This is a genomic window from Variovorax sp. P4_B10, assembly GCF_056402375.1.
Map to the genome: position 1 here is coordinate 1 of NZ_JBFUHN010000040.1, position 53,339 is coordinate 53,339.

Consider the following 53,339-nt stretch of genomic DNA (forward strand, 5'->3'; position numbering starts at 1 on the left):
CTATCTCACGCAGCGCCTCGGCCTGCCCGAGGCCGCGGCAGCGGCGAGCTCCCGCGGTCCCGACGCGCCCATGGCGGCGCCCGCGTCCGATCCCATCAACTGGGCCGCCAACCGGCGCGTCGAAGTGCGCGTGTACTGGGCCGATGCGGTGCCCGTCGCCGCCACTGCGCCGGCCGCGGCACCGGCCGATACCGGCGTGTGCCGCACCTTCACTGCCATGGGCACCGACGATGCGCCGCTGCGCCTGAGCGTCGATGGCCAATTGCTGACGCCCGACGGCAAGGGGCCATCGAACGTGGCCGGCGAGGGCGCCACCAGCGCCGACCGCCAGCGCTGTGTCGACGTGCAGCTCGAGCGCAACCAGCTGCGCCTGCAGTACGACAACCTCTCGCAGCCGCGCCGCCTGAGCGCCGCCGCATGGCCCACCACCGTGGTGGCCGGCGACACCGTGCGCTTCGCGGGCTACAGCAACTACCTGCTGTTCACCGCCAAGGCCGAGCTGCGCATCTTCTCGGCCAACGACGTCATGCAGCGCCGCCTGCTCGCCACGCTGCCGCTCGACACGGCGATGCGCGGCGAATGGCAGGTGCCCACCGGCCTGCTCGACCGCCTGGCCGATGGTGCCGGCGGCAAGTTCTACTACCGCCTGCGCGTGTACGACCGCCAGGGCCGCTTCGACGAAACCGACGACCTTTCGCTCACCGTGGCCGAGCGCCATGCACCGGAAAAGGCCGTGCCCGATCCGGCGCGCGAGCTGTTGCGCGCCTACGGCCAGAACAACATCGCCATCGCGAACATTCCGTTGGCGGCGGGCACCGTGACCGCCAGCGGCGCGGCCATCCGCCCCGGTGAGACCGTGCGCGCGCTCGGTTTCGCGGTGCCGGTGGACGAGAGCGGCCGCTTCGTGTTCCAGCAGCTCGTGCCGCGCCGCGTGCAGACCGGCGAGATCGCCGTGACCGATGCGCAGGGCGCCACGCGTTCGTACCGCCGCGACTTCGAGCTGCCCGCGAGCGACTGGTTCTTCGTGGGCCAGGCCGACCTCACCGTCGGCAGCAACAGCGTGAGCGGCCCGGCCGCGATCATGACCAACGACAAGAACCGCTATGGCGGTGGCGGCTGGAGCGAAGGCCGGATTGCCGGCTATGCCAAGGGCCAGCTCAACGACCGCTGGACCCTGACCGCCAGCGTCGACACCGAGGAGCGCCCGCTCAAGGAGCTGTTGCGCAACCTCGACCGCAAGGACCCGACCTCGCTGTTCCGCCGCTTCGACCCGGAGGACTCGTGGAGCACTTTCGGCGACGACTCCACCACCATCGAGGATGCGCCCACGCAGGGCCGCTTCTACCTGCGCGTGGACGACGGCCGTTCGCAGGCGATGTGGGGCAACTTCAAGCTCAACTTCGGCGACACCGAACTCACCCGCGTGAGCCGTGGCCTCTACGGCTTCCATGGCCGCTACCTCGGCGACGAGTCGACCTCGTTCGGCGAGGCGCGCCTGAAGATCGACGCCTTCGCGGCCGAACCCGGCACCCTGGCGGCGCGCGAGGAATTCCGCGGCACCGGCGGTTCGCTCTACTACCTGCGCAACCAGGACATCACGCGCGGCGCCGAGCGCGTGAACATCGAGATCCGCGACCGCGATTCGGGTTTCGTGCTCAAGCGCACGCAGCTCGTGCCCAGCTCCGACTACGAGATCGATTACCTGCAGGGCCGCGTGCTGCTCTCCGCGCCGCTGCCCAGCCTGTCGGACGACGGCTCGCTGGTGCGCGCCGGCGGCTTCACCGGCATGCCGGCCTTCCTGGTGGTGGACTACGAATACACGCCGATCGCGAGTTCGCTCGACACGCTCGCGGTGGGTGGCCGCGTGTCGTGGTGGGCCAACGACCACGTGGGCGTGGGCGTGACCGCGTCGCGCCAGGACCAGATCGGCGCCGACCAGCGGCTGGCGGGCGCGGACATCACGCTGCGCAAGACCGAGACCACCTACGTCAAGGGCGAGTTCGCGCGCAGCAAGGGCCCGGGCACCGGCCAGCTCGACTCGCTCGATGGCGGCTTCAGCTTCAGCGGGCGCAACGGCACTTCGGGCACGAGCCTCGGCAACGGGCCCACCGGCAATGCGAACGCGTGGCGCCTCGAAGGCCAGGCGGACCTTGCCGATTTCGAGATGAAGGGCGGCGGCCGCATCAGTGCGTATGCGCAGTCGCGCGATGCCGGCTTCTCGGCACCGGGCCAGTACGCCAGCAATGCGACGCGCCAGGTCGGCGTGTCGGGCACGGTGCCCTTCGGCGAGAAGGGCGAGGCCGGCGAGCTGCGCCTGAAGGCCGACCGCCGCGACGAACGCGACGGCTACAACAGCAGCGTGCTCGACGCGCAATACGGCCTGCGCCTGTCGCCCGACTGGAAGCTGGGCCTCGGCCTGCGCTACGACGACAAGACCGGCGACGCGCTCATCACCAGCCCGTCGCTGCCCACCACGCAGGCGGTCTCGGGTGAGCGCGCCGATGCGGCCGTGCAGCTCGAATACACCGGCAACGACCGCTGGAGCCTCTATGGTTTCGCGCAGAAGACGCTGCGGCGCACCGGCACGCGGCTGGACAACGACCGCCTGGGCCTGGGTGGGCGCTACCGCGTCAACGACAAGCTCGCGCTGCGCGGCGAACTCTCGACCGGCGACGGCGGCCTGGCGGGCAAGGCCGGTGTCGACTACCAGTACGACGACCGCTCCAACCTGTACATGACCTACGTGGCCGACACCGGCCGCACCGACGAGAACCTCATCGGCCGCGGCGGAAGCCTCGTGACCGGCGTGCGCTCGCGCGTGGGCGACGGGCTGACGATGTTCACCGAGCATCGCCAGGCCACCGGCACGCAGCCGGGTCTCACGCATGCCTACGGCGTGCAATATGCGCCCGACACGCGCTGGACCTTCGGCGTCAACTTCGAGAACGGCTGGGTCGGCGCGGAGACGCTGGGCGCCACGCGGCGCGAGGCCGTGGCCCTGACCGCCGGCTATTCGAGCGAGGGCCTCAAGTACAGCGGCGGCCTCGAGTACCGCAAGGACCGCACCGCGGCCGAGTCGCGCACCAGCTGGCTCGTGAAGAACTCCTTCACCTGGAAAGTGAGCGACGACGCGCGCTGGGTCGGCAAATTCAACTGGGCCGACAGCGACAGCACCACGGGCACGCTGGCCGCGGCCAAGTACACCGAGGCCATGCTCGGCTACGCGCTGCGCCCGGCGCTCGACGACCGCTTGAATCTGCTCTTCAAGTACACCTACCTCTACGACCTCTCGTCACCGGGGCAGGTGGTGTCGGCGAGCGGGCGCGAGTCGAGCCTGGGGGCCGTGTCGACCACCGGCATCGACTACCAGCAGCGCAGCCACGTGTTCGCGATCGATGCCACCTACGACGTCAACGAGCGCTGGACCGTCGGCGGCAAGTACGCATGGCGCCGCGGCGAACTGCGCGCGAGCCGCGACAACACGTCGCCATGGTTCAAGAGTTCGGCCGAGCTCGCGGTGCTGCGGGTCGACTGGAAGCTGGTGCGCAACTGGGACTGGATGGTCGAGTGGCGCTCGCTGCGTGCCAAGGAACTCAAGGACCGGAAGAACGGCTGGGTGACGGCCGCCTACTACCACGTCAACGAGAACCTCAAGGTGGGCGTGGGCTACAACTTCACCGACTACTCCGACAACCTCACCGACATGAGCTATCGCAGCAAGGGATGGTTCCTCAACGTTCTGGGCAAATTCTGAGAGCGTGCATGCCCAGGCGGCGCACTGTTGCCGCTGGCCGGCACTCAGGCTCGGCGCCGGAAACTCACAATTCGATGAATGCCGACGTGGCCTTGTTCAGTGCCAGCTTGCCCTTGGTGGTGATCGACTCCACCTGGGCCAGTTGACGTATCGCACGCTCGTCCGGCGCATGCGCGGAAGGCGGGATGAAGGCAGTCACCAACTCGGCCGCACGCAGCACGCGCAGCCTGTCGATGTCTGCGGTCGTGTGGACGACGTATGGCAATTTCTGCTCGGCGAGCACCCGAAGAAATTCCATGGACATGGGCCGTCTCCTTGTCTTGAAGGTGGTTCGGACATTGTGCGCACAAACAATTGGCCGTGCCTAATCCCTGCAACGGACATGCCTTTCGACGAGGTGTACCGAAGTGTTCTTTTCGCCCTGCCGAGGAGACGAACGTGCCAGTTTGTTTCTGGCCGCCGGCACAGCCCGAGTCCTTGCTATCGGCCGGACTGAACCGGCCAGGCCGCGGTGTCCGGCGTCAGGATGTGCCAGAGCACCGGGTCGATGCCCTCGAAGGTCGCGCGGTAGCGATCGGACAGGCGGTCTTCGTCGGTCACGTCGCGGATCACGATGCTGTCGATGCGCTGCGGATGCGCGCGGAACACCTGCGCATAGATTTCCGGATCGGCCTCGCCCGAATCGCCCACCAGCACGAAGCGGCGCTGCGGAAACTCGGTGAGCAGCCGGTCGATGACGCCGAGCTTGTGCGCGCGCGAGTCTTCCGCGCCGGGGATCAGCGTGCGCCAGGTAGTGCTCTCGCGCAGGTGCATGCTGCCCGCAGGAAAGTCGGTGCTGCGGATGAAATCCGCCAGCGCCGGATAGAGCTGGATCGGACTGGCCGACAGATAGTGAAAGCGCGTGCCCGGCGTCAGCGCCAGCGCACGGTAGTAGGCCGCCATGCGCGGCGCGGCCTCGAAGCGCCGCGCGAAGGTGTTCAGCAGCATCTCGCGCCGGTCGCGCACCTGCGTGCGCTTGATGGTGTCGTCGATGTCCGAAATGATCGACACGCCCTGTGCGGGCACGATCAGCGCCTGGCCCCTGAAGCGGTGCAGCAGCTCGCCCGGCCCGGTCACGCCATGGAACTGCAGCCATTCCTGCGATGCCGATGCGCGCGGCGTGTCGATCACCGTGCGCAGGTTGCTGCGGCCGTCGGCGCCCGAGGGTGGCATCTTGACGCGGCCCGGCGCGCCTTCGAAGACGACGTCGATCAACTTGCCTTCTTCGGACTCGGCGTGAAACAGCGCGGTGCGCTGGTTGAAGCGCAGCCGCGCCGCAGGCGACAGCTTCTTCAGGTTCAGGCCGAGGTAGCGCGCGAGGGCGGTGTTCAGGCCCCAGCGCCTTTCGCGTTCGAAGATCCAGGCGTGAACATCGATTTCGAGCCGTCCGTCGCTGGTGGGTCGCGCCGTGCCGGGCAGGAAGAGCGCTTCTTCGTCGGGTTCGAGTGGCTCAGCGGCGCGCAGGGCCTGGATCGGCGCCATGCCGGCGAGCAGCGCCGCGCCCATCACCACGGACCGGCGCCGCAGCTTCGGCGCGGGCGGGTGGCGAGGGCCGTCGTCGCTCATGCCCGCGCGGGTGCGATGCGTTCGTAGGTCACGAAGCTGTAGCCCAGGCCTTCCTTGGCCGAGACGTGCGATTCGCGCTGTGTCTCGCGCCACGCCTTGCTGTCGAGTTCTGGCGCATGCGCATCGCCTTCGTAGTCGCGCGCGAGTTCGGTCACGACCGCACGCAGTGCCAATGGTTCGGCCTCGGCATAGATCTGCGCGCCGCCGATCACCCACACTTCGGGTGACTTCAGTTCCTCGCAGAGCGACAGCGCATCGCGAAGACTGCCCACGGGCTGTGCACCTTCCACACGCCAGTCGGCCTGCCGCGTGACCACGATGTTCTGCCGGCCCGGCAGTGGACGGAAGCGCGGCGGCAGCGAGTCCCAGGTCTTGCGGCCCATGATCACCGGCGCGCCGGCAGTCTGCTGCTTGAAGTGCGCCATGTCTTCGGGCAGGTGCCAGGGGATCGCGCCGTTGGCGCCGATCACGCCGTTGGCGGCGCGGGCGTAGATGAGGTTGATGCGGGTCGTGGTCATCGGCTGAACAATGCGCTCACACGGCCACGGGCGCCTTGATCGGATCGCCATGCTTGTAGTCGAGCACCTCGAAGTCCTCGTACTGGTAGTCGAAGATCGAGGCCGGCTTGCGCTTGATGTTCAGGATGGGATACGGGTACGGATCGCGGCTCAGTTGCAGCGCGACCTGTTCGGCATGGTTGCTGTAGATGTGGCAGTCGCCGCCGGTCCAGATGAAGTCGCCCACGTCGAGGTCGCACTGCTGCGCCACCATGTGCGTGAGCAGCGCGTAGCTCGCGATGTTGAAGGGCACGCCGAGGAAGATGTCGGCGCTGCGCTGGTACAGCTGGCAGCTCAGCTTGCCGCGCTCGCCTTCGGCTTGCGGCGGCGCCACATAGAACTGGAAGAAGGCGTGGCAGGGCATCAGCGCCATCTTCGAGAGTTCGGCCACGTTCCAGGCGCTCACGATGATGCGGCGCGAATCGGGGTTGGTCTTCAGGGTCTTGATGACGTCGGAGATCTGGTCGATGTGGCCTCCATCGGGCGTGGGCCAGCTGCGCCATTGCACGCCGTAGACCGGGCCGAGGTCGCCGTCCTCGCGCGCCCACTCGTCCCAGATGGTGACGCCGCGTTCCTTGAGCCAGTTGTTGTTGCTCGATCCGGTCAGGAACCACAGCAGTTCCTGGATGATGGACTTCAGGTGGACCTTCTTCGTGGTCACCAGCGGGAAGCCTTCGTTCAGGTCGAAGCGCATCTGGTGGCCGAACACGCTCTTGGTGCCCGTGCCGGTGCGGTCGCTCTTGTGCACGCCGTGGGTGTCCACGTGGCGCATGAAATCTTCGTACTGGGAGCGGACGGGGCGGGCGGGCGTGGAGGTCATGGCGGGGGTCTGGCAGAGGCGGGTGTTCGAATTTTAAGTGCCAGCGCGTAGCATGGCGGGCATGAGCGCAGACCACCCCTCCGACGACCACGGCCACGGCCACGACCACAGCGAACTCGGCGAGATGGACCTGCGGGTCCGCGCCCTCGAAAGCGTGTTGACGCAGAAGGGCTACATCGACCCCGCCGCGCTCGATGCGCTGATCGACACCTACCAGACCCGCATCGGCCCGCGCAACGGCGCGCGCGTGGTGGCGCGGGCCTGGGTCGATCGGGAGTTCCACGACTGGCTGATGACCGATGCGACGGCCGCCATTGCCTCGCTCGGCTACAGCGGCCGGCAGGGCGAGCACATGGTGGCGGTGGAGAACACCGACGAGCAACACCACATGGTCGTCTGCACGCTGTGCAGCTGCTACCCGTGGCCGGTGCTCGGCCTGCCGCCCACCTGGTACAAGAGCGCGCCGTATCGCTCGCGGGCCGTGAAGGACCCGCGCGGCGTGCTGGCCGACTTCGGCACCACGCTGCCCGAATCGACGCGCATCCGCGTCTGGGATTCGACCGCCGAGGTGCGCTATCTCGTGATCCCGCGGCGGCCAGCCGGCACCGAAGGCCTTGGCGAGGAAGAACTTGCCGCACTGGTCTCGCGCGATTCGATGATCGGCACGCGGCTGGTGGAAGCGCCTGCAGCAAGGAGCGCCGCATGAGCTATGTCACGCGTGCCGACCTCGGTGGCCAGCCGGGCTTCGGGCCGGTGACGCCCGAGCCCGAGGGCGAACTGTTCCATGCCGCGTGGGAGCCGCGCGCACTGGCGCTCACGCTGGCCATGGGCGCGACCGGCTCCTGGAACATCGATGCGAGCYGCGCGGTGCGCGAGACGCTGCCGGACTATCGCGACCTGAGCTACTACCAGATCTGGCTCGGTGCACTGGAGCAGCTGATGCTTCAGCGCGGACAGGTTTTTCCGGACGAACTCGAGGCTGGCGAGATGCGTCACCCGCCTGCGCCAGTCGCCCGCGTGCTGCAGGCCGCCAGCGTGCCCGTCGTGCTCGCCAAGGGTTCACCTGCAGAGCGCCCCGGGCCGGGCCCGGCGCGCTTTGCCGTCGGCCAGCCGGTGCGCATGCACCTCGGCAAGGTCGACCATCACACGCGGCTGCCGGGTTATGTGCAGGGAAAGCGCGGCGTGATCGCGCATGTCCACGGCGCGCATGTGTTCGCGGATGCGAATGCGCAGGGCCTGGGCGAAAAGCCGCAGTGGCTCTATACCGTGGTTTTCGACGAAGCCGAACTCTGGGGCGAGCAGGCAGCGCCGCAGAACCTTTCGGTCTCGGTCGATGCCTGGGAGAGCTATCTGGAAGCCGCGGCATGACGGGCGACATGCCGTTGGCGCCCGGCATGCCGCGCGATGCCGGCGGCCCGGTGTTCAAGGAGCCCTGGGAGGCCCAGGCCTTCGCAATGACGCTGGCGCTGCACGCGCGCGGCCTGTTCAGCTGGGTCGAATGGGCCGAGGCGCTCGCGGCGCAGATCGCCGCCGCGCAGGCCGCAGGCGACCCCGACACCGGCGACACCTACTACCGCCACTGGCTCGCCGCGCTCGAAAGCCTCGTGGCCCGCAAGGGCGCCAGCTCCGACGACGAACTCGCGCGCTACCGCCATGCCTGGGACCACGCGGCCGACCGCACGCCGCACGGCCAGCCGATCGAGCTGCGCGGCGAGGACTTCGCCTAGCTAGACCCGGATCACGCGGCCCGGGTTGAGGGTGTTCTTCGGATCGAGCCCGCGCTTGATTGCCCGCATCATCTCCAGCGCCACCGGCGACTTGTGCTTCTCGAGTTTGTCGACCTTGAGCGAGCCCACGCCATGTTCGGCCGAGAACGAGCCGCCGAACTTCTCGACCGCGTCGTACACCAGCGTGTTGATGCGGTCTTCCTCGTCCTTGAGAAAGGCCTTGGTGTCGATGTTCTCGGGCGCCTGCACGTTGTAGTGCAGGTTGCCGTCGCCGAGGTGGCCGAAGTTCACGAGCCGCACGCCGGCGATCTCGCGCGCCAGCAGCGCATCGGTCTCGGCCACGAAGGCGGGGATGCGCGACACGGGAATCGAGATGTCGTGCTTGATGTTCAGCCCTTCCTCGGCCTGCGCGAGCGGAATGCTCTCGCGGATGTGCCAGAGCTGGTGCGCCTGCGTGAGGTTCTCGGCCACCACGGCGTCGGTGACGCAGCCGTCCTCGAAAGCCGTTTCGAGCAGCGCCTCGAAGCGCGCGCGCGCATGGTCTTCGGATTCGTTGTCGGAGTTCTCGAGCAGCACGCAGTAGGGTACCGCCGCATCGCCGATGAAGGGCACGCGCAGTTGCGGCATGTGCTTGTCGACCAGGCTCAGCGCGAACTTGCCCATCACCTCGAAGCCCGTGAGCCCCGAGCCCAGGTGCTTGTGCGCGAGGCCCAGCAGCGTGACCGCGTGGTCGAGCGAGGGCACCGCGGCCCAGGCCGTGAGCTGCGCAGCCGGCAGCGGATAGAGCTTCATGGTCGCGGCGGTGATGATGCCCAGCGTGCCTTCGCTGCCGATCATCAGGTCGCGCAGGTCGTAGCCGGTGTTGTCCTTGCGCAGGCCGCTCGTGCCGTCCCAGATCTCGCCCTGCGGCGTGACCACTTCGAGGCCCAGGCACAGCTCGCGCGTGTTGCCGTAGCGCACGACCTGCGTGCCGCCCGCGTTGGTCGCAAGGTTGCCGCCGATGGTGCAGCTGCCCTCGGCCGCGAGGCTCAGCGGGAACAGGTAGCCCTCTTTTTCTGCCGCCTCCTGCAGCGTCTGCAGGATGCAGCCGGCCCCGACGGTCATCGTGAGGTTGGCGGCATCGATGGTGCGGATCGCGTTCAGCCGCTGCAGGCTCAGCACCACCTGCGTGCCGCTGTCGTCGGGAATGGCGCCGACCGCGAGGCCGGTGTTGCCGCCCTGCGGCACGATGGCCGTGCCGGCCGCGGCGCAGGCCTTGACCACGTCGGCCACCTGCTGCGTGTCGGCCGGCCGCACCACGGCGAGCGACTTGCCGCGCGCGCGCTTGCGCCAGTCCTGCTCGTAGGCCGTGAGGTCGCCCTCGTTCAGCACGTGCTGTGCGCCCACGATGGCGCGCAGCTGGTCGATCAATGCAGTGGAAGAAGAAGTAGTCATTGGGCGGAAGCCTCCAGTTGACGGGCAGCGGCCTTGGCGTGGCGCAGGCGCAGCCGCACATGCCAGGCGCAGGCCGCGAAGAGCACGAGGCACAGCAGCACCTCGATGAGCGCGAGGACCTGCCCCACGCGGTTGATGTCGCTCCAGGCGCGCACCACGCCCTCGGTGAAATAGAGCCAGATCATCAGGCTGACCCAGCGGTAGGTGTACATGCGGTTCTTGTAGAGCCCCGCGAGCGGGATCACGAGCGGCAGCACCTTGAGCGCGAGCAGCGAGCCGCCCGGGCGCAGCGGCGCCAGCCACAGCTCCCAGGCCAGGCCCAGCACGATCAGGCCGACGAGGCTGCCCACGGCAAGCCATCGGGTGGCGCGGACGGAAGAGGGCGGAAGCGGGATGGCGGACACAGTGGCGGCGAAAGAGAGGGAGAGGCGCCCCGCGAATGGCGAGCGCCATTGGAAAGGGCGGATGGCATGATACCGGCCATGAATCGCAGGCAGCTTTGGAGGGATCTTTCGCGCTTTCCGTGGCGCAACACCGCGGCGGTGCTGGGCGAGCGTTTTCGCGAAGACCGCCTGGGCCTCACGGCCAGCAGCCTGACCTTCACCACCACCATCGCGATGGTGCCCTTCTTCACGGTGGCGCTGGCCTTGTTCACCGTGTTCCCGATGTTCGCCAAGATGCAGGGGCGGCTGCAACGCTGGCTGATCGAGAGCCTGATTCCGGACAACATCGCGCGGCAGGTGCTCGGCTACCTGAACCAGTTCGCGAGCAAGGCCAGCGGCCTGGGCATCGCGGGCCTGATCGTGCTGCTGATCACGGCGATCGCGCTGATCCTCACGATCGACAAGACGCTCAACAGCATCTGGCGCGTGCGAACGCCCCGGCCCTTTGCGCAGCGCGTGCTGATCTACTGGGCGGCCATCACGCTGGGGCCGGTCATCCTCGCGGTGAGCCTGTCGACCACCTCGTACGTGGTCTCGGCCACGAGCGACGTGGTGGGGCGCGGCGTGGTCAAGTTGTTCTTCGACACCTTCGAGTTCGCGCTGCTCTCGCTCGGCATGGCCTCGCTGTACCACTACGTGCCGAACACCAACGTGCGCTGGTCGCATGCCTGGGCCGGCGGCATCTTCGTGGCGGCGGCGATCGAGATCGCCAAGCGCATGCTGGGCTACTACCTGAGCCTGGTGCCGACCTATTCGGTGCTGTACGGCGCCTTCGCCACGGTGCCGATCCTGCTGGTGTGGATCTACGTGGCCTGGGTCATCGTGCTGCTCGGCGCGGTCATCGCGGCCTACCTGCCGAGCCTGCTGACGGGGGTGGCACGCCGCGGCGGTGCCGCCGGCTGGCCGATGCAGCTCGCCATGGAAGTGCTGCAGCACCTGGCGCGCGCGCAGGCCATGCCGGCCAAGGGCATGGGCGCCAGCGAGCTGGTGACGCGCATGCGGGTCGACACGCTGCAACTCGTGCCGGTGCTCGAAACGCTGGTGGCGCTCGACTGGATCGCGCCGCTGGCCGAGGAGCCCGCCAACGAGGACCCGCGCTACGTGCTGCTGGCCGACCCGTCGACGCCCATCGAGCCGCTGCTCAGGGAACTGCTGATGCCGCAGGCCGAGCCGCTCGAAGACCTCTGGCAGAAGGGGCCGCTGCGCTCTTTGCGCCTGGGCGACGTGCTATTGATCTAGTAACGACTGGATCTTGACCTTGCCCAGCCAGATGTCGCGGTAGCCGCAGACCGAGGTCTTCTTCGAATTGGGCAGGAAGGCGGCTGAGCGCTGACTGCGAGAGCCCCAGCCGCTCGGCGGCGCCGATGGTTGAGCCGCTGGCCCTGATGGCCTGAAACGTTTTGAGTTGTTTGCAATTCATGGGGACGAGGTACGCGATGTCGCGCCGTCCTTCGCATAGGGCAATGCGCAACCGTCATACCGTTGTGGGCAGTGGGACCCCTCAAGACAATCCGCTCCGCGTGAAGTTATTCCAACCACGGGGAGCGAGACTTGAAAAAAAAGAGCATGCATGGGGTTGTCATCGGCACCAGCTTGATGACGGCCGGACTTTCACCCGCTGCGGCCCAACCGGTGCAGATCTATGGTCTCATGACCATGACCGTCAACAGCATCAAGGGGGCGGGCGAGCGCACGGAATTGCGGGACAACACCCGGCTGGGATTTCGTGGCGCCGAGGATCTGGGTGGGGGCATGGGTGCTTTCTTCGGCCTGGAGATGGGTATTGAGGGCGATACGGGCAATACCGGGTCATCCATTCGCAACAGCTATGTGGGGCTGCGCGGCGACCTCGGGACGCTTGCGCTGGGCAGGCTCGATTCGGCGAATCCCACCGGCTCACCGTTGTACTCGCAGGTCACCGCCATTGTTCCGTTCGCGCCTGCCGATTCGGGTGCAACAGCGATCGGCACCGCCATCCTGAACGCGCGCAACCGGACGTCCAATTCGCTGGGTTACATCAGCCCCGGCTGGCACGGTTTTGACATGCGGGCGCGCTACTACCTGCGCGGTGCGCCAAAGAGCCCGGAGGTGGAAAACGGCGCCAAATCCTTCGATATAGGGTTCAACTACACCGACAAGAACCTGCATGCCGGCATCGGCTTTGCCAAGGACTCGCGGCCGGGCGGGCTTTTGGCCAATGAGTTGTCGAGCAAATGGCAAGCGGGCCTGAGCTATGCCTTTGGCCCGGTCGCGCCCTATGCCTTGATCGGCAGGGACACCTACAAAAATACCGCGACCAGCCGCCGTGACGTGGACTATTGGATCGTCGGTGCGAAGTACAGCCAGAACGCACACGCGGTGGCGCTCAACCTCATGCAGCGCGACGTGCAGACCTCCCTCGGCGGCAAGCGCAAACGCCAGCAGCTTGCCTATTTCTACGCCTTGTCCAAGCGGACCGAGTTGCGTGCCTTTGTCGATCGCGACGGTGTCGATTCGAGCCGCCGCAATGTCGCGATTCGTGCGATGGGCGTCGGCATCAAGCATAGTTTCTGAATACGTCCAAGCCCATGATCAGGTTCAAGCAAGTTCTGGCGGCGCTGCTGGTGGCCTTGGCATACCAAGGCACGCCGCAGGCAGCCGCGTATCCGGAAAGACCCGTTCGCAGCGTGATCCCATCTGCTGCCGCCGCGGCAACCAATGCGCAGCAGCCGTTTGACGCCTATGTCGACGAATTGACCGAAGACTGGGTGCGTGCCGACCCGATATCGGCCACGAGCTTGCAGTACTTCTCCGGCGCCGAGCAGGATGCCCTGGACCGCAAACTCAATGCGAAGGACTTTCAGTACGACCTTCCACTCGAGGCGGCTGAAAGGCGCCTGCGTTCACAAGCCGCGCAAGCCGGCCTCTTGCGCCTGGCGAGCTTCTCGCCTGCCGAGCTTTCGCCGACGCAGCGCGTTTCGCAGGCGATGCTCACGTGGCGGTTGCATGACACGCTTCGCAAACTGGACCTGGCCGACCACCGCTTCGTCTTCGAGCAGCGCAGGGGCTTGCACGTCGGTCTTGTGAATTTTCTCAGCCAAAGGCATCCGGTGCGCAATCCACGCGATGTCGAGAACTATCTCGTGCGCCTTGCGCAGGTCGCACCCTTGCTGGACAGGGGCATTGCGGAGGCAAAGGCGCGTGCGGCGGCGGGAATCGTGCCGCCGTCGTTCATCCTGAAGTCGACCATCGACGGCATCGACCGTTTCCTTGCGGTCGGGCCGACGCAAAACGTTCTGGTTGCCTCGCTCGACGAGCGGGGAGCCCGGGTCGAAGGTATTTCCGCGGAGGTCAGGGCCGCCGCGGTAGAAGCTGCGGCGCAGATGGTGCGCACTGACATCGACCCCGCATTCCGGCGCGTCCGCGCGCTGCTTGCCGAGCAGATGGGCGTGGCCACCGATGACGCAGGGCTGTGGCGGCTGCCGCGGGGTGCGCAGGCCTATGCAGCGTTGCTGGCCTCGAACACGACAACCAGGCTCACGCCGGACGAGATCCATGAACTCGGGTTGAAAGAGGTCGCGCGCATCGAGAACGAGATGGACGGACTGCTCCGCAAGCTGGGCTACAGGGACGGAACCGTCAAGGCGCGCTACGACAAGCTGGAAGCCGACTCGCAGCCGCCCGCCGAGCCCGATCCGCGGCCTGCACTCCTGGCTGGATTCGACGAGATTCTGCGCGACGCACAGCGGCGGGCTGCCCTTGTTTTCGACAGGCGCCCCAAGGCGCCCATCGTGGTGAAGAGGGAGCCACCCTTCACGGAAAAAAGCGCATCCGCCCACTACGCCGCACCCGCTGCCGACGGAACACGCCCCGGTATCTTCTGGGCTCCCCTGCCTGGCCCTTCGTTCCCGGTACTTTCCATGCGCACGCTCGCCTACCACGAGGGGGTTCCAGGCCATCATTTTCAGATCACGCTCCAGCAGGAGTCGCAGGAGCTGCCACGGTTTCGCCAACGCCGCAGTTTTGGCCGACTGTCCGCCTTTTCCGAAGGTTGGGCGCTGTACAGCGAGCAGCTTGCGGCTGAACTCGGTTGGTACGAGGATGATGTGGAAGGGCGCCTGGGCCAGTTGGGAAAGGAGCTTTTTCGGGCTCGCCGCCTTGTGGTGGATACCGGCTTGCATGCCAAGCGCTGGACGCGCCAGCAAGCGATCGACTACGGAATACCCGCAACAGAGGTGGAGCGCTACGTGGTCAATCCCGGGCAGGCATGCTCGTACAAGGTCGGCATGTGGAAGATTCTCGAGGTGCGCACAAAGGCGCAGCGCGAACTGGGAGCGAAATTTTCGCTGAAAGACTTCCACAACGTGGTTCTCGGCACCGGCGAGGTGCCGCTCGACGTGCTGGCCAGTGTGGTGGACGCGTGGATCGCGAAAGAAAAAGAACAAGACGCATCGCCACGCTAGAGGGGAATTTTGCCGCTCCAGATGTCCTTGTACATGACCCAGTCGCCCATGAAGGAATAGAGCGGGCGCTTGAAAGAGGCCGGCTTGTTCTTCTCGAAGCCGAAGTGGCCGACCCAGGCAAAACCATAGCCCGCCACCAGCCCGACCAGCAGCCACCACGGGTTGAGCGTGAGCACCAGCGCCACCAGGCACAGCAGCGAAATCGTCGAGCCGGTGAAATGCAGGCGGCGGCAGGTGCGGTTGGCGTGCTCGGTCAGGTAGAAGGGGTAGAACTCCGCGAAGCTCTTGAAACTGCGCGGATCGACAGCAGATTTCGGGGCAGTCGTGGTGTTCATCGTGCGAGTCTCCTGAGCGCCGGGGGCGCTTTGTCCATAATAGCCACGACCTTCCGGGCGTACCACCCCGGCTCCGTATTCACACCTTCACCGCATCAGCTTTGAGCGCTCTTCCCGCCACCCCCGATTCCGCCAAGCCGGCCAGCGATGCGCTGTGGGTCGTGTGCCTGTGCGCCGAATGGTGCGGCACCTGCCGCGACTACCGGCCGCTGTTCGAGCAGGTGGCGCGCGCGCATCCGCAGTTGCGCTTCGGCTGGGTCGACATCGAAGACCATGCCGACATCGCCGATGGGTTCGACGTCGAGACCTTTCCCACGCTGCTGGTGGCCGGCGCCGACGGCACGCGCTTCTTGGGCCCCATGCTGCCGCATGCCGAAACGCTCTCGCGCATGCTCGGCGCCCTGCAGCCGCCGCAGCCTTCGAGCCTCGACGTCGACCTTCTGCTCGCCGTGCTCGAGAAGAAGCCGGCGACCTTTTCGGTTTAACCGGACCCACCCATGAACATCCTGATCTTCGGCGCCACCGGCATGGTGGGGCAGGGCGTGCTGCGCGAGTGCCTGCTGGCGCCCGACGTCGGGAGCGTCGTCGCGGTCGGCCGCAATGCCACGGGGCAGCAGCATCCCAAGCTGCGCGACCTGGTCCACAAGGACATGTACGACTACAGCGCCATCGAGCCGCAGTTGCAGGGTTTCGACGCCTGCTTCTTCTGCCTCGGCGTGTCGTCGGTCGGTATGAAGGAGCCCGCGTACAAGCGCATCACCTACGACCTGACGCTGGCCGCCGCCACCGTGCTCGCGAGGCTCAACCCGGGCATGACCTTCACCTACGTGACGGGCGCCGGCACCGACAGCAGCGAGCGCGGCAGCAGCATGTGGGCGCGCGTGAAGGGCGCGACCGAAAACGCCCTGCTGCGCCTGCCGTTCAAGGCGGCCTTCATGTTCCGCCCCGGCATGATCCAGCCGCTGCATGGCGTGCGCTCGAAGACGCCGCTCTACGACGCCGCGATCTTCGTGCTCAAGCCCGTGCTTGGGCTGGCCCACAGCCTTTGGCCGAACAAGGTGACGACCACCGAGAAGATGGGCCGCGCCATGCTGGCCGTGGCGCGCAACGGCGCGCCGAAGGCGGTGCTCGATCCGGCGGACATCAACGCGCTGGGCTGAGCTTTTTCTTCTTCAGGCCGCATCAGCCCGCGCCCGCCCCAGCTTGCGCCGGCCCGCGCTGGCGATCGCGCTCACGAGGTGCTGCACGAAGGCCTGCGCCAGCGGCGTGAGCGTGCGGCCCTCGAGCGCCAGCACCTGCAACTGGCGCTGCTGCAGCGGCGCCTCGGCAAAGGGCCGCGCCACCACCGTCCCCGCGTCGATCAGGTGCATGACAGTGAGAAGGCCCGACAGCATCACGTCGGGCGTGCGCAGCAGCGGCAGCAGCACCGACGAAAAATTGCTCACGAAGATCGCGCGGTACTGCAGGCCCTGGAGGCTGCAGGCCTGGTCGAACAGCTGGCGCGCCGTCACGCCCTTGTCGCCCACCGCGAGCGGGTAGCGCACCGCATCCGCCACGGACACCACGCGCTGGCGCGCCAGCGGATGGTCGGGCCGCAGCACCGCGAACACGGGTGCGTTGGCCGAGTGCTCGATCTTCAGGCCGGGCTCGGGCGCCACCACGTACTTCAGTGCGATGTCGGTCTCGCCGCGCGCGAGCAGCGCGCTCACGCCGTCGGGCGAGCCGACGTGAAGTTCGAGCTGCGTGCCCGGGTGGGCCGTCTCGAAGCTGCGCATGACCAGCGGCATGAAGTGGCCCGCGAAGCCCTCGGTGCACGCCATGCGGATGCGGCTCGCGCTCTGCCCGCCCAGGTCGCGCACCTGTTCGATGACCTGCTCGAGGTCGAGCTGCGCGTTGCGCAGGTGCGCGGCCAGCCGTTCGCCTGCGGCGGTGAGCGTCATGCCCCGCGCGTGGCGCTCGAACAGCGGTGTGCCCAGGCCGTCTTCCAGCCGGGTGATCTGCCGGCTGACCGCCGACGAGGCGACGAACAGCCGCGCCGCCGCCTGGCTGACCGAGCCGCTGCGCGCCACTTCCATGAAGTGGCGCATCGGAATGCTGAGAAAAGGTGGTGCCATGGCCATGGAGCGTTGCTTGAAAGGCAATGGTAGCTTGCCAAAACGATGCTGGAAGCATCGGCCTCCAGGCCTTGTACTTGCTGCACCCGCCAAGGACCACGAAAGAAAGAAGGAACCACCCCATGCCCCAACGCACCGACGGCCTGGCCGCTGCCGCCGCCTACTTCGACGACGGCCGCTTCTTCGCCGACMTGCAGCGCCGCATCGCCTTTCGCACCGAGAGCGACACGGGCGCCGTCACGCCGGCGCTCGACGCCTACCTGCGCGAGGAACTGGGCCCGCCGCTCGCGGCGCTCGGCTTCGCCTGCGAGGTGATCGGCAACCCCGTGGCCGGCGGCGGCCCGTTCCTGATCGCGCGCCGCGTCGAAGACCCGGCCCTGCCCACGGTGCTGAGCTACGGCCACGGCGACGTGGTGAGCGGGCAGGACGCGCAGTGGGACGAAGGCCTCGGCCCGTGGTCGCTCACCGTTCGCGGCGATCGCTGGTACGGGCGGGGCACGGCCGACAACAAGGGGCAGCACAGCATCGCGCTGGGCGCGCTCGCCGCCGTGCTGCAGGCGCGCGGCGGGCGGCTGGGCTACAACGTCACCTGGCTGGTTGAGATGGGCGAGGAAGCCGCGTCTCCCGGCCTGCAGGCGGTGTGTGCGCAGGAACGCGACCGGCTGCGTGCCGACCTGTTCATCGCCAGCGACGGGCCGCGCGTGAGCGCACAGCGGCCCACGCTGTTTCTGGGCTCGCGCGGCGCGGTCAATTTCACCTTGCGGCTGCGGGCCCGGCCGAAGGGCTATCACTCGGGCAACTGGGGCGGCGTGCTGGCGAACCCGGCCACCGTGCTGAGCCATGCGGTGGCCTCGCTGGCGGATGCGCGGGGCCGCATCCTCGTCGAGGCATTGCGCCCGCCGCCGRTTTCCGACACCGTGCGTGCGGCGCTTGCCGACATCGCCATCGGCGGCGGTGCGGACGACCCGGCACTCGACGAAGAGTGGGGCGAGCCCGGCCTGAGCCCGGCCGAGCGGCTGGTGGCCTGGAACACCATCGAGGTGCTGGCGCTGGGCGCGGGCTCGCCGCAGCGGCCGGTCAACGCGATTCCCGCCGAGGCGGTGGCGCACTGCCAGTTGCGCTTCGTGGTCGGCACGCCGTGGCAGGACCTGCAGCAGATCGTGCGCGCGCACCTCGACGCGCACGGCTTCGGCAACGTGGAGGTGCAGGTCACGCTGACCGGCGCCGCCACGCGCCTCGACGTCGAGAACCCGTGGGTCGGCTGGGCCCGGCGCTCCATCGCGCAAAGCAGCGGCCGGCACGTCGACCTGCTGCCCAACCTGGCGGGCTCGCTGCCCAACGACGTGTTCGCCGAAACGCTGGGCCTGCCGACGCTGTGGGTGCCGCATTCGTACCCCGCCTGTGCGCAGCACGCGCCCAACGAGCACCTCCTGGCGCCGCTGGCGCGCGAAGGCCTGCAGATCATGGCCGGCCTCTACTGGGACCTGGGCGAGCCCGGCCTCGCGCCATGGGCCGACGGACGACTCCCGCAAACCGCTTCTTCCATCTCCTCACCTGCACCATGAAACCCACCGCTTCCCGCCGCATGTTCGGCCTGCTGCTTTGCGCCTCGTCCGTTCTCGCCTTCCATGCCCCCGTGCTTGCGCAGGACGCCTGGCCCGACAGGCCGATCAAGCTCGTCGTGCCCTTTCCGCCGGGCGGCGGCACCGACATCGTGGCGCGGGCGATGGGGCAGGGCCTGTCGCAGCACCTCGGCCAACCCATCGTCGTCGACAACAAGCCCGGCGCCTCCACCATCATCGGCACCGATGCGGTCGCCAAGGCGGTGCCGGACGGCTACACGCTGCTGCTCTCGGGCTCCACGAGCTACAGCGTGAACCCCGCGATGCGCGCCAGGCTGCCGTACGACCCGGCGCGCGACCTGGCGCCCATTGCCATCGTCGCGCGCACGCCGCTGGTGCTGGTGGTGGGCAACGGCACGCCGTGGCATTCGCTGCCCGAACTCGTCGCGGCCGCCAAGGCCAAGCCGAGGAGCATCCGCTACGCCACCTTCGGGGCGGGCTCGGGGCCGCACCTGGCCGGCGAGCTGTTCGCGCTGGCGGCGGGCATCCAGCTGCAGGACATTCCGTACAAGGGCAGCAGCCAGGGCGCGATGGCCGTGATCGGCGGCGAGATCGAGATCGGCATCGACACCGTGGCCGCCGTCGCGCCGCACGTGCGCTCGGGCAAGCTGCGGGCGCTCGGCATCGTCGGCGCCACGCGCTCCAGCATGCTGCCCGAGGTGCGCACGCTGGCCGAGCAGGGACTGCCCGATGCCACCTTCGACGCCTGGTACGGTTTTGCCGCGCCGGCGCGCACGCCGGCCCCGGTGATCGACAAGCTGGTGCGCGCGGTCACGGCCACGATGGGCAACGCGGCGCTGCAATCGCAGCTGCGCGCGCAGGGCATGGAGCCGGTGGCGATCGGTGCGGCCGCCTTCCGCAGCCAGATGGAGGGCGAGATCTCGCGCTACCGCGCGCTGGCGCACCGCGCGGGCATCGTGGCGGAATAGGGCGGAATAGGGCGGATTGGGGCGGCTGGGTCAGGCCGAGGGGCTGCTCGCGAAATCGCGCAGCGCGAACAGCACCTCGTCGGGCGCCTCGCTCATCAGCGAGTGCCCGGCATGCACGGTCACCACCCTGGCGTTGCGTGCCTTGCCGACCAGCGCCCTGGTGGCGCGCGGCGGCGTCATCTGGTCGGCATCGCCGAGCAGGAACAGCACCGGGCACTGCACCGCTTCCATCGCGGCTTCGCCGTTCGCGTAGTCGTTGCAGGCCTTGAAGCCGATGTGGAACACGTTGGCATCGCGGTTGCTCGCGAGCACGCGGCGCATCAGCGCACGCGAGCTGCCGTAGAGCCAGGTGCCGGGGCCGAGCGAAGAGGGCGGCGGCGCGAGCAGCGAGTGCGAGAAGGTGTTCACCATCGCGATGGCGCGCTGCGGATCGTTCAATGCGCCGTCGAGCAGCGCGGGCGACACCACCATCGGGTAGGCCGTGCCGACCATGGCCAGATGCGTCACACGGCCGGGCGCGCGTGATGCGGCTTCGAGCGCGATCAGCGAGCCGAAGCTGTGGCCGACCAGCGCGGCCTTCTCCACGCCGGCCGCGTCGAGCAAGGCGATGACGAACTGCGCCGCCTCTTCCACGCTCGCCGGCGGTGGGCCCTCGCTCTTGCAATGGCCGGGCAGGTCGACCGCCAGCACGTTCCAGCCGTGGTTGGCGAACCAGCGCGTCTGAAGAATCCACACGCTGTGGTCGTTCAGCACGCCGTGGATGAACACCGCGGTGGGCTTGGCCGCATCGAAGGGCTTGCCGCCGGTGTAGCAGTAGGTGCTGTGGCCGTTGACTTGAAGGATGCTCATGGCGTCTCTTTCTTGGGTCTTGTGTGTCTTGTGTTCCTGAGATGGCGGATCAGCGCGCCGACGCGGACCGGGCGTGCGGGGGCGGCGCCCAGTCGTGGACCGCGCTCGGCAGGATCTCGCCCGTCTCGTGCTTGAAATGCATCAACGTGCCGTCGAGTTCGAGGTCCGAGCCGTCTCGCAGCAGGAAGCCGAGGTAGTCGCCGCCTTCTTCTTGCGCGACGAGCAGCGCACGCGCGGCTTCCGGGTGTCTGGCCACCCAGTCACCGTCGTCGCCGATGTCGTCCAGCATGTGCAGGCGCTCGCGCGGGAACCAGTGCCACCGGCGAGGGTCTCGCGAGCCGAGGTCGCTGTCGTCGTGGTCTTCATCGCCTTCATCGCCTTCATCGGGCTCCGCATGAACTGGCAGGCCGGTGCGCAGCAACTCGGCATAAGCCGCGGGCAGCACCAGTTGCGCGACGTCGATCGGCCGCTGTGTCAGCGCCTGCTGCCGGGCCTGGAGCGCGGCAAAGATCCGCACCGAGCAAGCGCTGGGGTCGGCGTCCCGTGAGGTGGTGATCCGCGACAGCAGTGCGGCGCGCTCCGCGCGGAACGCCGGGCCTTGCATCTCGGCGGGCTGGGCGAAGGCCGAGCGCCATTCCTTGCCGAAGCGCATGCCGGTGAAACCGCCGCTCGCCAGCGCCTGCCTCAGGTCGTTGCTGACCAGCGGGGCGCTTTCATCGGGCAGCCAGAGCAGGTCCAGCGGCTGGAGATGGACGGGCCAATGGGCCGATGCCATGTCGAGCACCGCCCGCCCATGGCGGGACACGCCGGTGGGCTGAAACGCTTCGGCCATGACATGAGCCCCATGTTCGAGCGTGCGCCCCCGCGGAACGTAGCCAGGCGTGCGGGGCAGGTCTTTCTCGAACTCGGTCGCGGCCTGCGCGACCTGGGCCGCCGTCTCGAAGCTGCCTGCCGCGAAGACGCGGTGGTAGCGGGGCCGGTCTTTCTGCAGCCGCACGGTGATGCGCAGCGCGGTGCGCGTCAGGTCCAGGCTGTCGAGCCACTGTCCGTCGCCGAGCCAGTGCATCAGCCGGTACGGGGCCCGCTGGTCACCGAAGCGTGCGTGGTGGTACGCGGGAAAGCGGGCCTCCACGTCGTATGCGCGGTGGGCCGGCAGCTTGAATTGCGTCAACAGCGCGTGCAGCCTGAGGCTGACGAGCAGGCATTTCGCGTGCGGCGAGCCGTCGCCCGACCAGTCGGCCAGGTCGGGAAATCGCGGCGGATGGCCCCAGTCCTGCGACATCTCGATGCGGCGCGGCGCGTTCCAGAAGCGCTCGCGGGTGATCGGGGGCGCATCGCCACTGCCGCAGTAGGTCTCGCGGTCGGGCGTGCCGTCGGGGTGCGCGGCGAAGAAATGCGGCGCGACGCCGAGCGCGTCAGGGCTCTCGAGCCACTCGAAGAACGGTGTCGGCTCCATCGGCGCGGTCAGGCTTTTTCCGCCGCCTTCAGCGCGCGCTTGAGGTCGTCGATCAGGTCGGCCGGGTCTTCCAGGCCGATCGAGAGACGGATCGTGCCCTGCGAAATGCCCGCGGCCGCCAGCGCCTCGTCGGTCATGCGGAAGTGCGTAGTGCTGGCCGGGTGGATCACCAGGCTGCGGCAGTCGCCCACGTTGGCCAGGTGGCTGAACAGCTTCAACGCCTCGATGAAGGCCTTGCCTTGCGCACGGCTGCCCTTGATGTCGAAGCTGAACACCGCGCCGGCACCGCGCGCGCCGTGGCGCAGCAGCTTCTGTGCAAGTRCATGGCTCGGATGCGATTCGATCAGCGGATGCCCCACCCGCGACACGAAAGGATGGCTGGAAAGAAATTCGACCACCTTCTGTGTGTTGTCGATGTGCCGCTCCATGCGCAGCGGCAGCGTCTCGATGCCCTGCAGGATCAGCCACGCCGTGTGCGGGCTCATCGAGGCGCCGAAGTCGCGCAGCCCCTCGCGCCGGGCGCGCAGCAGGAAGGCGCCGACCGTGCTTTCCTCGCTGAAGACCATGTTGTGGAAGCCGTCGTAGGCCTGGGTCAGCTCGGCGAACTTGCCCGACTTCTCCCAGTCGAAGCTGCCGCCGTCCACCACCACGCCACCGATCACCGTGCCGTGGCCCGAGAGGAACTTGGTGGCCGAGTGATAGACCAGGTCGGCGCCCCAGTCGAAGGGCTTGATCAGGTAGGGCGAGGTAAGGGTGGAGTCGACCAGCAGCGGCACGCCGGCTTCATGGGCGATGTCGCTCACGGCCGGGATGTCGAGCACGTCGAGCCCGGGATTGCCCACCGTTTCGCCGAAGAAGAGCTTGGTTTCGGGCCGCACGGCCGCGCGCCAGCCGTCGAGGTCGCCGGGCTTCACGAAGGTGGTCTCGATGCCGAAGCGGCGCATCGTGTAGTGCAGCAGGTTCTGCGAACCGCCGTACAGGGCCGTGCTGGCCACGATGTGCGAGCCCGCGCCCATCAGCGTGGCGATCGACAGGTGCAGCGCCGCCTGCCCGCTGGCGGTGGCGATGGCGCCGATGCCGCCCTCGAGCGCCGACACGCGCTGCTCCAGCACCGCGTTGGTCGGGTTGCTGATGCGCGAATAGACGTGGCCTGCACGCTCGAGGTTGAAAAGCGCCGCCGCATGGTCGCTCGACTCGAAGACGAAGGAGGTGGTCAGGTGGATCGGCACCGCCCGCGCGCCGGTGGCGGGGTCGGGCGCGGCGCCGGCGTGCAGCGCGAGGGTGTCGAAACCGGGGTCGGAATAGCCGGGCATGGAGGCCTTTCAGGAGTCGTTCGCAATGCCCCGTTACGTCTGCAAATCATGCGTCCGCGACATGGGCGTTCAGGTCGGCGTCGATTGTGGGCTATATTCAAATCGGCACGCCGCCGAGAACGAACGAAGTCCGAGAGGAGCACACGATGAAAGTCAGCGACATCCTTCGCGTCAAGGGCAACACGCTCTTCACCATCACGCCAGACGATCTGCTGGCAGAAGCCGCCAACACCATGGCGGACAAGGACATCGGCTCCCTGGTGGTCATGGAGCATGGCGACCTGGTCGGCATGCTCACTTTCCGGGAAGTGATCGTGGCCATCGTCGGCAACGGCGGCCAGGTCGGGACCACGCTGGTGCGCAAGGCCATGGACGACGCCCCGGTCACCTGCACCCTCGAAACCGACCTCGACGAAATCCGCCGCATCATGTTGGAGCGCCACGCGCGCTACATGCCCGTGATGGACAAGCGCATGCTGATGGGCGTGATCAGCTTCTACGACGTGGCCAAGGCCGTGGTGGACAGCCAGAACTTCGAGAACAAGATGCTCAAGGCCTACATCCGCGACTGGCCGGCGGAGGACGAGAGCAAGGCCGACGACTGACCCGGTTGTTCAGGGCAACCGCGCGATCTGCGCGCGCAGCAGCGCATAGAAGCCTTCCGTGTCGGCCCCGCTGATCCACAGCGTGTTGGGCGTGCGGCGGTTGTAGCCGCGAAAATCGACCACCGTGGCACCGGTGGTGAACTCCCCCCTGGTCTCCACGTCGACGCTCACCTTCGCACCCTTGAAGAGCTCGGGCTTCAGCAGGTAGGCGATCACACAGGGGTCGTAGATCGGGCCGACCGCCACGCCGCGGCGGCGCAGACCGTAGGCCATCATCGAATCGAAGATGTCCGCCACCACCTTGCCGGCGTTGTTGCCCATGGTGCGGAAGGGCACGATGCGCTCGGGCGTGAGCAGCACGCGGCGCGCCGCGTCGTGCGACATGGCCGTCACCGGCACGCCGCTGCGGAACACGATCGATGCCGCCTCGGGGTCGGCATACACGTTGAAGGTGGCCGCGGGCGTGATGTTGCCGCCCACGCCCCAGGACCCGTCCATCACCACGATCTCCGCAATCGCCGGCTTGATGTCCGGCGCCGAATTGAGCGCGGCCGCGAAGTTGGTGAGCGGGCCCAGGCCCACGAGCGTGATGCTCCTGGGCGCGGCGGCGCGCAGCGTCTCGATGAGGTATTGCACCGCGTGCGTGGGCATCAGCGGGCCGCGCGGCTCGTGCAGCGTGGGGCCTTCCATGCCGGTCTTGCCGTGCACGTCGTCCGCGAAGATCGGTTCGCGCACCAGCGGGCGCGGGTAGCCCGCGTAGACCGGAATCTCCGGGCGCTTGGCCCAGTCGCGCACGATGCGTGCGTTCTTCTCGGTCACGGCGAGCGGCAGGTTGCCCACGCTCACGGTCAGCGCCAGGATGTCGAGCCGGTCGGTCGCGGCCATGGCCATCAGCAGCGCGACGGCGTCGTCCTGGCCCGGGTCGGTGTCGATGACGACCTGGCGCTTGCCGGGCACCGGCGGCAGTTGCGCGGCCGGCGTGCCGGCCAGCGCCTGCGCCAGCTGGGCGGGTGTGTTGCCCTGCGCGAAGGCCATGCCGGCCAGGCTGGCAGCGGAGGCGACGAGTGCGCGCCGGGTCAGCAAGGTCTTCGTCATCGTCACGCGTTCACTCCTTGATGTTGGCGGTCTGCACGATCTTCTGGTTGCGCGCGTACTCCGTCTGCACGAAGCGGCCGAAAGCTTCGGGCGTGCCGCTGCCCGGCAGTGCGCCTTGCTCCATCAGCTTGCTGCGCACGCCTTCTTCCTGCAGCACGGCGTTGAGTTCCTGGTTGATGTGGGCCACCACGGCCGGCGGTGTTTTCGCGGGCGCGAAGATGCCGGTCCAGCTCACCATGTCGTAGCCCTTGAGGCCGGGCATCTCGTCGAAGGTGGGCACGTTGGGCAGCGCGGCCAGCCGCTTGCTGCTGGTCACGCCCAGCGCCTTCAGGCGCTTGCCGTTCACATGCGGAATGGCACTGGTGCTGACCAGCATCGCGAGGTCGACCTGGTCGCCGATCACGTCGGTGGCGATCTGCGCGCCGCCGCGGTAAGGCACGTGCGTGACGAAGATGCCGCTGCGCTCTTTGAGCAGTTCCATCGCCAGCTGCAGCACGGTGCCCACGCCCGAGGTGGCGTAGTTGTACTTGCCGGGCCTGGCCTTGGCGAGCTTCACGAAGTCGCTGAAGGTCTGGGCCTCGAGGCCGGGCCGCGCGACCAGCACCATCGGCGCGGTGTTGAGCAGGCCGACCGGCGCCAGGTCTTTCAGCGGATCGAAGCGGAAGGCCGTGGGATTGACCAGCTTGCCGATGGCGATGGCGCTGTCGGGCCCGACCACCAGCGTGTAGCCGTCGGGCGCCGCATTGACGGCCTTGGCCACGCCGATGGCGCCGCCCGCGCCGCTCACGTTCTCGATCACGACCGACTGCTTGAGCCGTTCGCCGAGCCGCGTTGCGACGAGACGGGCATTGACGTCTACGCTGCCGCCCGCCGTGTAGGGAACGATCAGCGTGATGGGCCTAGCGGCCGGCCATGCCTGCGCAAGCGCGGCGGTGGGCAAGAAGGCGGCGCAGAGCGCGGCGGCGAGGAGCAGGCGTCGGGGCGTGGTCATGGCGTGGGTCATCCGGGCGTGGAAGGATTGGAGGAGGCGGGTTCGGTGTCGAGGTGGGCGCGCAGCGTGTCGAAGGCCTCGCTCCACAGCGTGCGCCATTCGCGGCGCTGCGTGTCGTCGATCCATGCGCCGTCGAGGCCGTTGTGCATGAAGCCGCGCAGGTCGTCGAGGCCGAAGCCGAAGTCGCGCACCATCATCAGCCAGGTCTGCGTGGGCGTGACCTTGTGCAGCGTCGGGTCGTCGGTGTTGGGGTGGATGCGCAGGCCCAGGCCGGGCATGCGGCGGATTGGGTGGTCGATGGCCCAGCGCGCGGGCGGCAGCGTGCGCAGGTAGTACGAGTTGGTCGGCACCACGGTGAAGAACACGCCGCGCTCGGCGCATTCGCGCGCGAAGTCGGGCTGGTCGACCACCGTGTAGCCGTGGTCGATGCGGTCGACCTGCAGCACCTCGAGCGCAGTGCGTACGTTGGTCCAGGGCATGCCGAACTCGCCCGCATGCGCGGTGGTCTTGAGGCCGGCACGCCTGGCCGCGGCATAGGCTTCTGTGAAGAGTTCGGGCGGGCGGTCGACCTCGCGGTAGTCGATGCCGATGCCGATCACCTCGTCGCAGCGATGCGCCTTGACCCACTCGACCATTTCCACGGCCGCCTCCGGGCTGGCCTCGCGGTCGATCGCGGCGATGAGCCGTCCGACGATGCCGAACTCCTGCTGCGCATCCTGGATCGCGCGGACGATGGCGCTCTGGGCCATTGCGTAGGGGATGCCGGAGCCGTGCACCGTGCCGGTCGGGTTCCAGAAGAACTCTGCGTAGCGCACGTTGTGCGAGGCCGCATCCTGCAGGTATTCGAGCGTGAGCTGGTACAGATCGCCGGGGCCGCGCACCAACTGGGCGTCGAGTGCGCGCAGCACCCGCAGCACGCCAACCGGTTTCTCGCCGCGCGTGTAGAAGCCTTCGATCTCGTCGGCCGCCAGCGGCGCGCCGGCGCGCAGGTTGAGCTGCTTGAAGGTGTCGTGGCGCACGGTGCCGAACAGGTGGCAGTGCAGCTCGACCTTCGGAATCGCATGCAGCATGGCTTGCAGCGTGAAGGGCGGCGAGATGGGGCTGGTCATGCTGACCAGTCTAGGGAGCCGGGCCTCATAAGGAAAATTTTGAATTTCTATAATTTGATTCACTGAATCAATAACCGGGGACGCCATGGCCACCTTGCCCCTGCGAGCGCTCACGCTGCGCCAGCTGCAGTTCTTCTCGGTGCTGGTGGAAGAGGGCCAGTTCGGCCGGGCGGCCCGGCGGCTGGCCATCACGCAGCCTGCATTGAGCAATGCCATCAAGCAGATGGAGAAGCTGCTGGGCGCCGAACTGCTCACCCGTTCCACCCACAGCCTGGAACTCACGCCGGTAGGCGCCGAGGTGCTGGCACGCACCGATTTCCTGGTCCACACCTTCGAGGTGGCGCTGCGCGACATCGAGAGCACGGTGCAGCGCGGCAGGGCCTTCGTGCGCGTGGGCGTGATTCCGTCGGCCAGTGCGCGCGTCGCGGCCGCCGCCAGCGAGTTCCTCCAAGGCGGCCAGCGCGAGGTCGAGCTGGCCTGGCGCGATGCGCCCTCGACCACCCTGCTGGCCGAGCTGCGCAGCGGCCAGCTCGACATGGCGGTGGCCGCCATCACCGAGCCGCCGGGCGGGCTGACTTGCATCGACCTGTTCCGCGATCCGCTGGTGCTGGTGGTGCGCCGCGACCATGCGCTGGCGGCGGCCGGCGATGCGAACTGGGAGGCCATCGGCAAGGAGCGGCTGGTGCTGTTCGAAAGCGGCAGCATGCCGGCCCTGGGCAACCCGGCGCGTGCGCAGTTCGCGCAGGGCGCGGAGCCGTACCGCGTGAGCTATTCCGAGACGCTCTATGCATTGGTGCGCAGCGGGCAGGCGCTGGGGCTGATGCCGCGGCTGTACACCTCGTCGCTGCGCGACCCCGAACTGGTGGTGGTGCCGCTGCTGAAGCCGCGCATCGAGCGCCGTGTGGTGCTGGCCTACCTGCCGGGGCCGATGCGCAATGTGGTCGCGCAGGAACTGATCGCGTTCCTGCGCGACAGGTTGCCGCAGGCCGGCGAGGCAACGGTGCGCCGCATGACCAAGGGCACGCGCGCGCGGCGCCAGTCTTAGAGACTGTCTGCGATTCAGCGTGGTGCGCGGGCCGTTCGGGGCGCGTGCACAGGACACCGGGTGCTCCCCTCCGCGAATGTCCCCCGCTTCGCTCCTCCTTTATTTCGCCGCGGGGAGCACCCGGTGCCCTGTACACGGGGGCGCGGCCGTTGTGCTGGCCGATCAACCGCTGCGCTGAGCGATCACGCCGATGGGGTGCCTTGCGCAGCGAAATAAAGGAGGAGGCCTGCGGCCTTAGGCCGCGCCGGGGGACATTCGCGGAGCAAGGTACCCCGTCGGCGTGAGCGCGCCCTGAACAACGCACCTCAACGAGATCCCAGACAGGCTCTCAGTACAACTCCGCCGCAGCGTGGATCGTCTCGCGCACCCGCGGATAGATCTGCGTATTCCACTTGCTGCCGCTGAACACGCCGTAGTGCCCCACGCCGGCCTGCAGGTGGTGGGCCTTGAGGTACGGCCGGATGCCGGTGCAGAGGTCTTGCGCCGCCACTGTCTGGCCGACCGCGCAGATATCGTCGCGTTCGCCTTCCACCGTGAGCAGCGCGGTGCGGCGGATGGCGGCGGGGTTCACCGTGCGGTCGCCCACGGTGAGCACGCCGCGCGGCAGGTCGTAGGTCTGGAACACGCGTTCCACCGTCTCCAGGTAGAACTCGGCCGGCAGATCGTTCACCGCGAGGTATTCGTCGTAGAAGGTGCCGATGGTGCGGGCCTTCTCGATGTCGCCTTCGACGAGGTGGCTGAACATGTCCTCGAACTGCTTCTTGTGGCGCTCGGGGTTCATGCTCATGAAGGCCGAGAGCTGCAGGAACCCCGGGTACACGCGCCGCATCACGCCCGCGTGCGGCCATGGCACGTGGCTGATGAGGTTGCGGCGGAACCATTCGATGGGCTTGCTGGTCGCGAGCACGTTCACGCCAGTCGGGTTGATGCGGCAATCGACCGGGCCCGCCATCAGCGTGAGGCTGCGCGGGGTGGCGGGGTTGTCGTCTTCCGCCATCAGCGCGGTGGCGGCCAGCGCGGCCACGCAAGGCTGGCAGACCGCCACCATGTGCACGCCGGGGCCCACGGCCTCGAGGAACTGGATGAGCTGCAGCGTGTAGTCGTCGAGGCTGAAGCCGCCATGCCACAGCGGCACGTCGCGCGCGTTGTGCCAGTCGGTCAGGTACACGTCGTGGTCGCGCAGCAGGGTGCGCACGGTTTCGCGCAGCAGCGTGGCGAAATGGCCCGAGAGTGGTGCAACCAGCAGCACGGGTGGATGCACCGTCTTGATGTCTTTTCGGAAATGCAGCAGCGTACCGAAAGGCGAGACCAGGGTTTTCTCTTCGTGGACAACCACTTCCGCGCCCTCGACCGTCACGGTGCCGATGCCGTAGGCCGGCCGTGAATGGGTCAGCCGCATGCGCGAGAAGACCTCGAACTGGGCGGCCAGGCGCCGCATCATGGTGCGCTCCGTCCCGTCTTTCCAGAGGGCCTTGCCCAGGTACTGCGCCGTGAGCCGCGGGAGCGAGAGGAGGTCGGCTTGGTTCTGGTAGGCCCGGTACAGCATGCAGTGGGTGCAGGCAAGTTGCGGGCCAGCCGGGTGGCATGGGGCTTGCACGCAGGCACGCAACATCAAGGAGCTCCACGATGGCCAAACCCGTTCTCACCATCAGCAGCAAGAACTACGGCGCGTGGGCGCTGCGCGGTTGGCTGATGTGCAGGCTGGCCGGGCTGGATTTCAGCGAGAAGATCATCCCGCCCGACGATCCGGCGATGAAAGCCGAGATGCTGCTGCTCTCCTCGTCGATGCTGGTGCCCTCGCTGCAGCATGGCGGCGTGAAGGTGTGGGACACGCTGGCCATCGGCGAATACCTCCACGAGATCAAGCCCAAGGCCGGGCTGCTGCCGGCCGATGCGGCGGCCCGCGCGCACTGCCGCGCGATCTGCGGCGAGATGCATTCGGGCTTCTCCTCGATGCGCGGCGCACTGCCGATGAACATCAAGGCGCACTTCACGGGCTTCAAGGTCTGGTCGCGCGCGCAGGCCGACATCGACCGCATCGTCGCCATCTGGCGCGAATGCCTCAAGGCCTACGGCGGGCCCTTCCTGTTCGGCAAGCAGCCGGGCATGGCCGATGCGATGTATGCACCGGTGGTCACGCGCTTCCTGAGTTATGACGTGGCGCTCGACAGCGTCTGCGCCGCCTACTGCAAGCGGGTGATGAGCCTGCCGGACATGCAGGAATGGGTGACTGCGGCGAAGAGCGAGCCCGAGGAAATCGACGAGCTCGACGCGGAGTTCTAGGCCTCGAGGGCGTTGGAGCAGCCCCTTTGCGGGGTCCGAACATTCCTACGCGCATTCACGTCGCTTCCGACAGACGCTGCCCCGCAGCGCGCGGAGAGTGGAATTCCATCGAAGGAACAGAGGCATGGAATTCCGCAATCGTGCACAAGCCGGCCGCCTGCTGGCCAATGTGCTGCTGGAACATGGCGATTTTGCAGGTGCCCTGGTGCTGGCGCTGCCGCGTGGCGGTGTGCCGGTGGCCTTCGAAGTGGCCAGGCGCCTGGAACTCCCGCTCGATGTGTATGTGGTGCGCAAGCTGGGCGTGCCTGGCCGCGAAGAATATGCGTTCGGCGCGATCGCAGGCGGCGGCATCACGGTGATCAACGACGAGGTGGTTCGATGGCTCGAGCTGGGCAAGTCGGCCATCGATGAGGTCGTGCGGAGGGAGCGGGCGGAACTCGAACGCCGTGAGCGCACCTACCGCAGGGGACTGCCGGCGCATGACGTTCGCGGGCGCAAGGTTCTCGTGGTCGACGATGGCGTGGCCACCGGCTCCACGATGCTGGCGGCCGTTCGCGGGCTGAAGCAGCAGGGGGCCGCAGCCGTGTTTGCCACGGCGCCGGTGGTTTCGCCCGAGGCACTGGAAACCCTGCGCCCCGAAGTCGACCAGGTGCTTTGCGTGCAATGCCCCGATTCGTTCATGGCCGTCGGTACCTGGTACAGCGATTTTTCGCAGACGACCGACGAGGAGGTGGGCCACCTGCTCGCCGAAGCCCGCCGCTTCGCGCGCCAGACGCGCTCGACCCCATGAGCAGCGCCCCCGGCTGCCCGAATCCCGACCTTTTTTGGAACCTGATCAAGGAACAGACCCATGAGCCAATCCCCAGGCCATCAGAATGCACCCGGGCACCGGGTGGACGAATCGATCATCGATGCACGCATGACGGTGGAAATCGACGGCRAAACCATTGCCGACTCGCGCAATGTGCTGCGCGTCGACGAGGACGGCCACCCGCCGCGCTTCTACTTTCCGCGCGAGGATGCCCGGATGGAATTCCTGAAGCCTTCCGCCACCGCCACCGAATGTCCTTTCAAGGGACAGGCCAGCTACTTCGACGTCGAGACGCGCCACAGGCATGCGCGGGACGTCGCGTGGAGCTACGAGCATCCGTACGACGAACATGCGGTGTTGGCGCAGCGGCTGGCCTTCGACGAGACGGCCTCGGCGGCGCTGCGGATTCGCAGCCTCCCTTGACCCGGGCCGGGTGCGCGCCTAGCGCCGGAACATCCGCAGGTCGAGCACGCTTTCTTCCCCGAGCCACATGGCGTGCGCCGTGTGGTCGGCGAAGTCGTCGCCCGTCACGCCGTGCACGAAGATGTCGAGTCCGTTGCGGTTGGCGTCGAGCCAGTCGATGACCTGGTCGAACTCGGCCGCATCGAAGGCCAACTGGCAGCTCCAGTGCGGATGCGGGCCCACGAGGCGCTCGTGCACGCGGCCCACGACCACCATCAGTTCCTTGCCGGCCCGCTCGCAGAGTTCGCGCGCCTGCGCCACCGTGGCGGGGGCGAAGTAGACGTGGGCGTGGTACTGGGCGTAGAGGTTTTCGGGGCGGCGCGGCATGGTGTGCTCATTGTGGACCCAAGCGCCCCAATCGGAAGTGCCCGCTGTAGCGGAACACGTCGCCGAACCAGCGGTGGCGCAGCAGCATCTTCATGGTGAAGCGGTCGGGGTCCGCGGGGTCGGGCCGTTCCTCGACATAGGCGGTGCCCAGCAGCAGGCCCAGCGGCAGTGGAATGCGCAGGCCGGCAATGCGCCAGAGGTAGCCGAGGTCGCGGAACACCAGCGCGCCATCTTCCGCGCTCACCGCCAGGCGCATGCCGATGCCGAAGCGCACGTACTCGATCACCTCGCTGCCCTGTGCCGAGGTGTGCTCCATGTGCGAGCGGAAGTGAAAGGGCGGGCGGCCTTCGAAGTGGAAGACGCGGTCCCAATGGAGGTTCGCGTTGTCCGGCCGGCAGCGGTAGTGCACTTCGATCGGCACGTCGGTGCCGGTATGGGGCACGAGTGCGCCGAACAGGCGGCCGAAGGGCATCAGCAGCGCGGCCCACGGCGCGTGATGGACTTCGTTCATCGTGCCGCGAACGCACACGCAGTCGTCGGAGAACGGCGCCATCGTGTAGTGCCGGCGGATCACGTCGCCGAGCCGTTCCCAGCCGGGGCCGAGCGCTTGCTGGAAGACGGGTTGCGTCATCCGGCCACCACCACGGCGCTTTCGCTGCGCGCCTTGTAGAAGCGCAGGATGTGCTCGGAGAAATCGCCCAGCAGGAACTGCGCGACGCGGTCTGCATACCAGTTGAAGCGGGTGCTGACGCGCCACGAGACATCGATGCGCAGCTCGGTGCCGCCGTCGCGCGGCGTCAGCGTGTAGGCCGAGTCGCGCAGGTCGAAGTAGTGGCCGCCGATCACCACGTGGTCGTCGAGCGCGCCCGCAGGGAAGGAGTCGGGCGAGAAACGGTAGCGCCACTTCACGCGCTGCTGCGGCTGCCATTCGGTGATGATTCCCTCGAAGTGCACATCCTTCTGCCACTGCACCTTGCGCACGCGGCCTTCAGGCGTGTCTTCGGTCACGCCGGCCACCGGCATCGGCACGCCGATGCGGTAGGCCCAGGCATCGCCGACTTCGCCGGGCCGGATGTCGCGCGCATCGTTGAGTTCGTGCCAGACGCGCCCGGCCGGTGCAGCGATGAAGAGCGTGCGCGAGGTGTTCGAGATCCGCTCCGGGTTGGGCAGCTGCGGCTCGATGGCGCCGAGCGCGAGCGGCAGCGCCGCGAAGCTGTAGAGCGCGCGCTTCGGCCAGTCGGTGAGGCGGCACACCAGCCCCATCAGCAGCCCGCCGACGCTGCCCATGAGGGCGAAGAGCGGCACGATCACGACGGCGCAGATCATCCCCTCGATGTAGACCAGCAGCGTGCCGACCACGAAGAGCGCTGTCGAGAGCCACGGCGTCCAGAGGTAGTAGCCCCAACTGCGCCGCTCGATGCGCTCGGCCATGTAGACGGTGACCGCACCGCACACCGCGGGCGCGAAGTAGATGAACGAGCCGAGCATCGCGGAGAACGCGCGGCCCGGGCTGCCGCTGAAGGCGAAGCGCATCGCCAGTGCGGCCAGCGCGCCGACGAGCACTGGCCAGAACCAGGCGAAGGGCATGCGGCGCGGGGGCTTGTCGTCGGGGTCGGTGGCGTTGGCGGCGGCTGCGGAAGGGGTCCACTCGTCGAGCCGGCTGTCTTCGGGGTCTTCGGTACGCATGAAGGGTCTTCTCCTCTTTGGATTCGCTGTTTGTTCTATCGGCCGGCCGGCTCGCTGCTGCGCCGCGCGGTCACCATGGCGTAGTCGAAGTCGCGCCAGAACATGCCGAGTGCCAGCGCGCAATAGCTCGCCACGATGTGCTTGCGGCGCCAGGGGCTCAGCCTGCCGCGCGCCTTCCACAGTTCGGCGAGCGTGAAGCGCGTGGCCAGCACGGGAATGTGCAGCGCGCTGGGCGCGACGCGCCAGCGCAGCGACTTGAACGCGATGTCCTCGAAGCCGTTGTCGCGCAGCGCGGCGGTGAAGTCCTCGCGCGTGGCGAGCGTGGGCACGGCCCAGCTGTCGGCCCAGAGGCGGTGCAGCCAGTGGGCGATGCGGCCGGGCTTGCGCCGCAGCAGAAAGCCGTCGACCACCACGAGCCGTGCACCGGGCTTCAGCAGGCGCGCGGCCTCGCGCACGAAGTCGGCCTTGCCGGTGCCCTCGGCGTAACAGGCGCTTTCCAGCGCCCAGGCGCCGTCGGCCTGTGCGGCGGGCAGGCCGGTGCGGGTGTAGTCGGCTTCGATGTGGGCCATGCGGTCGGCCACGCCGGCCGCGGCATCGAGCCGCGTTGCGATGCGGTTCTGCACGGGCACGTTGGTGATGGTCACGGCATAGAGCGAAGCGTCGTCGCCAACCAGCGTGCGCGCTGTGGCGCCGGCGCCGCAGCCCATGTCGACCACGCAGCGCCGATGGCCCGGGGCGGGCTGCGACTCGTCGAGCCGCAGCGCCTGGCCGACTGCGCGGTTCATCTCCACCAGCATGCCTTCGCGACGCAGCGGGTTGAGCCCGGCGCGCCAGAAGCCGAAGTGCATGTTGTAGCTGGGGCTCCAGGCGCTGTAGTCGACCGCGACCTCGGTGAAATAGTCCTGCGTGTCTTCGGCCGTGATGGGCGCGCTCGCGGGATGGCTGGCGGGGTGCACCGGCGCTTCGGGTGCGTTGGACATGCGGAAGTCGGACTGGAAGACGTTGGGCATCGAGGCCCTTTCGGTCGGTGGTTCTTGTTGTTCCCTGAGGGTGCGACAGCGTGATTCGTTCAGAGGCGGCAGTTGTCGTCCGCGCAGGTGGCCGGCGCGATGGCGCCGCGGCCTGCCAGCCGGGCGACGAGCCAGCGCGGCAGCCGGTAGCGGTTGCGTGCGAGCACGGCGTAGGCGCGGTCGGCCAGCGCCCCCACCACCGGCAGGTCGAGCAGGAAGCCACCGGCCGGCAGGCCCACCGCATTGCGGCAGGCGCGGATCGCGGCGACGCCGTCCAGCACGCGGCCCGCGGCGTCGACCGCATGCATCGCCGTCATCAGCGCTTCGCGCGGTGCCGGGCCGCCGGAAAAGCCGGCGGGCGAGCAGTCGACGAGATTCAGTCGCCCGGCGGCATCGCGGGCCTTCATCGCACCCATCTCGGCGACGCAGAGCGGGCAGGTGGCGTCGTAGTAGACGGTCAGCGGGTAGGCGTCGGTTGCGATGCGGCTCATGGTGTTCTTGATTCTCGATATTTCAGTCAAAACAGAAATCAATGGGCAAAAAAAAGCGCTCAGATCATCGGCAGGCTGGCATGGTGCGCATCGGGGTCGTCGCCCTTGCCGGCAGGCGCGGCAGGTGCCGCATCGCCGCGCACGAACTTCTGCACGCTGGCACCGAGCGTCAGCACCTTGTCGAGCGTGCCGGGCGAGAGCCGCAGCATTTCGTCGGCCCAGGTGGCGAGCTTGTTCATGAGCTCCATGGTCGAGCGGATGCGGTCCTGCGCATCGGCCGGCTCCTTCTGGAAGTCGGGGCTGGAGACCAGCTCGCGCAGCACGCGGACGGTGGGATCGAACTCGCGTTCCTTGCGCTCGCGCACCACGGTGCGAAACAGCTCCCAGACGTCGACGCTGGTCTCGAAATAGTCGCGACGGTCGCCCATGGTGTGGGTCACGCGCACGAGGTTCCAGGCCTGCAGTTCCTTCAGGCTGTTGCTGACGTTGGAGCGCGCGACGCCCAGCGTTTCGGAGAGCTCTTCGGCGTGCATCGGCTTGCCATGGGCGAAGAGCAGGGCGTGGATCTGCGAGACGGTGCGGTTGACGCCCCACATGGAGCCCATTTCGCCCCAGTGGAGGACGAACTTGCGTTGAATGTCGGTGAGTTCCATAGCGCCGAGTTTAAGATTTCCTAAATTTCTGTCAAGAGAGAAATGAAAAATCGAGCAAGTGATGGTGAATGGTGGAATACTGTATGAATAAACAGTGAATTCCATCCAAAGGATTTGCCATGCCCGCAGCCCAGGTTCCCATCCACATCATCAAGGGCCGAGGTGCGGCCACCCGGCTGGCGCACCGTTTCTCGAAGGACGAGCGCAACGCCTTCGACGACGGCTGGGGCACGCTGGAAGAGGGCGCGGCCGAAGCCGACGCACTGCTGCCCATCGCGACCGAGGTGCGCTTCGAGGACGTGAAGTCGGTGCTCAACGAAAACGACTCGCCCGACATCTACTTCGACCGCTCGCTCAACCCCTACCGCGGTTGCGAGCACGGCTGCATCTATTGCTTCGCGCGGCCCACGCACAGCTACCTGAACCTCTCGCCCGGCCTGGACTTCGAGACCAAGCTGATCGCCAAGCGCAACATCGTCGAGGTGCTGCGCGCCGAACTCGGGCGCAAGAGCTACCGGCCGAGCTATATCGCGATCGGCACCGCCACCGACTGCTACCAGCCCATCGAGCGCGAGTTGCGGATCACGCGGTCGATCATCGAGCTGCTGAAGGAGGTGCGGCATCCGTTCGCGCTGGTCACCAAGTCGAGCGCCATCGAGCGCGACCTCGACCTGATCGCGCCGATGGCCGCCGACCACCTGGCCGCGGTGTACATCACGGTGACCACGCTCGACGGCGAACTCGCCCGCAAGCTCGAGCCGCGCGCCGCTGCGCCGCACCGGCGGCTGCGCACCATCCGCACGCTGGCCGACGCGGGCGTGCCGGTGGGCGTGAGCGTGGCGCCGCAGATTCCCTTCGTGACCGAAGACATGGAGCATGTGCTCGAGGCTGCCTGGGAGGCCGGCGCGCGCAGCGCGTTCTACACGGTGGTGCGGCTGCCGTGGGAAGTGGCGCCGCTCTTCAAGGAATGGCTGATGCTGCACTACCCGCAGCGCGCGGACCGCATCATGGCGCGCATCCACGAGATGCGCGGCGGCAAGGACTACGACGCCGACTTCGCCACGCGCATGAAGGGCAGCGGGCTCTGGGCCGACCTGATCCACCAGCGCTTCCAGAAGGCGACGAACCGCCTGGGCTTCAACCGCGAGCGCATTCCGCTCGATATCGCTGCGTTCCGGCCACCGGGTGCAGCGGGGCAGGGCAATCTCTTCTGAGTTTGCTGCTGCGCTGCGTTCCTGTTTGCGGGTAGATTTGCTTCCTGCCGGGCGGCTGGGGCCGTCGGGCATCGACGACGACATCAAAGGTGCGCATGAACGGGATCTGGCTGGTGGTCATGGGTGTTTCTGGCTGCGGAAAATCGAGCCTGGGGGCGGCGCTGGCCGTCGGGCTCGAGCTGCCGTTGATCGAGGGTGACGACCATCATCCGCCGGCGAATGTCGAGAAGATGAGCCGGGGCATTGCGCTGACCGATGCGGACCGCGTCGGCTGGCTCGCGACGCTGGGCCGCGCGCTGGCCGACTCGCCGCAAGGGGCGGTGCTGACCTGCTCGGCGCTCAAGCGCAGCTACAGGGATCAGTTGCGCGCGGCCGCGCCGGGGCTGCGCTTCGTGTTCATGGCGATCGAACGCGCCGAGTCCGAGCGCCGTGTCGCCGCACGGGCCGGCGCGGGCGAGCACATGTTTCCGGCCAGCCTGGTGGCCAACCAGTTCGCGACGCTCGAGTCGCCAGTTGGCGAGGTGGGCGTGCTGGCGGTCGATGCGACCGCGCCGCTGGGGGTGCTGGTCGGGCAGGTGAAGGCCTGGTTGCCTGCCGGCTAGTTGTCTGCTGCGCTGCGCATGACCCGGCTTGTGTTCGCGCCCGAATCACGCACCAAACGGAGCCTCACGATGACCATCATCATTACCGCCTTTGAACGATCGCCCGATGGCGGCAAGGGACTGGCGCGCGATACGCGCGTTCGCTGGGCGCTTGAAGAAGCGGGCCAACCCTACGAGGTTCGCCTTGTTTCGTTCCGTGCGATGAAGGAACCCGCGCATCTGGGCCTTCATCCGTTCGGCCAGATTCCAACCTATGAGGACGGCGATCTCGCCCTGTTCGAGACAGGCGCGATCGTCTTCCATATCGCCGAGCGCCATGCGGGCCTGTTGCCGGACGATGCCAATGCCCGGGCCCGTGCGATCACATGGATGTTTGCCGCGCTCAACACCGTGGAGCCGCCGATCCTTGAACTCGCAACCGCCAGGTTTCTGGAGGGCGACAAGCCCTGGACCAAGGAGCGCTTGCCTCTGGTCATGGATCGCATCCGTCATCGGCTGGACCAGCTTTCTGCCCGCCTGGGCGATGCGGACTGGCTCGATGGTGCGTTCAGCGCGGGCGACCTGATGATGGTGTCGGTGCTGCTCAGGCTGAGACCCTCGGGCATTCTGGACGAATTTCCGAACCTGGCTGCCTATGTCGCCCGCGGCGAAGCGCGGCCCGCATACAAGCGGGCTTTCGCCGCCCAATTGGCAATCAACGGCTAGGTCTTGCCGGCCCGCAGCGCCTCGAGCACCACGGACACGCGGTTCATCGTGTCGGCCACTGTTTCCAGCTCGCCCTCGGTGGCCGGCGCCACCATGGCGGTGACGAGTTCGGCCTGGACCGCCAGGCACTTCTGCGCCATGGCCATGCCGTCTTTGGTGAGCGTCAGGCGCCGCACGCGCGCGTCGGCCCCGTCGCTGTCGCGCCGGACCCAGCCCTTGGCCTCCATCTGCGTGAGCAGCATGCTCACGCCGCTCTTGGCAACGAAGCAGCGCGCCGCGAGCGCCTGCTGCGTGATGCCCGGCGTGGTCGCAATGGTCGCCAGCACCTCGTGTTCGCCCACGCGCAGGCCGATGGCGGCGAGCCGCGCGGTCATCACCGCATCGCAGAGGTTGTAGGCACGTATCACCGCCAGCCAGGCGAGCGTGCCGTGGGGCGAGGAGGGCGCGCGGTCGGACTTGCGGGGCTTTGGGGTCTTCGCAGCGGGCATTGGATATGGTTCAGTGTTGAACTATACTGTTCATCATTGAACCAATTCTAGTCTTCCCATGAACCTCTACCTCCGCCTGCTGATGACCCTGCTGCGTGCCTGGCGCGCACCGCGCCTGGCTCCGGGCGACGCGCTGGAGCGGCGGTTGCGCGTGCTGCCCAACGACCTCGACATCAACGGCCACATGAACAACGGCCGCTACCTGACGATCATCGACCTGATGCTGGTCGAATACTTCGTGCGCACCGGCTTTGCCGCCACCATGCTGCGCCAGGGCTGGCGGCCGATGTCGGGCGGCTCGCTCATCAGCTACCGTCGCGGGCTGAACCCCTTCGACGTGTACACGCTGCGCTTCCGGCTCGACGCCACCGACCAGCACTGGAACTACATGCGCTTCGAGTTCGTCAAGGGCGACAAGGTCTGCGCCGCCGGCTACATGAAGGGCGCTGCCGTGGGACGTGGCGGGCTGGTGCCCAACCTCGAGTCGTATGCCGCCATGGGCCTCGTGCCACCGGCGCATGCGCTGCCGCCGCCGGTGCGCGACTGGATCGCGGCCGAGCAGGGCGTGATGGGCGCGGCCTGGTAAGCCTGACTAGGGAACGGGCGCATCGAGCGCCAGCCGCAGCCGCGTGACGTTGGGATTGCCCGGGTCGCGCTGCACCTTGAAGCCCAGCTTGCGCGCGAGGCCCAACATCGCGAGGTTGTCGAACAGCGTGATGTCCGCGAGCTGCCGCACGCCGGCCTCTCTGGCCGCGGCGATCAGCTTGCGCATGAGCTTCCCGGCAAGTCCGCGGTGCTGCCACGCATCCGCGATGACGATGGCGAACTCGGCCGTCGCTGCCGTCTCCGGCGTGTCGCCGCGCACGTAGCGCACCACGCCCATCTGCTGCTCGACGCCATCGACCAGGGTGGTTGCGATGAGCGCGAGCTCGCGGTCGTAGTCGATGTGGGTCATGCGCCAGAGCTCGTCGGGCTGCGGCTTGCGTGGCGACAGCAGGCGGTGGTAGCCCGTCTCCTTCGACAGGCCGGCCACGAAGGCCGTGTGCATTTCGAGGTCGTCCGCGCGGATCGGCCGGATGCAAACCGGTGTGCCATCGGCGAACTGCCAGTCCTCGACCAGATGACTGGGGTAGTCGAGGGCCGGCATGGCATCAGCCGATGACTTCGGGCCAGTCGGTATGGAAGAACTGGCCTTCGGGCTTGTCGGTGCGCTCGTAGGTGTGCGCGCCGAAGAAGTCGCGCTGCGCCTGCAGCAGATTGGCCGGCAGCCGCTCGGTGCGGTAGCTGTCGTAGTAGGCCAGCGAGGCGCTGAACGCCGGCACCGGAATGCCGTTGCTCACCGCCAGCGCCACCACCTCGCGCCAGTTCTGCTGCGTGCGGTTCAGCAGGTCCTTGAAGAAGGGATCGAGCATCAGGTTGCCCAGGGCCGGGTCGGTGCGGAAGGCATCGGTGATGCGGTTCAGGAAGCGCGCGCGGATGATGCAGCCGCCGCGCCAGATCGCCGCGATGCGGCCGAGGTCGAGCTTCCACGCCTTCTTGTCGCCCATCGTCTTGACCAGGTCGAAGCCCTGCGTGTAGCTGATGACCTTCGAGGCGTAGAGCGCGTCGTGCACCTTGGCCACCAGCGCCTTCTTGTCGAGCGAGAGCTCGATCTTCGGCCCCTGCAGCACCTTGCTGGCCGCCACGCGCGCCTTCTTCTGCGACGACAGCACGCGCGCCTCGACGGCGGCATTGATGGTGCTGATGACCACCGCGTTCTCGGCCGCGTTGATCAGCGTCCACTGGCCCGTGCCCTTCTGGCCGGCCTTGTCGAGGATCAGGTCGACGACCGGCTTGCCCGTTTCCGGGTCTTTCTGCTCGAGCGCCTTGGCGGTGATCTGGATCAGGTAGCTTTGCAGCTCGCCCTCGTTCCATTCGCTGAAGATCGCGGCCATCTCGTCGGTGCTGAAGCCGGCGGCCTTGAACAGGCTGTAGGCCTCGCAAATCAGCTGCATGTCGCCGTACTCGATGCCGTTGTGCACCATCTTCACGTAGTGGCCTGCGCCGCCGGGGCCGATGTGGATGACGCAGGGTTCGCCGTCCACCTTGGCCGCGATGCTCTCGAAGATCGGCTTCATCACCTCCCAGGTGGAGAGCGGCCCGCCCGGCATGATCGACGGCCCCTTGCGCGCGCCTTCCTCGCCGCCCGAGACGCCCGCGCCGATGAAGCGCAGGCCCTTGGTCGCGAGGTAGGCGTCGCGGCGCTCGGTGTCGGTGTAGAGGCTGTTGCCGCCATCGATGACGATGTCGTCCTTGTCGAGCAGCGGAATGAGTTGTTCGATCACCTGGTCGACCGGTGCGCCGGCCTTCACCATGATCTGGATCTTGCGGGGCTTCTCGAGGCTCTGGACGAACGCTTCGAGCGTCTTCGCGCCGACCAGCTTCTTGCCCGGGTTCGCGGCCACGAAGGCCTCGGTGGTGGCTTCGGTGCGGTTGTAGACGCTGACCTGGAAGCCACGGCTTTCCACGTTCAGCACGAGGTTCTGGCCCATCACGGCCAGGCCGATCAGTCCGAAATCGCTTTTCTTGCTCATGGCCCTTCTTTCGTGTTCGGTTGGAAACGGCGGTCATTGTGCCGGGGGCCATGGCCGCGCGTCGTCGGAGGGCGTCTATACCCGCTTGGCAAATGCGCCCGGGCTGGCTATGTTTGCGGGATGACTCCCGCCACCGCAGCCGCCGCGATCCACACCTGGTCGACCGATGCCGTGCCGCAGCAGCAGCGGCTGGACTACTGGATCGGCGCGGTCTGCGAGGGTTTTCTCGAAATGGACGTGACCAGCACGCAGGTTGGCCGCTTCGGCGCGACGCTCGAATCCGCGCCGCTTGGCGCTATCGGCGTGAACCGCGTGCGCGGCACCGCACAGGACGTGTACCGCACGCGCCGCGCCATTGCCCACAGCCGCAGCAACTACTACTACCTGCTCTGCAAGACCGATTCGCCCTGGGTGGCCGTGCAGGAAGAACGCTCCGCGCGCATGCTGCCCGGCGACGCGGTGCTGGTCGATTCGCGGCGCCGCTATGCCTTTCATCTGCTGCAATCGGCCGACACCCTCTCGCTCGAACTGCCGACTGCGTGGGTTGAATCGTGGCTGCCCGATGCCGGCGACCATGTGGCGCGCCGCATCGACGGGCAAACGGGCTGGGGCAGCGTGCTCAGCAACTTCGTGCAACAGCTGTCGCCCGACGTGGCTGCGAGGCCGCCGCTGCCGCCGGCGCTGTTGACCGACCAGCTGGGCGGCCTGCTGTCCCTGGCGCTCGGGCAGGGGCCGTTGGAACCCGATGCAGGCGGCCGCGCCGCGCTGCGCCGGCGCGTACTCGAGGCCACGCGCGAGCGCCATGCCGAACCGGGCCTCACGGCCGCCGGCGTGGCACGCGAACTGGGCATTTCGGAACGCAGCCTGCACCGCTGCCTGGCCGATGGCGCCACCACCTTCGCGACCGCGCTGACCGGCTTTCGGATGCAGGTGGCGCAGCGCATGCTGGGCGATGCGCGCTTCGACCGGTTGAGCGTCGCAGAGATCGGTTTTCGCGTGGGTCTGGCCGACGCCTCGCACTTTGTGCGGCAGTGCCGACTGCACCTGGGCCGCACGCCCGGCGAGCTGCGGCGGCTGCGCCGCTGAATCCGCTTTCGCGCTGCTCAGATGCCGCGCAGATTGACCCGCTTCGAGAGGGCTTCGGCGCTCTCGCGCCGCTCGCTGTAGCGATCGACCAGGTGGTCCGCGCAGTCGCGCGTGAGCAGCGTGAATTTCACCAGCTCTTCCATGACATCGACCACGCGCTCGTAGTACGGCGAAGGCTTCATGCGGCCGTCGTCGTCGAACTCGAGGAAGGCCTTGGCCACCGACGACTGGTTGGGGATCGTGATCATGCGCATCCAGCGGCCGAGCACACGCAGCTGGTTCACCGCGTTGAAGGACTGCGAGCCGCCCGACACCTCCATCACCGCGAGCGTCTTGCCCTGCGTGGGCCGCACCGATCCCATGGCCAGCGGGATCCAGTCGATCTGCGCCTTCATGATGCCGGTCATTGCGCCATGGCGTTCGGGCGAGCACCACACCATGCCTTCGGACCATTGCGCGAGGCCGCGAAGTTCCTGCACCTTGGGATGCGCATCGGGTTCCGAGTCCGGGAGCGGCAATCCGCGTGGGTCGAAAATCCGTGTCTCCGCGCCCAGTGCCCGAAGCAGTCGCGCCGCTTCTTCCGTGAGCAACCGGCTGTAGGAACGCTCGCGAACGGAGCCGTACAGCAGCAGGATGCGCGGCGCATGTGTGGAGCGCTGCGCCGGCAGCAACAGATTCAGATCGGCCTTCTCGAACAGCGCGGGATCGACATTCGGGAGCTCACGACTCATACCAGCCTCGCGACGAATTCACCACCTTCACCACCGCCAGCATGATCGGGACTTCGATCAGCACGCCGACCACAGTGGCCAGTGCAGCGCCCGAGTGAAAGCCGAACAGGCTGATGGCCGCGGCCACTGCCAGCTCGAAGAAATTGGACGCACCGATCAACGCAGAGGGGCAGGCGATGCTGTGCTTTTCACCGAACTTCCGGTTGAGCCAGTATGCAAGGCCCGAGTTCAGGATCACCTGGATCAGGATCGGAACCGCGAGCATCGCGATCACGAGCGGCTGCTCGATGATGGCTTCGCCCTGGAAAGCGAACAGGAGCACGAGTGTCAGCAGGAGCGCTGCGATCGACCACGGGCCGATGCGATGCATGGCGCGCTCGAATGCGGCCGGCCCGGCCTTCAGCAGTTGCTTTCTCAGCAGCTGCGCGAAGATCACCGGCAGCACGATGTAGAGCACCACCGACGTGATGAGCGTGTCCCACGGCACCGTGATGGCCGACAGGCCCAGCAGCAGGCCGACGATGGGCGCAAAGGCAAACACCATGATGGCGTCGTTCAACGCGACCTGCGACAGCGTGAAGGCCGGGTCGCCGCCTGTCAGCCGGCTCCAGACGAACACCATGGCAGTGCAGGGCGCGGCGGCCAGCAGGATCAAGCCCGCGACAAAGCTGTCGAGCTGGTCGGCCGGCAAGTGGCCCGCAAAGACCTGGCGCACGAAGAGCCACGCCAGGAAGGCCATCGAGAACGGCTTCACGGCCCAGTTGATGAACAGCGTCACGCCGATGCCGCGCCAATGGTTCTTCACCTCGGCGAGGGCCGCAAAGTCGACTCGCAGCAACATCGGGATGATCATCACCCAGATCAGCACGCCCACGGGAATGTTGACCTTGGCAACCTCGAGGCGGCCGACGGCCTGGAAGGCGGACGGAAACAGTTGGCCCAACGCGATACCGACGACGATGCAGAGGAACACCCACACCGTCAGGTAGCGCTCGAACACGCTCATGGGCGCCGCGTTGCCGCGCGGACTTTCGATCACTGCGCTCATGGTGTCAGTTCGCGGAGATGCTTTGCAGCCGCTCTTGCAGCTCGGCGTCGCTCATCGCATCGGGATTCTCGAGCGCGAGAAGTTGGAGCATGCGGTAGGAGATCGCCTGCCGCGTCAGCTCGAAGGCCTGGCGTTTGGCGGCGTCGCCGCCTTCGGTATTGGAGGGGTCCGGATACCCCCAGTGAACCTTGACGCGTGTTCCCGGCCAGTAGGGGCAAGTCTCCTGTGCGGCGCTGTCGCAGACGGTGATGACCACATGCATGGTCGGCGTGGCGAATTCGTCCCAGCTCTTGCTTCGAAAGCCTTCGGTGTCCACGCCGGCACCCTTCAACACCTCGATGGCGAACGGATTGATTCTTCCACTGGGTGCGCTGCCGGCGCTGAAGGCCTTCACGTCCTTGCCGAGCTTCCGGGCCCAGTGGTTCAGCATGCCCTCGGCCAGCACGCTGCGGGCCGAATTGTGGGTGCAGAGGATGAGTACGTTGAGCGTCATTGCGGAGCCTTCAGCATTTGCAAGCGGTGGCGCTGTCGACGAGGCACGCCTCGCCCTGGCAGCAGTTCTCGGTGAGGTAGGCCAACAAGACGTTCATCTGGTCGAACGACGCGCGGTAGATGAGGTTCCGGCCCTGTCGCTCTTGCGAGACCAGGCCCGAATGCACCAATTCCTTGAGGTGGAAGGACAAGCCCGTTGCGGAAACCTCCAGCGTTTCGGTCAGCGCGCCGGGGGTCAGGCCTTCGGGCCCGGCCACCACCAGTGCACGAAACACCCGAAGGCGGACGGGCTGTGCCAGCGCAGCCAGGGATCGGACGACATCATTTTCTTCCATTATTCAAGTATCTTTGAATTATTGAATGAATGCAAGCCAGGTCTTGGCGCGAACCGGCCATGGCCCTGGCACGCAACGGCCATCCGCAGCGCGTTGCCGTTCCTACAGTCGTTCTCCTTCACACCCAACCACGAAGGAGACACGCATGTCCGACACCTATGTTCTCGTCCACGGCGCCTGGCACACCGGCGCCGACATCGAAGCCGTCGCCGATGGCCTGCGCGAAGCCGGCCACACGGTGCACTGCCCGACGCTGGCAGGCAACCGCCCTGGCGACGACCGCGCGCGCACCGGCCTCGACGACGCGATCGCGTCCGCCGTCCGTTTCATCGAGGAGAAAGACCTGACGCAGGTCCGGCTCGCGGGCCACAGCTATGGCGGCATGGTGATCTCGGGCGTGGCGGGCCGCATCGCGCACCGGCTCAAGCGGCTGGTCTACATCAACGCCTTCGTGCCGCTCGACGGCGAGTCGCTCAACGACATGGTGCCGCCGCACTACGTGGCGATGTTCGATGCCGTCGCCGCCGCAAACGGCAATGCCGTGACGCTGCCCTTCGAGGTCTGGCGCGAGGCCTTCATCAACGATGCCGACCTGGCGCTCGCGCAGGCCAGCTACGAGAAGCTGAACCCGCACCCGTACCGCACCCTCACCGACAAGATCAGGCTGCACAAGCCGCTGGCCGAACTGGCGCTCGGCAAGTCGTATGTCAATTGCCAGCAGGACATCGCGTTGCCGCACAGCCTGCCGTGGCATCCGCGCCTGTCGGAGCGGCTCGGGCTCTTCAGGCTGGTGGAGTGCCCCGGCAGCCACGAGATGTTCTTCTCGAACCCCAGGCGGCTGGCGCAGGCGATCCTGGAGGCGGGGCGGGACTGAATTCAGGAGCTGGACAGGAGCGCGTCGAACACGCGGATCGAGGCATAGGCGTCGTTCGCCGCGTAGCGGATCTGCGCTTCCGTCAGTTGCCTGTTGGCCCAGTTCGAGGTGGTCGCCTTGCGCGACTTGACGAAGCGCCGGTTGAACACCAGCGCCACGGCCGCCTTCACGCCCACCGACTTGCGGTAGCCGCGGCGGCGGAATTCGCTGTCGATGTCGAACACGGCCTTGGGCTCGATGTTGAGGCGGTTGCGTATCAGCGTGAGGTCGGTCGAAAGGCCGAAGCCCACTTTCCTGAACTCGGTCGAGGCGATCAGCGCGGCGACGACCGGATTGCATTCGGTACGGTGCAGCTGGAACAGCCAGGCCGTGTCGCGCGTCGAGAACTGCACCACGTGCGGGCCACCCGACACCTCGTTCTTTGCGAAGGTGGGCTTGGACTCCGTGTCGAAGCCGGCGACGCCGGCCGCCAGCAGCGTGACGGCGGCACGCTCGGCATCCTGCAGTGTCGCGACGACCACGATGTCTTTCAGGCCCAGGCCTTCGAAGGGCTCGAGCAGGGCGATCTGCTCGCGTTCGGGAAGGGGCGGCAACGTGGGGGTGTTGTCGTTCACCGAGGGGCTGCTTTCTTTGTCTTCACTGGGGCTTTCTTTGCGGGTACTTTTTTGGCGGCAGCCTTCTGTTTCGGTGGCTGGCCCGAACGCAGGGCCGCCTCATAGGCGCGGCGGCCCCAGAGTGCGGCCTCTTCGCGATCCTCGAAGAGATCGGCGGGGGCCAGCCGGTACGACATCGGCATTGCCTTGCCCTCGCGCACATAGGTGAAGGGCTGCAGGTTCAGCCTGTCGAAATGCTCGGCGCTGCCGGCGTCGGACTTCAGGTAGAGCGTGTCCTTGGCGACGAGCGCGATCATGCGGCCCTCGTGCCACACGCCGTGGCCGCCGAACATGCGGCGCGTCTCGATGCGGCCGAGACGCTCGAAGACCTCGTGCAGGCTCTGGACGAACGCGCTCATGCAGTGATCTCGATGCGGTTGCCGTCGGGGTCGAGCACCACGCTCTCGTAGTAGCCATCGCCGGTGCGGCGCGGGCCGTCGAGCAGCGGGTAGCCGTCGGCCTTCAGCCGTTGCGTCAGTGCGTCGACCGCAGCCTCGGAGCCCACGCCGATGGCGAGGTGCGTCCAGCCCATGCGCTGCGCGCCGGCTTCGGCCGCCACGGGCGAAAGGGTGCTGGTCGTCATGGCCTCGATGCGGGCGCCATCGCCCAGGCTCAGGAAGCAGGAGGCGAAACCCTTGGCCGGATTGACATACCCCGCGCCGGCCGTGGCGCCGAAGTAGTCGACATAGAAGCGCTTGCAGCGTTCGAGATCGGTGGTCCAGAGTGCAATGTGGTCGATGCGCATGAAAGGAATGAAGGAAGAAAGGTGCCGCCCGTTCAACGCTTGCGCCATGGCGCGCGCAGGGGCGACCAATGGTAGGCGATGCGTTCGCGGCCGCTGGTCGGGTGCCGGTCGGTCGCACCGCGCACGAGGCCGTAGCGCTCGTAGAAGTGCTGGGCGGCCTTGTTGGTGGCGGCCACATGCAATCGCCAGCCGTCGGACATCCGCACGCAGGCCTCGTCGAGCAACGCCTGTCCCAGGCCCTGGTTGCGCAGATGGGGTTCGACGAAGAGCTGGGCCACGTACTCGCGGCCTGTCAGCAGCACCATGAAGGCGAGCACCTGGCCATCGCGCTCCGCCAGCACCACCTCGGCGGGCGGCACGAACTCGGTCTGCACGCGCCGCAGCCAGTGCGCGATCGGTTCGATGGTGGCGGCGCCACGGTTGGCGGACGTCCAGGCGCGGCGCCAGATGCCGGCAAGCACCATGCGCTCTTCGGCGGAGCCATCGCGCGACCGCAGGTGGAAGGCGGGGATTTGGGCGGCGGACATGCGTCCCATGATACGGCGCAGGGCCGCCGCAGTCGATCAGGCGCGCAGCGTTTGCGCGTGGTGCGCGATGTGATCGGCCATGAAGCTCTGGATGAAGTAGTAGCCGTGGTCGTAGCCCGCGTGGCGGCGCAGCATGAGCGGCTGGCCGACGGCAAAGCAGGCGGCTTCGAACACGTCCGGATGCAGCTGCTCGGCGAGGAATTTGTCGGCCAGCCCCTGGTCGATCAGGATGCCCTGCGGATAGGGCGCTGCGGTTTGCGACCGCATGAGCGCGCTGGCGTCGTGCGCGAGCCACTGTGCGCGGTCGTCGCCGGGCGCGCCGAGGTAGCCGCCGAATGCGCCCGTGCCCCACGGGCACTGCGTGGGCGCGCAGATCGGTGCGAAGGCCGAGAGCGACTTGAAGCGCCCCGGATGCCGCATGGCCAGCGTGAGCGCGCCATGGCCGCCCATCGAGTGGCCGAAGATGCCGATGCGATGGCCGTCGATGGCGAAGTGCTGCGCCACCAGCGGCAGCAGCTCGTGGACGATCCAGCTTTCCATGCGCCAGTGCGTGGCCCAGGGTGCGACGGTGGCATCGAGGTAGAAGCCGGCGCCGATGCCGAAGTCCCAGTTGTCCTTGGCGCCCGGCACGCATTCGGCGGCAGGGCCGCGCGGGCTGGTGTCGGGGGCGATCAGCGCGAGGCCGAGGCTGGCGGCCATGCGCTGCGCGCCGGCCTTGACGGCGAAGGTTTCTTCGTTGCAGGTGAGGCCCGCGAGGTAGAGCAGGGCCGGCACGCGCTCGTGGGCGGCCTGCGGCGGCAGGTAGACCGAGAAGCGCATCGGCAGCCCGATCTCGTGCGAGGCGTGCTCGTGAAAGCTCTGCACGCCGCCGAAGGCATGGTGCTCGGAAAGAATCTTGGGGGTGTTGTCGGTCATGGGGTGTCGTTGCGCAGTGCGGGCACCAGCTCGAGCACTGCGTCTGCAAAGGTGCGCGGCGCTTCCTGCGGCAGGTTGTGGCCCGCGCCCGGAACGAGCCGGTGCGAGCGCGGCCCGCTGAAGCGGTGTGCATGGGCCGAGGCATCGGCGGGCGGCCGCACGCCGTCGTCGATGCCGTCGAAGGTGATGGCGGGCACGGTGATCGTGGGCTGCGCGGCAAGGCGGCGTTCGATGTAGGCATAGGCCGGGTCGCCCGCAACGAGGCCGAAGCGGTGGCGGTACGACTGGATCACCACGTCGACGAAGTCGGGGTGGTCGAACGCGGCGGCGCTGCGCTCGAAGGTGGCGTCGTCGAACTTCCAGGTCGGCGACCACAGCTTCCACAGCAGCTTCGTGAGCGCCTTGCGGTCCTTCGCGAGGCCGGCACGGCCGCGTTCGCTGTGAAAGTAGTACTGGTACCAGAGGCTGTGTTCGTTCTCGGGCGTATCCGGCTCCATCGCCTTGGCGATGTTCTGGATGTTGTAGCTGTTGAGCGAGACCAGCCCCGCGCAGCGCTCGGGCCACAGCGCCGCCACCACGCAGGCGGCGCGGCCGCCCCAGTCGTAGCCGGCGAGCACCGCGCGCGGAATCGCAAGCGCATCGAGCAGCGCGAGCAGGTCGGCGCCCAGCGCGGCCTGCTCGCCCGAGCGCGGCGTGGCATCGCTCAGGAAGCGGGTGGCGCCGTAGCCGCGCAGGTACGGCACGATCACGCGGCAGCCCTGGTCCGCGAGCATCGGCGCCACTTCGGCATACGTGTGGATGTCGTACGGGAAGCCGTGCATCAGCAGCACGGGCGGGCCGTCGGCCGGGCCGGCTTCGTAGTAGGCGATTTCGAGAACGCCCGCTTCGATCTTGCGCAGGGGCTCCATGCGATTCATGGCGGACGTCTCCCGGGGTCTTAGTAAAGAACCACGCCGCGGATGGATTCGCCGCGCTTCATGAGGTCGAATCCCTTGTTGATGTCTTCCAGCGGCATGGTGTGCGTGATCAGGTCGTCGATGTTGATCTTGCCTTCCATGTACCAGTCGACGATCTTCGGCACGTCGGTGCGCCCGCGCGCGCCGCCGAAGGCCGAGCCTTCCCACTTGCGGCCGGTGACCAGCTGGAACGGCCGCGTGCTGATCTCGGCACCGGCCTCGGCCACGCCGATGATGATGCTGCGGCCCCAGCCCTTGTGCGTGCATTCGAGCGCCTGGCGCATCACCTTCGTGTTGCCGATGCACTCGAAGCTGTAGTCGGCGCCGCCGTCGGTCAGTTGCACGATGGCATCGACGACGTTCTCTGTGTCCTTGGGGTTGATGAAGTGCGTCATGCCGAACTTGCGGGCCATGGCCTCGCGCTCGGGGTTCAGGTCGACGCCGATGATCTTGTCGGCGCCCACCATCTTCGCGCCCTGGATCACGTTCAGCCCGATGCCGCCCAGGCCGAACACCACCACGTTGGCGCCGGCTTCCACCTTGGCCGTGAAGATCACCGCGCCGATGCCGGTGGTGACGCCGCAGCCGATGTAGCAGACCTTGTCGAAGGGGGCGTCTTCGCGGATCTTGGCGAGCGAGATCTCGGGCGCGACCGTGTAGTTGCTGAAGGTCGACGTGCCCATGTAGTGCGCGATGGGCTTGCCGTCGAGGCTGAAGCGCGAAGTGCCGTCCGGCATCTGGCCCTTGCCCTGCGTGCCGCGGATCAACTGGCACAGGTTGGTCTTGCGCGAGAGGCAGAACTTGCACTGGCGGCACTCGGGGGTGTAGAGCGGAATGACGTGGTCGCCCTTCTTGAGCGTGGTGACGCCAGGGCCGACATCGACCACGATGCCCGCGCCTTCATGGCCGAGGATCGCGGGGAAGATGCCTTCGGGGTCGGCGCCCGAGAGCGTGTAGTAGTCGGTGTGGCAGATGCCGGTGGCCTTGATCTCGACCAGCACCTCGCCGAACTTCGGGCCTTCGAGGTCCACGGTTTCGATGGTCAGAGGGGCTCCGGATTTCCAGGCGACGGCGGCTTTGGTTTTCATGGGGGGTCCTTGGAAGAGGGGGGCGGCGGCAGTTCCRCGCCCCCCGAGCTTAAAACGGTTCCGGGTCGATGCCCGCGGCGAAGATGCCCGGCATGCCGATGAAGTGCGGCAGCGCCTTGACGCGGGCGATCCAGCGCCGGAGTGCAGGATACCGGCCGAGCGCGATGCCGCCTTCGGGGGCGAGGGCAATGTACGGAAAGCAGGCGATGTCGGCAATCGTGGGCGCATTTCCGGTCAACCACGCGTGGTCTTCGATCTCGCCATCGGCCAGGTGGTCCTCGATATGCGCGAACAGCTTGTGCGCGGCGTTGCGGCAAGCGACCACGTCGAAGGGGTAGCCGAACGCGTCGTGCAGCCGTGCGGCCGAGGCTGTGCGCGTGATGTCCTCGGCCACCGCGAGCCAGAGCGCCACCCGTCCGCGTGCCTTGGGATCGGTCGGCAACCAGCGCCCGCTGCCGTCGTACTGGCTCGCGAGGTAGACCAGGATGGCCTGTGCGTCGCGCAGCACATAGCCCTCGTCGTCGATTGCGGGGAGCTGGCCCAAGGGGTTGATGCGCAGGAAGGCGTCGCCCTTGTGCTCGCGGCCCGGATGGAAATTGACCGGCACACGCGTGTACGGCAGCCCGATCAGGCCCATGAAGAGGCGCAGCTTGTAGCAGTTGCCCGAGAGTTCGTCGTTGTACAGCTTGATCATGTCGTCGCGTTCAAAGGTCGAGCACCAGCGTCTTCGAACGCGAGCGCGAGACGCAGGGCAACATCTGCATGTTGCCGGCCTTCTCGCCCGCGCTCAGGTACTGGTCGCGATGCTCGGGCGTGCCGTCGACCACGGAGCACAGACAGGTGCCGCACACGCCCTGTTCGCAGTTGGTGTCGATCGCCACGTCGATCGACCGCAGCACCTCGACGATGCTGCGGTCGGCCGGCACCTGCACCGTGCGGCCGCTGCGCGCCAGGGTCAGTTCGAAGGGCATGCCACCGGCCTCGATCGGACCTGCCAGCCTGAAGTACTCGAAGTGCATGCATTCGCGCGGCCAGCCGGCGGCCGCGCCCGTGGCTTCAACCAGCTGCATCAGCGGCAAGGGGCCGCAGGTATAGCTGTGCGTGCCGGCATCGCTTCGGTCGAGCAGCGCTTCGATGGTTTCGCGCGTGGCCTCGGGCGAAAGCCCGGCGTGCAGGGTCCAGCGGCCAGCGAGTTCGTCGTCGAGCTCCGCCCGGAAGGCCGCGTGCGCCGCCGAACGGCAGAAGTAGTGCAGGTGGACATCTCCACCGCGGGCCGCAAGATGCCGGGCCATCGAAAGCAGTGGCGTGATGCCGATACCGCCCGCGATGAGCAGGCTGCGCGTCGCCGACCTGTCGAGCGCGAAGTTGTTCTTCGGCAGGCTGACGCGCAGCAGGTCCCCCGGGCGAACCGCATCGTGCATTGCGGCCGACCCGCCACGCGAGGCCTCTTCGCGCTTGACCGCGATCGTGTAGGCGCCGTCGTCTGCCGGGCCGTTGCACAGCGAGTACTGGCGGATCAGCCCGCCGGGCAGATGCACGTCCAGGTGCGCACCGGGCGACATCGGCGGCAGCGGGCCGCCGGCCGGTGAGCGCAGCGTGAAGGCTGTCACGCCGTCGGCCACGCGGCGCTTGTCGGTGACCTCTACCGAGAGCTGCGCCGGGGCAGCTGCCGCCATCGGCTCCACGCCCCAGCGCAGGCCGATCTGGCGGAGCCAGCGGCGGTAGGCGCTCGAGCCCGCGTCGGCGCGCGACGGCACCTCGATGCGCGCGTCCAATGGCAGGCGTTTGTAGACATGGCTCTCGAGGATCGGCTTGTCCTGGCCCAGGATGGTCTGCTGGAACGCGATGATCTCGCCGGCGCTGTGGCTGTCGTCGATGAGCGAGATCGCGAAGTGCACGATGCAGTCGTCCTCCTCGGTCGGCTGCACGAACAAGAAGATGATGTCGGCCTCGCCGGCGTGGCCGGCCGGAGCCTTGTAGAGCAGCGGCGAGAAGGGGTTGACGACGCGGTACACGTAGTCGATATCCGCTTCGCCTTCGGAGGCAGCCGAGGCCATCGGCTGCACGAACTTGCAGCCGCGCGCCCAGAGTTCCTGGTGCGCGTCGAGCTCGACCTCGTATTCGCGTACCTCGGTGGCCTCTTCGGTGCCGAGGATGTGCGAATGCACGAAGGGAAAGTGCGCCATGTCCAGGAAGTTCTCGACCACGCGCAGCCCGCCAGTGTGGACACCGATGGCGCCCATGTAGACGAAGCGCCGGCTGGGTGCCTCGAACTCGGGCAGTGCGAACAGCGGCTTGGGTACATCGCCCAGGCAGGCGAGGATGAAGCCGCAGTGGTC

The 53,339-nt window shown here is 67.6% G+C and carries 60 protein-coding genes (1 of these 60 running past the window's edge); 22 read left to right on the forward strand and 38 right to left on the reverse strand.

What is annotated here, in order from left to right; all coding sequences use genetic code 11:
- Window positions 1-3,754, forward strand: a 3,754-nt coding sequence (locus AC1DXX_RS19000; RefSeq protein ID WP_478135759.1) for a TonB-dependent receptor, incomplete at its 5' end; no start/stop codon positions are given.
- Window positions 3,755-3,818: 64 nt separating this feature from the next.
- Here AC1DXX_RS19000 and AC1DXX_RS19005 read toward each other — a convergent pair.
- From AC1DXX_RS19005 to AC1DXX_RS19020, 4 genes are all read right to left on the reverse strand, one after another.
- Complete coding sequence (locus AC1DXX_RS19005; RefSeq protein WP_478135760.1) at window positions 3,819-4,058, reverse strand: hypothetical protein; 240 nt, start codon at window positions 4,056-4,058, stop codon at window positions 3,819-3,821.
- A 176-nt stretch (window positions 4,059-4,234) separates the two neighbouring features.
- Window positions 4,235-5,359 carry a phosphatidate phosphatase App1 family protein gene (locus AC1DXX_RS19010; RefSeq protein WP_478135761.1) on the reverse strand — a complete coding sequence of 375 codons (1,125 nt, stop codon included), beginning with the start codon at window positions 5,357-5,359 and terminating at the stop codon, window positions 4,235-4,237.
- On the reverse strand, window positions 5,356-5,877 hold the full coding sequence (locus AC1DXX_RS19015) for a dihydrofolate reductase (protein WP_478135762.1): 522 nt from the start codon (window positions 5,875-5,877) through the stop codon (window positions 5,356-5,358). The genes AC1DXX_RS19010 and AC1DXX_RS19015 overlap by 4 nt, the downstream gene beginning before the upstream one ends.
- Window positions 5,878-5,893: 16 nt before the next feature.
- Window positions 5,894-6,736 carry a thymidylate synthase gene (locus AC1DXX_RS19020; RefSeq protein ID WP_478135763.1) on the reverse strand — a complete coding sequence of 281 codons (843 nt, stop codon included), beginning with the start codon at window positions 6,734-6,736 and terminating at the stop codon, window positions 5,894-5,896.
- 61 nt (window positions 6,737-6,797) lie between these two features.
- On the opposite strand from AC1DXX_RS19020, the gene nthA reads away from it, so the two are divergent.
- The 3 genes from nthA to AC1DXX_RS19035 are packed head-to-tail and all read left to right on the forward strand — an operon-like array spanning window position 6,798 to window position 8,463.
- Window positions 6,798-7,442: a nitrile hydratase subunit alpha gene (gene nthA / locus AC1DXX_RS19025; RefSeq protein WP_478135764.1), complete on the forward strand. Its 645-nt coding sequence runs from the start codon at window positions 6,798-6,800 to the stop codon at window positions 7,440-7,442.
- Entirely contained in the window at window positions 7,439-8,104 is a 666-nt protein-coding gene (nthB, locus tag AC1DXX_RS19030; RefSeq protein WP_478135765.1) for a nitrile hydratase subunit beta, read from the forward strand. Before nthA ends, nthB begins: the two co-directional genes overlap by 4 nt.
- A complete protein-coding gene (locus AC1DXX_RS19035; RefSeq protein WP_478135766.1) occupies window positions 8,101-8,463 on the forward strand; it encodes a nitrile hydratase accessory protein in 363 nt (120 codons plus the stop codon). Before nthB ends, AC1DXX_RS19035 begins: the two co-directional genes overlap by 4 nt.
- On the opposite strand, the gene AC1DXX_RS19040 is transcribed toward AC1DXX_RS19035, so the two are convergent.
- Together AC1DXX_RS19040 and AC1DXX_RS19045 are read right to left on the reverse strand one after the other, a co-directional pair.
- Window positions 8,464-9,897 (reverse strand): FAD-binding oxidoreductase, encoded by a 1,434-nt coding sequence (locus AC1DXX_RS19040; RefSeq protein WP_478135767.1) that lies wholly within the window; start codon window positions 9,895-9,897, stop codon window positions 8,464-8,466. It lies immediately after the preceding gene.
- Window positions 9,894-10,247: a DUF2069 domain-containing protein gene (locus tag AC1DXX_RS19045; RefSeq protein ID WP_478135768.1), complete on the reverse strand. Its 354-nt coding sequence runs from the start codon at window positions 10,245-10,247 to the stop codon at window positions 9,894-9,896. Before AC1DXX_RS19045 ends, AC1DXX_RS19040 begins: the two co-directional genes overlap by 4 nt.
- A gap of 120 nt (window positions 10,248-10,367) precedes the next feature.
- Between AC1DXX_RS19045 and AC1DXX_RS19050 the strand changes: the two genes are divergently transcribed.
- Window positions 10,368-11,579 carry a YihY family inner membrane protein gene (locus AC1DXX_RS19050; RefSeq protein ID WP_478135769.1) on the forward strand — a complete coding sequence of 404 codons (1,212 nt, stop codon included), beginning with the start codon at window positions 10,368-10,370 and terminating at the stop codon, window positions 11,577-11,579.
- Here AC1DXX_RS19050 and AC1DXX_RS19055 read toward each other — a convergent pair.
- Window positions 11,482-11,760, reverse strand: a complete 279-nt coding sequence (locus AC1DXX_RS19055; protein ID WP_478135770.1) for a helix-turn-helix domain-containing protein — start codon at window positions 11,758-11,760, stop codon at window positions 11,482-11,484. The two genes, AC1DXX_RS19050 and AC1DXX_RS19055, sit on opposite strands and share 98 nt — an antisense overlap.
- A 131-nt stretch (window positions 11,761-11,891) precedes the next feature.
- Here AC1DXX_RS19055 and AC1DXX_RS19060 point away from each other — a divergent pair, with 131 nt between their 5' ends.
- A complete protein-coding gene (locus tag AC1DXX_RS19060) occupies window positions 11,892-12,893 on the forward strand; it encodes a porin (protein WP_478135771.1) in 1,002 nt (333 codons plus the stop codon).
- Window positions 12,894-12,907: 14 nt separating this feature from the next.
- Window positions 12,908-14,782 carry a DUF885 domain-containing protein gene (locus AC1DXX_RS19065; RefSeq protein ID WP_478135772.1) on the forward strand — a complete coding sequence of 625 codons (1,875 nt, stop codon included), beginning with the start codon at window positions 12,908-12,910 and terminating at the stop codon, window positions 14,780-14,782.
- Here AC1DXX_RS19065 and AC1DXX_RS19070 read toward each other — a convergent pair.
- A complete protein-coding gene (locus AC1DXX_RS19070) occupies window positions 14,779-15,117 on the reverse strand; it encodes an Mpo1-like protein (protein ID WP_478135773.1) in 339 nt (112 codons plus the stop codon). The two genes, AC1DXX_RS19065 and AC1DXX_RS19070, sit on opposite strands and share 4 nt — an antisense overlap.
- Before the next feature lie 101 nt (window positions 15,118-15,218).
- Between AC1DXX_RS19070 and AC1DXX_RS19075 the strand changes: the two genes are divergently transcribed.
- Both AC1DXX_RS19075 and AC1DXX_RS19080 read left to right on the forward strand, forming a co-directional pair.
- The gene (locus AC1DXX_RS19075; protein WP_478135774.1) at window positions 15,219-15,602 is read left to right on the forward strand and encodes a thioredoxin family protein; all 384 of its coding nucleotides are present in this window, start codon (window positions 15,219-15,221) and stop codon (window positions 15,600-15,602) included.
- 12 nt (window positions 15,603-15,614) lie between these two features.
- Window positions 15,615-16,277 (forward strand): NAD-dependent epimerase/dehydratase family protein, encoded by a 663-nt coding sequence (locus AC1DXX_RS19080; RefSeq protein WP_478135775.1) that lies wholly within the window; start codon window positions 15,615-15,617, stop codon window positions 16,275-16,277.
- A gap of 12 nt (window positions 16,278-16,289) precedes the next feature.
- Here the strand turns inward: AC1DXX_RS19080 and AC1DXX_RS19085 are convergent, their stop codons facing one another.
- A complete protein-coding gene (locus AC1DXX_RS19085; protein WP_478135824.1) occupies window positions 16,290-17,231 on the reverse strand; it encodes a LysR family transcriptional regulator in 942 nt (313 codons plus the stop codon).
- Between the two features lie 122 nt (window positions 17,232-17,353).
- Between AC1DXX_RS19085 and AC1DXX_RS19090 the strand changes: the two genes are divergently transcribed.
- Entirely contained in the window at window positions 17,354-18,796 is a 1,443-nt protein-coding gene (locus AC1DXX_RS19090) for a M20 family metallopeptidase (protein ID WP_478135776.1), read from the forward strand.
- Complete coding sequence (locus AC1DXX_RS19095) at window positions 18,793-19,782, forward strand: Bug family tripartite tricarboxylate transporter substrate binding protein (protein ID WP_478135777.1); 990 nt, start codon at window positions 18,793-18,795, stop codon at window positions 19,780-19,782. Before AC1DXX_RS19090 ends, AC1DXX_RS19095 begins: the two co-directional genes overlap by 4 nt.
- Window positions 19,783-19,812: 30 nt before the next feature.
- Here the strand turns inward: AC1DXX_RS19095 and AC1DXX_RS19100 are convergent, their stop codons facing one another.
- The 3 genes from AC1DXX_RS19100 to AC1DXX_RS19110 are packed head-to-tail and all read right to left on the reverse strand — an operon-like array spanning window position 19,813 to window position 23,400.
- Window positions 19,813-20,631, reverse strand: a complete 819-nt coding sequence (locus AC1DXX_RS19100; protein WP_478135778.1) for an alpha/beta fold hydrolase — start codon at window positions 20,629-20,631, stop codon at window positions 19,813-19,815.
- A gap of 49 nt (window positions 20,632-20,680) precedes the next feature.
- A complete protein-coding gene (locus AC1DXX_RS19105; RefSeq protein WP_478135779.1) occupies window positions 20,681-22,087 on the reverse strand; it encodes a hypothetical protein in 1,407 nt (468 codons plus the stop codon).
- Between the two features lie 8 nt (window positions 22,088-22,095).
- Window positions 22,096-23,400, reverse strand: coding sequence for an O-acetylhomoserine aminocarboxypropyltransferase (locus AC1DXX_RS19110; protein ID WP_478135780.1), 1,305 nt, complete (start codon window positions 23,398-23,400; stop codon window positions 22,096-22,098).
- A 146-nt stretch (window positions 23,401-23,546) separates the two neighbouring features.
- On the opposite strand from AC1DXX_RS19110, the gene AC1DXX_RS19115 reads away from it, so the two are divergent.
- Window positions 23,547-24,005 (forward strand): CBS domain-containing protein, encoded by a 459-nt coding sequence (locus tag AC1DXX_RS19115; protein ID WP_478135781.1) that lies wholly within the window; start codon window positions 23,547-23,549, stop codon window positions 24,003-24,005.
- 9 nt (window positions 24,006-24,014) lie between these two features.
- On the opposite strand, the gene AC1DXX_RS19120 is transcribed toward AC1DXX_RS19115, so the two are convergent.
- From AC1DXX_RS19120 to AC1DXX_RS19130, 3 genes are read right to left on the reverse strand one after another with little or no spacing between them, the layout of a single operon-like run.
- A complete protein-coding gene (locus AC1DXX_RS19120) occupies window positions 24,015-25,100 on the reverse strand; it encodes a nucleoside hydrolase (protein WP_478135825.1) in 1,086 nt (361 codons plus the stop codon).
- A 10-nt stretch (window positions 25,101-25,110) separates the two neighbouring features.
- Window positions 25,111-26,091 (reverse strand): Bug family tripartite tricarboxylate transporter substrate binding protein, encoded by a 981-nt coding sequence (locus tag AC1DXX_RS19125; RefSeq protein ID WP_478135782.1) that lies wholly within the window; start codon window positions 26,089-26,091, stop codon window positions 25,111-25,113.
- A gap of 8 nt (window positions 26,092-26,099) precedes the next feature.
- Window positions 26,100-27,200: an adenosine deaminase family protein gene (locus tag AC1DXX_RS19130; RefSeq protein WP_478135783.1), complete on the reverse strand. Its 1,101-nt coding sequence runs from the start codon at window positions 27,198-27,200 to the stop codon at window positions 26,100-26,102.
- An 85-nt stretch (window positions 27,201-27,285) separates the two neighbouring features.
- Here AC1DXX_RS19130 and AC1DXX_RS19135 point away from each other — a divergent pair, with 85 nt between their 5' ends.
- Window positions 27,286-28,245 carry a LysR family transcriptional regulator gene (locus AC1DXX_RS19135; protein ID WP_478135784.1) on the forward strand — a complete coding sequence of 320 codons (960 nt, stop codon included), beginning with the start codon at window positions 27,286-27,288 and terminating at the stop codon, window positions 28,243-28,245.
- A gap of 328 nt (window positions 28,246-28,573) precedes the next feature.
- Here the strand turns inward: AC1DXX_RS19135 and AC1DXX_RS19140 are convergent, their stop codons facing one another.
- Entirely contained in the window at window positions 28,574-29,791 is a 1,218-nt protein-coding gene (locus AC1DXX_RS19140; protein ID WP_478135785.1) for a polyhydroxyalkanoate depolymerase, read from the reverse strand.
- Window positions 29,792-29,871: 80 nt separating this feature from the next.
- On the opposite strand from AC1DXX_RS19140, the gene AC1DXX_RS19145 reads away from it, so the two are divergent.
- From AC1DXX_RS19145 to AC1DXX_RS19155, 3 genes are all read left to right on the forward strand, one after another.
- The gene (locus tag AC1DXX_RS19145; protein ID WP_478135786.1) at window positions 29,872-30,528 is read left to right on the forward strand and encodes a glutathione S-transferase; all 657 of its coding nucleotides are present in this window, start codon (window positions 29,872-29,874) and stop codon (window positions 30,526-30,528) included.
- A gap of 124 nt (window positions 30,529-30,652) precedes the next feature.
- Window positions 30,653-31,318: a phosphoribosyltransferase gene (locus tag AC1DXX_RS19150; RefSeq protein WP_478135787.1), complete on the forward strand. Its 666-nt coding sequence runs from the start codon at window positions 30,653-30,655 to the stop codon at window positions 31,316-31,318.
- Window positions 31,319-31,378: 60 nt separating this feature from the next.
- The gene (locus tag AC1DXX_RS19155) at window positions 31,379-31,762 is read left to right on the forward strand and encodes a DUF427 domain-containing protein (RefSeq protein ID WP_478135788.1); all 384 of its coding nucleotides are present in this window, start codon (window positions 31,379-31,381) and stop codon (window positions 31,760-31,762) included.
- Window positions 31,763-31,780: 18 nt separating this feature from the next.
- On the opposite strand, the gene AC1DXX_RS19160 is transcribed toward AC1DXX_RS19155, so the two are convergent.
- Genes AC1DXX_RS19160 through AC1DXX_RS19185 form a run of 6 tightly spaced genes read right to left on the reverse strand, consistent with a single transcriptional unit; the run spans window position 31,781 to window position 35,968 of the window.
- Window positions 31,781-32,128, reverse strand: coding sequence for a DOPA 4,5-dioxygenase family protein (locus AC1DXX_RS19160; protein ID WP_478135789.1), 348 nt, complete (start codon window positions 32,126-32,128; stop codon window positions 31,781-31,783).
- A gap of 7 nt (window positions 32,129-32,135) precedes the next feature.
- Window positions 32,136-32,759: a DUF4166 domain-containing protein gene (locus AC1DXX_RS19165; RefSeq protein WP_478135790.1), complete on the reverse strand. Its 624-nt coding sequence runs from the start codon at window positions 32,757-32,759 to the stop codon at window positions 32,136-32,138.
- Window positions 32,756-33,814 (reverse strand): SRPBCC domain-containing protein, encoded by a 1,059-nt coding sequence (locus AC1DXX_RS19170; RefSeq protein ID WP_478135791.1) that lies wholly within the window; start codon window positions 33,812-33,814, stop codon window positions 32,756-32,758. Before AC1DXX_RS19170 ends, AC1DXX_RS19165 begins: the two co-directional genes overlap by 4 nt.
- 35 nt (window positions 33,815-33,849) lie before the next feature.
- Window positions 33,850-34,824, reverse strand: a complete 975-nt coding sequence (locus AC1DXX_RS19175) for an SAM-dependent methyltransferase (protein ID WP_478135792.1) — start codon at window positions 34,822-34,824, stop codon at window positions 33,850-33,852.
- A 59-nt stretch (window positions 34,825-34,883) separates the two neighbouring features.
- A complete protein-coding gene (locus AC1DXX_RS19180) occupies window positions 34,884-35,315 on the reverse strand; it encodes a thiol-disulfide oxidoreductase DCC family protein (protein WP_478135793.1) in 432 nt (143 codons plus the stop codon).
- A gap of 59 nt (window positions 35,316-35,374) precedes the next feature.
- A complete protein-coding gene (locus AC1DXX_RS19185; RefSeq protein ID WP_478135794.1) occupies window positions 35,375-35,968 on the reverse strand; it encodes a GbsR/MarR family transcriptional regulator in 594 nt (197 codons plus the stop codon).
- A 119-nt stretch (window positions 35,969-36,087) separates the two neighbouring features.
- Between AC1DXX_RS19185 and AC1DXX_RS19190 the strand changes: the two genes are divergently transcribed.
- The 3 genes from AC1DXX_RS19190 (at window position 36,088) to AC1DXX_RS19200 (ending at window position 38,489) form a co-directional block, all read left to right on the forward strand.
- The gene (locus tag AC1DXX_RS19190) at window positions 36,088-37,182 is read left to right on the forward strand and encodes a PA0069 family radical SAM protein (RefSeq protein WP_478135795.1); all 1,095 of its coding nucleotides are present in this window, start codon (window positions 36,088-36,090) and stop codon (window positions 37,180-37,182) included.
- Between the two features lie 95 nt (window positions 37,183-37,277).
- Window positions 37,278-37,784 carry a gluconokinase gene (locus AC1DXX_RS19195; RefSeq protein WP_478135796.1) on the forward strand — a complete coding sequence of 169 codons (507 nt, stop codon included), beginning with the start codon at window positions 37,278-37,280 and terminating at the stop codon, window positions 37,782-37,784.
- Between the two features lie 69 nt (window positions 37,785-37,853).
- Window positions 37,854-38,489, forward strand: a complete 636-nt coding sequence (locus AC1DXX_RS19200; RefSeq protein WP_478135797.1) for a glutathione S-transferase family protein — start codon at window positions 37,854-37,856, stop codon at window positions 38,487-38,489.
- On the opposite strand, the gene AC1DXX_RS19205 is transcribed toward AC1DXX_RS19200, so the two are convergent.
- Window positions 38,486-38,977 (reverse strand): MarR family winged helix-turn-helix transcriptional regulator, encoded by a 492-nt coding sequence (locus AC1DXX_RS19205; RefSeq protein WP_478135798.1) that lies wholly within the window; start codon window positions 38,975-38,977, stop codon window positions 38,486-38,488. The genes AC1DXX_RS19200 and AC1DXX_RS19205 overlap by 4 nt on opposite strands.
- Before the next feature lie 58 nt (window positions 38,978-39,035).
- Here AC1DXX_RS19205 and AC1DXX_RS19210 point away from each other — a divergent pair, with 58 nt between their 5' ends.
- On the forward strand, window positions 39,036-39,563 hold the full coding sequence (locus tag AC1DXX_RS19210) for a thioesterase family protein (RefSeq protein ID WP_478135799.1): 528 nt from the start codon (window positions 39,036-39,038) through the stop codon (window positions 39,561-39,563).
- Window positions 39,564-39,569: 6 nt separating this feature from the next.
- On the opposite strand, the gene AC1DXX_RS19215 is transcribed toward AC1DXX_RS19210, so the two are convergent.
- Both AC1DXX_RS19215 and gnd read right to left on the reverse strand, forming a co-directional pair.
- The gene (locus AC1DXX_RS19215; protein ID WP_478135800.1) at window positions 39,570-40,124 is read right to left on the reverse strand and encodes an N-acetyltransferase family protein; all 555 of its coding nucleotides are present in this window, start codon (window positions 40,122-40,124) and stop codon (window positions 39,570-39,572) included.
- Between the two features lie 4 nt (window positions 40,125-40,128).
- Window positions 40,129-41,550 (reverse strand): decarboxylating NADP(+)-dependent phosphogluconate dehydrogenase, encoded by a 1,422-nt coding sequence (gene gnd, locus AC1DXX_RS19220; RefSeq protein WP_478135801.1) that lies wholly within the window; start codon window positions 41,548-41,550, stop codon window positions 40,129-40,131.
- Between the two features lie 120 nt (window positions 41,551-41,670).
- On the opposite strand from gnd, the gene AC1DXX_RS19225 reads away from it, so the two are divergent.
- A complete protein-coding gene (locus AC1DXX_RS19225; protein ID WP_478135802.1) occupies window positions 41,671-42,636 on the forward strand; it encodes an AraC-like ligand-binding domain-containing protein in 966 nt (321 codons plus the stop codon).
- Between the two features lie 17 nt (window positions 42,637-42,653).
- Here AC1DXX_RS19225 and arsH read toward each other — a convergent pair whose 3' ends face one another.
- Genes arsH through AC1DXX_RS19245 form a run of 4 tightly spaced genes read right to left on the reverse strand, consistent with a single transcriptional unit; the run spans window position 42,654 to window position 45,242 of the window.
- On the reverse strand, window positions 42,654-43,367 hold the full coding sequence (gene arsH / locus AC1DXX_RS19230) for an arsenical resistance protein ArsH (RefSeq protein ID WP_478135803.1): 714 nt from the start codon (window positions 43,365-43,367) through the stop codon (window positions 42,654-42,656).
- Complete coding sequence (gene arsB / locus AC1DXX_RS19235; RefSeq protein WP_478135804.1) at window positions 43,357-44,415, reverse strand: ACR3 family arsenite efflux transporter; 1,059 nt, start codon at window positions 44,413-44,415, stop codon at window positions 43,357-43,359. Before arsB ends, arsH begins: the two co-directional genes overlap by 11 nt.
- Window positions 44,416-44,419: 4 nt before the next feature.
- Complete coding sequence (locus tag AC1DXX_RS19240; protein WP_478135805.1) at window positions 44,420-44,908, reverse strand: arsenate reductase ArsC; 489 nt, start codon at window positions 44,906-44,908, stop codon at window positions 44,420-44,422.
- A 10-nt stretch (window positions 44,909-44,918) separates the two neighbouring features.
- Entirely contained in the window at window positions 44,919-45,242 is a 324-nt protein-coding gene (locus tag AC1DXX_RS19245; RefSeq protein WP_478135806.1) for an ArsR/SmtB family transcription factor, read from the reverse strand.
- A 145-nt stretch (window positions 45,243-45,387) separates the two neighbouring features.
- Here AC1DXX_RS19245 and AC1DXX_RS19250 point away from each other — a divergent pair, with 145 nt between their 5' ends.
- Window positions 45,388-46,116, forward strand: coding sequence for an alpha/beta fold hydrolase (locus AC1DXX_RS19250; RefSeq protein ID WP_478135807.1), 729 nt, complete (start codon window positions 45,388-45,390; stop codon window positions 46,114-46,116).
- Window positions 46,117-46,118: 2 nt separating this feature from the next.
- Here AC1DXX_RS19250 and AC1DXX_RS19255 read toward each other — a convergent pair whose 3' ends face one another.
- The 9 genes in view from AC1DXX_RS19255 to AC1DXX_RS19295 are tightly spaced (at most 49 nt apart) and all read right to left on the reverse strand, a layout consistent with a single transcriptional unit that may run on beyond the window.
- Window positions 46,119-46,730: a 3'-5' exonuclease gene (locus AC1DXX_RS19255; RefSeq protein WP_478135808.1), complete on the reverse strand. Its 612-nt coding sequence runs from the start codon at window positions 46,728-46,730 to the stop codon at window positions 46,119-46,121.
- Window positions 46,727-47,128, reverse strand: a complete 402-nt coding sequence (locus AC1DXX_RS19260) for a TfoX/Sxy family protein (RefSeq protein WP_478135809.1) — start codon at window positions 47,126-47,128, stop codon at window positions 46,727-46,729. The genes AC1DXX_RS19255 and AC1DXX_RS19260 overlap by 4 nt, the downstream gene beginning before the upstream one ends.
- Window positions 47,125-47,514: a VOC family protein gene (locus tag AC1DXX_RS19265; protein WP_478135810.1), complete on the reverse strand. Its 390-nt coding sequence runs from the start codon at window positions 47,512-47,514 to the stop codon at window positions 47,125-47,127. The genes AC1DXX_RS19260 and AC1DXX_RS19265 overlap by 4 nt, the downstream gene beginning before the upstream one ends.
- 32 nt (window positions 47,515-47,546) lie before the next feature.
- Window positions 47,547-48,041 (reverse strand): GNAT family N-acetyltransferase, encoded by a 495-nt coding sequence (locus AC1DXX_RS19270; protein WP_478135811.1) that lies wholly within the window; start codon window positions 48,039-48,041, stop codon window positions 47,547-47,549.
- 36 nt (window positions 48,042-48,077) lie between these two features.
- Window positions 48,078-48,956, reverse strand: a complete 879-nt coding sequence (gene fghA / locus AC1DXX_RS19275; RefSeq protein ID WP_478135812.1) for an S-formylglutathione hydrolase — start codon at window positions 48,954-48,956, stop codon at window positions 48,078-48,080.
- Window positions 48,953-49,873 carry an alpha/beta fold hydrolase gene (locus AC1DXX_RS19280; RefSeq protein ID WP_478135813.1) on the reverse strand — a complete coding sequence of 307 codons (921 nt, stop codon included), beginning with the start codon at window positions 49,871-49,873 and terminating at the stop codon, window positions 48,953-48,955. The genes fghA and AC1DXX_RS19280 overlap by 4 nt, the downstream gene beginning before the upstream one ends.
- A 20-nt stretch (window positions 49,874-49,893) precedes the next feature.
- Window positions 49,894-51,000 (reverse strand): S-(hydroxymethyl)glutathione dehydrogenase/class III alcohol dehydrogenase, encoded by a 1,107-nt coding sequence (locus AC1DXX_RS19285; RefSeq protein WP_435468340.1) that lies wholly within the window; start codon window positions 50,998-51,000, stop codon window positions 49,894-49,896.
- Between the two features lie 49 nt (window positions 51,001-51,049).
- Window positions 51,050-51,694 carry a glutathione S-transferase family protein gene (locus AC1DXX_RS19290; protein WP_478135814.1) on the reverse strand — a complete coding sequence of 215 codons (645 nt, stop codon included), beginning with the start codon at window positions 51,692-51,694 and terminating at the stop codon, window positions 51,050-51,052.
- 10 nt (window positions 51,695-51,704) lie between these two features.
- Window positions 51,705-53,339: the 3' portion of a 2Fe-2S iron-sulfur cluster-binding protein gene (locus AC1DXX_RS19295; RefSeq protein ID WP_478135815.1), read on the reverse strand. The gene runs 213 nt beyond the window's last position; only the last 1,635 of its 1,848 coding nucleotides appear in the window; its start codon lies beyond the right edge, outside the window; the stop codon is at window positions 51,705-51,707.

Coding starts and splice junctions, on each gene's coding strand:
- AC1DXX_RS19240 (WP_478135805.1), bottom strand. CDS start 44,908: ATGACGCTCAACGTACTCATCCTCTGCACCCACAATTCGGCCCGCAGC.
- AC1DXX_RS19055 (WP_478135770.1), bottom strand. CDS start 11,760: ATGAATTGCAAACAACTCAAAACGTTTCAGGCCATCAGGGCCAGCGGC.
- AC1DXX_RS19270 (WP_478135811.1), bottom strand. CDS start 48,041: ATGTCCGCCGCCCAAATCCCCGCCTTCCACCTGCGGTCGCGCGATGGC.
- AC1DXX_RS19165 (WP_478135790.1), bottom strand. CDS start 32,759: ATGACGCAACCCGTCTTCCAGCAAGCGCTCGGCCCCGGCTGGGAACGG.
- AC1DXX_RS19135 (WP_478135784.1), top strand. CDS start 27,286: ATGGCCACCTTGCCCCTGCGAGCGCTCACGCTGCGCCAGCTGCAGTTC.
- AC1DXX_RS19205 (WP_478135798.1), bottom strand. CDS start 38,977: ATGCCCGCTGCGAAGACCCCAAAGCCCCGCAAGTCCGACCGCGCGCCC.
- AC1DXX_RS19130 (WP_478135783.1), bottom strand. CDS start 27,200: ATGACCAGCCCCATCTCGCCGCCCTTCACGCTGCAAGCCATGCTGCAT.
- AC1DXX_RS19050 (WP_478135769.1), top strand. CDS start 10,368: ATGATACCGGCCATGAATCGCAGGCAGCTTTGGAGGGATCTTTCGCGC.
- AC1DXX_RS19105 (WP_478135779.1), bottom strand. CDS start 22,087: ATGGAGCCGACACCGTTCTTCGAGTGGCTCGAGAGCCCTGACGCGCTC.
- AC1DXX_RS19225 (WP_478135802.1), top strand. CDS start 41,671: ATGACTCCCGCCACCGCAGCCGCCGCGATCCACACCTGGTCGACCGAT.
- gnd (WP_478135801.1), bottom strand. CDS start 41,550: ATGAGCAAGAAAAGCGATTTCGGACTGATCGGCCTGGCCGTGATGGGC.
- AC1DXX_RS19175 (WP_478135792.1), bottom strand. CDS start 34,824: ATGCCCAACGTCTTCCAGTCCGACTTCCGCATGTCCAACGCACCCGAA.
- AC1DXX_RS19195 (WP_478135796.1), top strand. CDS start 37,278: ATGAACGGGATCTGGCTGGTGGTCATGGGTGTTTCTGGCTGCGGAAAA.
- AC1DXX_RS19245 (WP_478135806.1), bottom strand. CDS start 45,242: ATGGAAGAAAATGATGTCGTCCGATCCCTGGCTGCGCTGGCACAGCCC.
- AC1DXX_RS19285 (WP_435468340.1), bottom strand. CDS start 51,000: ATGAAAACCAAAGCCGCCGTCGCCTGGAAATCCGGAGCCCCTCTGACC.
- arsB (WP_478135804.1), bottom strand. CDS start 44,415: ATGAGCGCAGTGATCGAAAGTCCGCGCGGCAACGCGGCGCCCATGAGC.
- AC1DXX_RS19260 (WP_478135809.1), bottom strand. CDS start 47,128: ATGAGCGCGTTCGTCCAGAGCCTGCACGAGGTCTTCGAGCGTCTCGGC.
- AC1DXX_RS19280 (WP_478135813.1), bottom strand. CDS start 49,873: ATGAATCGCATGGAGCCCCTGCGCAAGATCGAAGCGGGCGTTCTCGAA.
- AC1DXX_RS19265 (WP_478135810.1), bottom strand. CDS start 47,514: ATGCGCATCGACCACATTGCACTCTGGACCACCGATCTCGAACGCTGC.
- AC1DXX_RS19170 (WP_478135791.1), bottom strand. CDS start 33,814: ATGCGTACCGAAGACCCCGAAGACAGCCGGCTCGACGAGTGGACCCCT.
- AC1DXX_RS19210 (WP_478135799.1), top strand. CDS start 39,036: ATGAACCTCTACCTCCGCCTGCTGATGACCCTGCTGCGTGCCTGGCGC.
- AC1DXX_RS19020 (WP_478135763.1), bottom strand. CDS start 6,736: ATGACCTCCACGCCCGCCCGCCCCGTCCGCTCCCAGTACGAAGATTTC.
- AC1DXX_RS19065 (WP_478135772.1), top strand. CDS start 12,908: ATGATCAGGTTCAAGCAAGTTCTGGCGGCGCTGCTGGTGGCCTTGGCA.
- AC1DXX_RS19115 (WP_478135781.1), top strand. CDS start 23,547: ATGAAAGTCAGCGACATCCTTCGCGTCAAGGGCAACACGCTCTTCACC.
- AC1DXX_RS19080 (WP_478135775.1), top strand. CDS start 15,615: ATGAACATCCTGATCTTCGGCGCCACCGGCATGGTGGGGCAGGGCGTG.
- nthA (WP_478135764.1), top strand. CDS start 6,798: ATGAGCGCAGACCACCCCTCCGACGACCACGGCCACGGCCACGACCAC.
- AC1DXX_RS19290 (WP_478135814.1), bottom strand. CDS start 51,694: ATGATCAAGCTGTACAACGACGAACTCTCGGGCAACTGCTACAAGCTG.
- AC1DXX_RS19035 (WP_478135766.1), top strand. CDS start 8,101: ATGACGGGCGACATGCCGTTGGCGCCCGGCATGCCGCGCGATGCCGGC.
- AC1DXX_RS19005 (WP_478135760.1), bottom strand. CDS start 4,058: ATGTCCATGGAATTTCTTCGGGTGCTCGCCGAGCAGAAATTGCCATAC.
- AC1DXX_RS19120 (WP_478135825.1), bottom strand. CDS start 25,100: ATGACGAAGACCTTGCTGACCCGGCGCGCACTCGTCGCCTCCGCTGCC.
- AC1DXX_RS19215 (WP_478135800.1), bottom strand. CDS start 40,124: ATGCCGGCCCTCGACTACCCCAGTCATCTGGTCGAGGACTGGCAGTTC.
- AC1DXX_RS19070 (WP_478135773.1), bottom strand. CDS start 15,117: ATGAACACCACGACTGCCCCGAAATCTGCTGTCGATCCGCGCAGTTTC.
- AC1DXX_RS19015 (WP_478135762.1), bottom strand. CDS start 5,877: ATGACCACGACCCGCATCAACCTCATCTACGCCCGCGCCGCCAACGGC.
- AC1DXX_RS19185 (WP_478135794.1), bottom strand. CDS start 35,968: ATGGAACTCACCGACATTCAACGCAAGTTCGTCCTCCACTGGGGCGAA.
- AC1DXX_RS19125 (WP_478135782.1), bottom strand. CDS start 26,091: ATGACCACGCCCCGACGCCTGCTCCTCGCCGCCGCGCTCTGCGCCGCC.
- AC1DXX_RS19250 (WP_478135807.1), top strand. CDS start 45,388: ATGTCCGACACCTATGTTCTCGTCCACGGCGCCTGGCACACCGGCGCC.
- AC1DXX_RS19040 (WP_478135767.1), bottom strand. CDS start 9,897: ATGACTACTTCTTCTTCCACTGCATTGATCGACCAGCTGCGCGCCATC.
- AC1DXX_RS19100 (WP_478135778.1), bottom strand. CDS start 20,631: ATGAGCATCCTTCAAGTCAACGGCCACAGCACCTACTGCTACACCGGC.
- AC1DXX_RS19180 (WP_478135793.1), bottom strand. CDS start 35,315: ATGAGCCGCATCGCAACCGACGCCTACCCGCTGACCGTCTACTACGAC.
- AC1DXX_RS19140 (WP_478135785.1), bottom strand. CDS start 29,791: ATGCTGTACCGGGCCTACCAGAACCAAGCCGACCTCCTCTCGCTCCCG.
- AC1DXX_RS19160 (WP_478135789.1), bottom strand. CDS start 32,128: ATGCCGCGCCGCCCCGAAAACCTCTACGCCCAGTACCACGCCCACGTC.
- AC1DXX_RS19085 (WP_478135824.1), bottom strand. CDS start 17,231: ATGGCACCACCTTTTCTCAGCATTCCGATGCGCCACTTCATGGAAGTG.
- fghA (WP_478135812.1), bottom strand. CDS start 48,956: ATGACCGACAACACCCCCAAGATTCTTTCCGAGCACCATGCCTTCGGC.
- AC1DXX_RS19150 (WP_478135787.1), top strand. CDS start 30,653: ATGGAATTCCGCAATCGTGCACAAGCCGGCCGCCTGCTGGCCAATGTG.
- arsH (WP_478135803.1), bottom strand. CDS start 43,367: ATGAGTCGTGAGCTCCCGAATGTCGATCCCGCGCTGTTCGAGAAGGCC.
- AC1DXX_RS19200 (WP_478135797.1), top strand. CDS start 37,854: ATGACCATCATCATTACCGCCTTTGAACGATCGCCCGATGGCGGCAAG.
- AC1DXX_RS19190 (WP_478135795.1), top strand. CDS start 36,088: ATGCCCGCAGCCCAGGTTCCCATCCACATCATCAAGGGCCGAGGTGCG.
- AC1DXX_RS19095 (WP_478135777.1), top strand. CDS start 18,793: ATGAAACCCACCGCTTCCCGCCGCATGTTCGGCCTGCTGCTTTGCGCC.
- AC1DXX_RS19010 (WP_478135761.1), bottom strand. CDS start 5,359: ATGAGCGACGACGGCCCTCGCCACCCGCCCGCGCCGAAGCTGCGGCGC.
- AC1DXX_RS19145 (WP_478135786.1), top strand. CDS start 29,872: ATGGCCAAACCCGTTCTCACCATCAGCAGCAAGAACTACGGCGCGTGG.